Source organism: Modicisalibacter coralii (assembly GCF_004117855.1).
Lineage (GTDB): Bacteria > Pseudomonadota > Gammaproteobacteria > Pseudomonadales > Halomonadaceae > Modicisalibacter > Modicisalibacter coralii.
Map to the genome: position 1 here is coordinate 1 of NZ_QWBW01000009.1, position 56,346 is coordinate 56,346.

Sequence of the window (56,346 nt, forward strand, 5' to 3'; positions counted from 1 at the left end):
GGCCTCGGCCTCGCCGGCGTCCCGGCAAACTCCATGCGGACAAGGCGTACGATCATCGCCGTTGCCGCCGAGCCTGTCAGCGACGGGGCATTCAGCCCCGTATTGCTCGTCGAGGTGTCGAGGATAGTCAGCGACTCGGCTGCCATCGCTGGGTTGTCGAACGAACCTTTGCGTGGCTGAGCCGGATGAGGCGACTTACCACGCGCTATGAGCGGCGAGTCGATATCCATTATGCCTTTACGCTGTTGGGCTGTTCCTTGGTCTGTCTGAACAAGCTTCAAGGCAGGTTTTGAAAGGCGCTCTTAGTACCACGGGGCGAGTTCACGAATCGGGGCAGACCATGCCGCGTGCATGAGCTTGCTTCCATAACCATGCCTGCATGCCCATGCCCGATAGCGCCACGAGCCCGGCGACGATGGAAAGCGTGTCGACAGGCATCTGCAGCGCCAGGGCGAACCCACCGAGCGAGGCGCCAAGGGCGCTGCCGAGATAGAGTGCGGATTCGTTCAAGGCCACCGCGAGAGTGCCGTCGCCCTGCGCTTCGCGGGCTTTCATCAACTCGTTGTTCTGGGGCACCTGCAGTGCCCAGCCCACTGCACCCCAGAGTGCGATGGGGATCAGTGCCAGACAGGGGCTGATGCCGAGTAGCAGTGGCAGGGCGATCAGCGCGATACCCAGCAGCAGCATGATGGCGAAGGTGAGTCTGGGGCCCGAAAAGTGGTCGACCAGCGTGCCGATCAAGAAGCTGCCGAGCACGCCGCCTACGCCCCACACCCATAGATAGGGCGTTACCGAGCGCTCACCGTGCACATCGATCAGTGGCGCGATGAAGGTATACATGCCCAGACTGGCGATGGCGGCCAGCAGGGAGATGCCGAGCAGACCGATGACCCGGCGGTCGGTCAGGATGGAGAGCTTGCGTCGCATCGGCACCACCTGGGCGGCGGGCATGGGCGGTAGGCGGAAGATCAGCCCAACCAGCGCCACCAGTCCGATCAATGCAATCAACCACAGGGCGGCTTGCCAGCCCCAACGCTCTGCCAGCAGCAGGCCAAGCGGCACGCCGAGTACGGTGCCACTCGCCATACCGCCCATGATGATCGAGATGGTTTTGCCGCGAGCCCCCGCCGGTGCCACGCCAACGGCCGCCGCAATGCCGATGGCGAGATAGGTGCCCGCCGCCATGCCGGCCAGTACACGCCAGGCCATCAGGGCGGCGAGGCTGGTCGTCAGCGCGCTCGCTGCGTTGGCGATCACGAACAACCCCAGCATCAGAAACAGGCCTCCGCGCTGGCGATGCGCGGGCAGCAGGGCGACACACAACGGCGAACCCAGTCCGTAAGCCAGCGTGAAGGCGGTGACCAACTGGGCGGCCACGGATACCGAGACCGTAAAGTCGGCCTGAATTATCGGGATCAGCCCGGCAGTGACGTAAGAGGCCATGCCCAGCGCGAAGGCGCCGATGGCCACCAGATAGGTGGTGCTATGTGTTCCGCGTGTCATCTGTACTTTCCTCGAGATGTCGAATGGCAGTGCAGGGAAGTACGCGGAGTGTGCGGTCGGCTTTAGAGGGTTACAATTTAACTGTTTATGCTATTACTAGAGGCAACAGAATGGCCCAGGAGAGAACGCTAGACCGCACGCGCCAGGAACTCGCCGAATTTCTGCGTACCCGACGTGAGCGGATCTCCCCCGAGTCGGTAGGCCTCCCGGCGGGATCACGTCGGCGCACGCCGGGGTTGCGGCGAGAGGAAGTCGCGGCGCTCTCGGGCGTGGGAGTGACCTGGTACACCTGGCTGGAGCAGGGGCGCGAGATCGGCGTCTCGTCGACCTTTCTCGATAACCTGTCCCGAGCACTGCAACTGGACGCAGCGGAGCGGCACCATCTGTTTCTGCTGACTCACCAGCGCCCGCCGGTCGAGCCGGGCAAGACCTGGTGTCAGGTGCCGGCTCTGGTGAAGCGCCTGATGGACGACCTGACGACACGCCCCTGCTACGTACTGAACCTGCGCTGGGACGTGTTGGCCTGGAACGACGCGGCGGCGCGGGTATTCGGCTTCGACCGCCAACCAGCCGAGTATCGCAACCTGCTGTGGATGCTGTTCACCGACCCCGAGCTGCGCCGGGTGATCGCCGATTGGCCGACCCAGGCGCCACGCATTCTCTCCAGCTTTCGCCGCGACTATGCGCGGGCGGACGATGACCCTGCCATCGGCAACCTGGTGAAGGAGCTTTCAGCGCACTCCTCCGAATTTGGCCAATGGTGGCGTCGCCACGAAGTGGACGCCCCATGCCAGGGCGTGCGCGCGCTCGATCTCGATGGACTGGGCAAGGTCGACTTCGAGCACACCAGTCTCATCGTCGACGAAGGCCGGCATCTGCGCCTGGTGGTTTATGCCGTGCAGGAAGGCGATCCTCAGGCCGAGGCTTTCGGGCAGTGGGGCGGTAGCGGAAAGCTAGATGTGCGGTCCCGCGGAGTAATGATCCTCTAGTTTCTGCACCCTACGCGGCTAATACTGGGTGTTCTCGGCTTGATCGCTGTTACCAAGCTATCTTGCAAAGCGGGCGCCTCAAGGGCGCCCGTTTTCGTGTTGCTTTGCACTCAGAAGCGGTCGACCCGGAACGGGGTCATATCCAGCGCGGGCGCTTCGCCATCCATCATCTGGGCGAGCAGTTCGCCGGTGGCCGGGCCCAGGGTAAAGCCCTGATGGCCGTGGCCGAAGGCGAGCCACAGCCCTGCCTTGTCGGGGGCGGGGCCGATCACCGGTTTCATGTCGGGCAGGCAGGGGCGGGCGCCTTTCCAGGGTTGACTGTCGCGACGCTTGCCCAGCGGGAACAGCTTGCGTGCCACCTTCTCGGCGGCGGCCAGCTGCTTGTACTGGGGCGGCGAGTTCAGGTCGGCCAGCTCGGCGCCGGTGGTCAGGCGAATCCCGGCGCGCATGGGTTCGAGCAGGAATCCCTTCTCGGCGTCCATCACCCAGTGATTGAGCCTGGCCTCGTTTTCGGCGGAGTAGTGCATGTGGTAGCCGCGTTTCACGAACAGCGGCACCTTCATGCCCAGCCTCGACAGCAGTTCGCCGGTCCAGGGGCCCATGGCCACCACGACTTCCTCTGCCTCCAGATCCCCTTCGCTGGTCTTGACCTGCCAGCCGCCCTCGACCTGAAGCACATCCTCGACGCTGGCCTGCTTCACCTGGCCGCCCTGGTCGGCAAAGCTGCGAGCGTAGGCCTGCACCAGGCCGCCGGGGTCCGAGACCATCCAGGGCTGCGTCCAGTGGATCGCCCCGATCAGCCCCTTGCCCAGGTGCGGCTCCTTGGCGTAGAGCGCCTCGGCGTCCAGCACCTCGTACTCGACCCCGAAGCGCTCGTGATTCTCCTGGGCCACTTGCTGGCGTTCCTCGAACTCCTTGCGGGTGCGGTAAAGCTCCAGCCAGCCGCCCTTGCGCACCAGTGCCTCGGCGCCGGCGGCTTCGATCATCGGCGCGTGGGCCTCCTGGCAGCGCATGATCAGCGAGGCCCACTCGCGCACGATGCGCGCGTAGCGCTCACCACTCGAGTTCAGCCAGTAGTCCAGAAGCGGACCCGCCGCGCTCATCATGCCGGTGGGGCGGTAGCGGATATCCACCTGGCGGTTGGGCAGCACCCGCAGCAGGGTGCCGATATCCTTGGGGAAGGCGTAGGGGCGCACGGCCTCGCGCTGGATGATGCCGGCATTGCCGAAGGAGGTCTCGAGCCCCGGCTCGCGGCGGTCCACCAGCGTGACGTCATGGCCGCGACGCACCAGGTGCCAGGCCACGGATACGCCGACCATGCCGGCACCCAGAACGATGATATTGCGGGCCATGAAAGTCTCCCTGCCGTTAATTATGGATAGCTTCGCCGCGTTGCGGGGCCTGTCAAACCAGCGAGTGTATCAACACTTCCCATAAAATCGGCCAGGTGCTGATAATTAAGATTTTAATTCTGTATTGGAAGATTGATGCCGAGTATTTTCCCAATGGCATGGCGATGAAAAGGCGTTGTTTCCGTGGCCGGCGCCTGGGTCTGCACGCGCCATTACCTGTTCCGTGATGCTATCTTCAGAGAGCCTGGTGGGGCCCAAGGGGGAAATCGTACACACCGACCGTAGCAGCCAATACGGCTCGACCCGGTACCCGTCGTGGCTGACACCCGTCACGCTCTCATGTGCAGCAGGCGTGCCAAGGGCAACTACTGCCATAACGCTTGTGTCGAGGGCTTCTTTCATAGCCTCAAGGTAGCCCTGAGGACCTCGAGGCTCGAATGATCGCTCGGAGCGGTGTCCACGATTGCTGGGTAAGATCAGGGGAGCGCGTTGCCCGGATACCCAACGGAACCAGTAATCGGAATGATTCCCGGCATATCGATGTGATGATGTAACCCGAAGCGCTTCAAGAAACCCATGGACCGACAGGATCACGCATGACGTTGAATATCGTACGACGATTGCTCCCCGAATGGGGTACGACCTACGGCCCGCCGGGTGACGGCCCATTTCCCGCGGTGATGATCCTGCACGGCTCGGAAGGCGCCTGGTCGGGCTGGAGCCATCGCAATGCGGTGATCCTGGCGGCGCACGGCTTCCTGGCCTTTCCCTTCGGCTATTCCCAGGGCGGCAATGTCTGGAACGCCGGCAGCATTCATGAGGTGTCGTTGGACCGCAGCGTCGCGGCACTGGAGGCCTTGCGGGGCTTCTGTGTTTCCTCCGGCCGCGTTGGCCTCTATGGCGTCTCGCGCGGGGCGGAACACGCCTTGCTGATGACCTCCTTGATGGTGCGGGATGGCATGCCGGGCATTGCCGATGCCGTGGCCGCGCACAGCCCGCCGGACTGCATCTGCGGCGCGTTTGACGGGCGCACCTTCCGTGACGTGGGCGACCCCGGCTGGCAGGCGTGGGATGGCGCCAACCGCGCCTGGAACTGGCGCGGATCGTCCGAGACGTTGTTGCCGACCCAGCCGATCGAGATCGAGCGTTATGCCGGCCCGCTGTTCCTTAGCCACGGCACGGCGGATAGCGTCTGGTCGGTGGCGATGACCCGTCGGCTCGAGGCCCGCTTGCAGGCCCATGGCCGCACCCCGGAGGTTCACTACTACGAGGGGGAGGACCATGTGCCGCGCAGTGACGCGGAAAACACCCACCACACCCGATTGATCGACTTCTTCGCGCGCCACTTGTCTGGCTGAGCGCCGTTGACCACGCCGTTGTCGGTGTCACGATGAGCCGGCGGAGGCCTGGGGGTGTCGCTAACGTGGTCCCTCGGCAGGCTGGTCACGGACACCCCGGCGCCTCCATCAAGAGGCTTGCCGGGGTGTTCGCTCCCACTGGGTTAGCTCACGAGCATGAGGTCATCTGTTCAGAAGTTGACACCCATGCCGACGGTATAGGCCCAGGCTCCGTCGTCATAGTTGTCCTGGGCGCTGTTGCTGCTGTCGAACAGAAACTGGTACTCGGCTCGACCCTGGATGAAGGTGGTCGGCAGCATATAGTACTTGAGGCCGGTTTCCAGTCCGGCGATGCCGGTATCCTTCACGGCGTCACCATAAATGCCCCCAGCGAAGCCCCCACGAAGGGGCGTAGCGCGGTCTGGCCCTGCGTGAGTCGATGCGGGCGGCCGCGCGCCAGTCACAGCGGTACCGGCAGTCAAGTCGCGTGATGGGTCACGATTTGCGGACTCGCGGTCCACGTGAGGTTTTTGCGTTTTCCACATGCTGCCAGAAGGTGTGCAAGCAAGGAGCACTTTCCACGGGGGCCGCTGCGACCAGCCCGAAACAGCGCTCCACCCTCGGCCGCAAGGGCTGCACGCACAGGCCTTTCCTGTCTTCCGGCAGTACGGATTCAGGCACGATGGCGATTCCCATGTCTTCACGCACCAGGGCGCAAGCGCTGGCCCAGTCCCTCACGGTCACGCGGATATCCCTGAACGTCAGTCCTCTCGCTTCGGCCAGGCTGTGACCGTTGATATGGCAACCGCCACTGGCGTGGATGTAGGGCTGTGTGACCAATTCGGTCAGCTCGACGCCCTGCGCGCTGGCGCGCCGGGCAAGCCGATGTGAAGTCGGGATCAAGGCGACCCAGGCATCCCGGCCGAGTATCAGCGGGTGACGATCCGGTGTGGGGTTCAATACCACGCCAAGGTCGATGGTGCGGTCGGCCAGCCAGGATTCGACTTCCTCGTCGCTGCCTTCCAGCAGGACGATCTCGATCCCCGGGTGGCGCTGGCGGAAGGTCGAAAGCAGAGTGGGCAGCCAGCGCGAGAGGATCGAGGGGAAGCTGCCCAGGCGAAGTCGACCGCTGCCGATACCCTGGCGTTCATCGGCGAGCGCGCGAATGGCGTTCAGACTGGTGAGCATGGCGCGCGCGTGCTCGACGACCGACTCGCCAAAGGCGGTCAGGATCACCTCACGACGCAGGCGGGTGAACAGCGTGGCGCCCAGGGTTTTCTCCAACTGGGCGATCGCCTGACTGGCGGCGGACTGGGTCATGCCGACGCGTTCGGCACCTTGCGACATCGTGCCGGTGTCCGCCACGGCCACGATCAAGCGCCAATGGGTGAGATTCATCATGGTAGTAGTTTAGCTAATAGCTGAGCGATCGAATATCGATTTTACGGATGCAAGAGCGAGACGCACCCTGGTGACCCGACGGCCAATGACGGCATGTCGCTACTCAGGGAGACGTTTCGATGAAGCTCTATTACGCGCCGGTGACTTGCTCGCTTTCGCCGCACATCGTCCTGCGTGAGCTGGGCCTGCCATTCGAGCTGGTGCGCGTCGATAACCGCAAGAAAATGACCCAGGACGGTCGGGATTTCATGACCATCAACCCGAAGGGGTACGTCGCGGCGCTGGAACTCGACGATGGCACGATATTGACGGAAGGCCCGGCAATACTGCTGTACCTGGTCGATCTCGTTCCGCACACGGATCTGGCACCGCCGACAGCGAGCCGGGAACGCTACCGGCTGCAGGAATGGCTGGCATTCGTCAACAGCGAGATCCATGCCGGTCTGGCGCCGCTGTTCGATGCCTCATTGCCCGCGGCGGCCGGCGAGCGCTTCCGCGCCAAGATCCGCAAGCGTTTCGATTACCTCGAGGGCGTGCTGGCAAGGCAGGATTACTTGATGGGGGAGCGCTTCGGCGTCGCGGATGCCTATCTCTATACGGTGATGGACTGGTGCCGGTTGTTTGCCATCGATCTTGCCCACTGGCCGGCCCTGAGCCGTTACAGTGAACGGATCGGCGCAAGGCCTGCCGTTCGGGAGGCGCGTGACGCGGAGGGAACTTAGCCGCGGCATGGGGGCACCCGGCTTGTGCGCCCAATGCTACGCACCCCTCCCGCGAGTTTCAGGGCCGTGGCTGCTCCGTCTTATCGATGCGCCCAGTCCAGTTGCTCGAAGGCGCCCCGGGCGTGATCGTCCCGGAACAGGGCGTGGTCGCGGCGCACGCGGTCGGCGGCCTCGCCGGCGTATTCCACCATGTCCTCGACGAACAGTGCCGGTGGCCCGATGGCGTTGACGATCGCCGGTTCGACGTCGTGATCGATCCGGCCGGACTCGTCGGAGAGCGCATGCACATGGGCGAGCACGCGGCCGCAGATGCCGGCGTAGTCCTTCCATTGGCTCTTTGAAAGGTCGTCGAGGTCGATGTCGTCGCGAAACGGCGCACGCTCGCGCGACATGTAGCTCAGGCCGTCGAATGCGACGTGACCGTAGAAGACGTCGCCGCGCACCAGGTGAACGCTCTGTGCGTGGCTGATGCGCTCGGCACGGCTATCCATCTCGTAGGTCGAGGGCGGCACCAGGCCGGCCAGCGCCGAGCGTCGCGCCTGCTTGTATTCGATGATCAGGTCGTCGGTACCGTCGCCCCGAGGGCCTTCGATGAGCACGTAATAGCGGTTGAGCCCCAGCGAGGCGGTGCCCTGCCCGCGACGTATCGCCACGTCTTTCACGTGCATGGCCTTTTTACCTCGCCCCCGGGCGCGTTTCGGCACCTCGATGGTGTTCTCACTGACCAGGCGGTCGGTGATCGCCTGGAACTCGTCGCGCCGCGACGAGATCGGCACCAGTTCCTCGGTGGAGCGAAAACCGCTTCGCGTCTCGTCGAGGTAGTCGTCGGCCAGCCATTCGGCGCGCCGTTCGTCGGCGTCCTCGAGCAGCTTGCGGATCAGTTTCGGGGCGTTGTCGAAGCGCATCTCCTCGTCGCGTTCGGTCCCCTCGTGCGCTAGACGCTGCATGGCGTCGATGTAGCCCTGGACGAAGCGGCGGACGATCTTGGTGCGGTGCTTGCGCTTGAGCTCGCCTTCGGTTTCCGCGGCGATCATGAAGCCGACCGCGCCGCGCTTGATATCCCAGGTGAAGGGGGCGTAGTAGGCCTCGTCGAAGTCGTTGACCGAGAAGATCGGCACGTTGTCCACATTGGGCATGACGCCGAAATTCTCGGGATGAACGTCGCCCAGCGTGAGTACGGTGGGCATCCAGGCATCGTCGCCGGCCATGTCGCGATAGAACAGCAGTGCCGTGCCGCGAAAGAACGAGAACAGCGAGTCGGCCAGCTTGTCGAACTTGATCGCGGCCTCCTCGGAGGATGCCGCAATGCGTGTCTGGTGATCCTCGCGTAGCGTCTGGCGCACGTGCAGGCGGCGCTCGTGGCCGCTCAGCACGCGGGGTTGCAGCACGAATTCGCCGGCCGACACCGCCTCGGCCAGGCGGCGAAAGGTATCGACGCGCGTGGCCACCACCGGGCCCGCCTGATCGGCGGGCTCGCGTTCCAGCGCCGCCGCCAGTTCCGTCTTGCTCATCGTGGAGCGACCCGGTATCCCGCGTTCCTGGGCCTGTTCGTAGAGGGCCTGGCGTGTGTGTTTCTCGGTCTTCGACATGGGTCCCTTCCTGTCTCGTCTACACGTGAGCCCGGTGGGCAGCGATCCCTTCAGCATGGACGACTTGCGCCCGGGGTGCATGCTCAAAGGGGGTATTGTCGGCGCCATCACGGGCTCGTTCCGGGGGCGGAAGGTACCGCGGCAGGTCGTTGCCATCGCGATGCGCGATCCTGAAAACGCTATGGACCTGTCGGGAGCGGGTAGCCAGCGCCGGTGCGACGCTGAAGCCAGCGGTGTTAAAGAAAGGCTTTGGTCTGCCGATAAGGACGGTGAAAATCCTGCATTATTCTTCGAATAATTCGTGTGAGCGGCGGTGCCGGGAGGGAAGCTTTTCTGAAAAAGCATCGGCCCGGTTTTTCGGTGATTCTTGATTTTGTTCTTAATGAATGGAGCCGTTTTCTATTAAAATAATGTAGGAGTATGGGTCGAAAATTGATGGTAATCCAGGTCGTATGGTCGATTTATCTGGAAATTAGGGAACGGCATCCTGTGCAGGGGATAGAGACTTTTGTCATCAATCAACAAGCAGTTCAGTGTACACTGGCTGACGGGCCAGTTCCGTGACGTCGACCAGGAGGCCGTGTATCGCCGGTCGATCGGTTCGCGAGTGCGGCTCGAAACCGCGCTTGCGTTGGTCGTGGCGGCGCTGATCTATGGCATGTTTGCGATTGCCGACTACCAGATCCTGGGCTTGAGCCGAGAGTATTACCGGTTGATCACCATGCGTGCGGTGGTGGTCGGCCTCTGTCTGATTCTGGCAGTTCTCATTGCATGCAGGCACCGATACTCCCATGAAACCTGGTTGCATGCCATGCCGTTATGGATACTGGCGACGGGTATCATACTGATCGTTCCCCTGCGTCCCGAGAGCCTTTCAACCCAGGTAACGGCGGTGGTCGTGGCCACCATGGCCTTCTATCTTCTGATCCCCAATCGACTGACGGTCGTGACGTTCGCCAGCCTCTATTTGAGCATCGGCTTCTTGATCTCTGCAGCCCTGTTTGTTGATGCTAAATCGATGGGGGTGGTGCGTGTCGCGTTATTGTTGATCATGGCCAACGGTGTTGGCTTCTTTGCCTTGCTGCGTCTGGAGAAATTACAGCGCCGGCAATTTTTCCTGCTCCATGAAGAGCGTGACCAGAATCGTCAATTACTCGGTGAGATAGCGCACCGCGAGTTGCTGGAGGAACAATTGCGTCGGGTCGCCGAGCGGGATGCCCTGACGGGTCTGAATAGCCGCCGTCATTTCATGAAGCTGGCCGAGGCGCTCTTGCAGGTTTCGCGCGTGGAAAAGACACCCTTCAGCCTGTTCATGATCGACGTGGATCATTTCAAGCGTATCAATGATACCTGGGGTCACAGTCAAGGGGACTGGGTCCTGGCCAGGATCTCGGAAGTCTGTGCGCATTCGCTCCGGCCCACGGATGTGATAGGTCGTTTCGGGGGTGAAGAGTTCGTGGTGGCCCTGCCAGATACCGGCGCCGACGGGGCCTTGAGGGTTGCGGAGCGCTTGAGGAAACGGGTCGCCGAACTGCCCGCCGATGAAGAAATGCGTGAGCTGCGTCTGAGCATCACCATCGGCGTCGCGGTGGCTCATGGCGATGAGGTCGATCTGCAGGCCCTGATCACCCGCGCGGATCGGGCGCTTTACGTCGGCAAGCGCGAGGGCAGGGACCGGGTCGTGGCCTGTGGTGAAGGCAGTGATGCGGAGAATGAGGATAGTGGTCTGCAATGAGACCGTCGTGGCCGGCCGACTGCGGCCGGATTCGCGATCTGTCGATTTCCTCGAGCCTGACATCCTGCGTTGCGGAGCCTGGCCTCGTATTCACGTCTCTCGGCGAGTGGCCTGGCCACGGCCCGCCAGGATAACGCCCAACGCCGCGACGGCCATGCCGACCCAGCCCAGCATGGGCATCGGCTCGTCGATCAGCAGCCACGCCAGTAGCGCCGCCGTCGGCGGAATCAGATAGAACAGTGCGGAGACCTGCGCCGCCGCGCCGCGGCGGATCATCGCCAGCAGCAGCGTCAGCGCGATCAGCGAGTTGCCCACCACCAGGTAGCCCAACGAGGCGACCATCTCGACGGACCACACCAGCCGATACTGGCCGAACAGCAGCACCAGCGGCAGCGTGGTGACCAGACCGGTGGCGTACTGAATGGCGTTGGCGGTAACTGGGTGCAGCGGGCTGCCGAAGCGCTTCTCGTAGAGTGTGGCCGCACTGATGCCGAGCAGCGCGCCGACGGCGCAGACCAACCCTGCCAGCGAGTCACCGCCATGGGCCTCGCGTGCCACGATCACCAGCGCTGCCCCCGCCAGGCCCAGCCCCAGTCCCAGCCAGCGCCGGGCGTCGACCCGCTCACCCAGCAGGCGTGGTGCCAGCAGCGCGACCAGAATCGGCTGCAGCGAGATGATCAACGCCACCGTGGCTGCCGAGGCGCCTAGAGCGAAGCCGGTATAGCAGAATCCGAAGTAGAACGTCTGGATCAGCGCCCCGACCACGATCTGATGACCCCATTCACGCCCCCGGGGCGGCAGCGGCGGGCGCAGCCAGAGCGCTGCCGGCAAGAGCACCAGGAGGACCAGCACGAAGCGCAGCGCCAGGAACAGCAGCGGATCGACGGCCTCGATACCGATCTTGGAGACCGGGAAGCCCAGCGACCAGAGCAGCAGGAAAAGCAGCGGCGCGCCGCGCGTCCACAGCGCACCGGGTGCCATGTCTTGCGGATCGGCCGCGGCAGCCTGAGCGGTTGGGTGCTGGTACCGGGGGTTGGGCTGGGGGGCGGAAGCGTGGCGCGACATGAGCTCTCTCCTCGGCCAGAAAACGCGAAACGGGCAGTCCCGCGGGACCGTACCGGCGCCGCTCGATCAGGACTTGCCCCAGTCTGGCGGGAAGCGCGAAGATAAGTCTCGTTACAGCAAAAGAATCCAGATATCACCCTGGCTTATGTCATGAACCTGAACCAGATTCGCTTATTGGTCGCCCTGGGCGAGACCGGCAGTCTCTCGCGTGCCGCCGACCGGCTGGGCATGACCCAGTCTGGCGCCAGCCAGGCGCTGACCGCGTTGGAGGCCGATCTCGGCGCGTGCCTGGCCACGCGGCAGCGACGCGGCATCGTGCTGACCCGGCTGGGTCAGCAGGTGCTCGAACAGGCCCACCGGGTGGTCGATGGGTTGACCACCATTCGCCAATTGGTCGACGCGTCTCAGGGTATCGCCCATGGCCGCCTGCGGTTGGGATGTCTGCCGTCGTTCGCGGCCACGCTGCTGCCGGAACTGCTGCGGGTCTTCGCCCAGCGCCACCCGGGGATTCAGGTGGTCGCCATGGAGGGCACCGACGACGAGGTGGCGGCATGGCTGGCGGCGGGGCGCGTGGATATCGGCGTGGTCTGTGACCCCTCGCCGCTGCGTGGCGGGGTGACGCTGTGCCAGGACGAATGGCTCGCGGTGGTGCCCTCGCATCATCGCTGGGTGCGTCAGGGCCTCTCGCGGGTGGCGCTGGCGGCGGTGGCCGAGGAGCCGTTCGTGCTCGCCACCGGTGGCTGCTCCAGCAATGCCCGCACGCTGTTCGAAGCGGCGGGGCTTGCGCTTGACGATCTTCAGCTCGAGGTACGCGACTGGAACAGCGCGCTGACGCTGGTCGGCGAGGGGCTCGGCGTCGCGCTGGTGCCGTCGCTGCATCTGCCCCGGCAGCGCCAGGGCTGGCGCGCGCTGTCGCTGGAGGTCCCCTGTCGGCGTCAACTCGGGCTGGAGCTGGCCAACGGCGACACCCCGGCGCCCGGCGCTCATGCCTTTATCGATACGGCCGTGGAGGTGTTCGCGGAGCAGCGGTGACCCGGGCGCTGGCTGACAGCCCCGTGGGCATCCAGACGTCAGCGTCGTCTACTGTGCCGAGCGCTCCCGCCGAGCCTTACCGTCTACGTGTGGCCCCGCTCTGCCAGGGTCTGATCCATCGTTGCGCGAGCCACTGTAAGGTGCCAGATTGGCTCGGCACATTCGAGGTTTGCCCTCTATTTCTGGTGGCTGAAGCTCATCAGGTAGATAGCGCCTGCCAGGGCCAGGACCGATACCGCCAGATAAATGGCATCCAATGGCGTCTGAAAGCGTATATCCACCACGGCGCGAAAAAACTCGATGATCACCGCCAGAATGACGACGCGAGCGATCTTGTCTTTCAACTGATCGAATGACTCGACATTGAAGGGATGCTTGGGCGCATAGTCTTCGGCCTGCTCGATCGGAGAGACAAAAAGCCGGTAGACGCCCAAGCCAAATACCAGCAGCACGATGGCTACCAGATAGATATCGACGGCAATGACGATGTTCGGCACGACGGTTTCATGAATATCGACCCCCTGACCCAGGAAGTAGTATGCCGCCGCATCGATGACTATCTCGCAAATATCCAGCGTGCCGATGATGAAGAGCAGAAAGGCTCCCAGCAGGCTGGGAATCACGGCCGCCATGACCAGGAAGCGGGAGCCCCACAGGAATCGCTCGAAACGTTCCTCGAACCGGCGGTTTTGTCTTGTGGACGGTTCTCGCTTGTCCGGCGCTTGCATGATGCCTCCTGTCTGGTCGTTTGGCCTTCATCGTAGGTAATGCGAAGCACTTTACCCAGGTGTGTGGTTCCGCTCGGGCGCTTTTGAAAACATGTTTTCGATTTTCATCCGCTTGTCGCCCATCGCGTGCTTCTCCAGCTGGCTTCACATGACGCTGGCAGCTGGCGTTGTTTAAGCGCCAGTTTGGATGATGCTGGCGTAAAAAACCGATGTCTGGCGTGCCGGTCCACGGGCGTGTACTCTTCCGGGCTGGATTTTAAACGCGAGATCTCGTTCGGCGTGGCTCATCCGCTATGAGGGGCTTATCGCTTAATACGCGTGATAGACGGCTATAAAAAGGATTTTATTAAAGGAGCCATGATGTTTCGTGTCATTTCAATGTCTCTGGTCGGTGCGCTTGCCGCCGTTCTCTCTCCCGTTGCCCAGTCCGCGATCGTGCCCTGGCCCACTCATTGTAACTGGCAGAGCGATCGTCTGAGCTGTTTCGGGGTCTTCCACGAGGGCTTGGCGCGCGCGCCACTGCTGGGAGACCTCGATGCGCGACGGCCGACCATAGGCTATGTCGACAAGTCCGGTGCGGTTGTGATCGAGCCACGGTTCGACGACGCGATGGATTTCGCCAACGGGCTGGCCGCCGTCTCCCTCGACGGTAAGTGGGGATACATCGACGCCCGGGGCGAATGGGTCATTGCGCCGCAGTTCGAAGAGGCCAATCCGTTCGGCACGGGCGGCGCGGCGATGGTCAAGCAAGCGGGTCGCTATACGCTCATCGACCGTAATGGCGCGACCCTCAGGCGCCTGCCTTACGGGACATTCTATCGCTCCACGTTCCACCAGCCGGAAATAGCGCTGTTCCCGGTCAGAGTGCCGACGCCGCCCAAGGTCTGGCGGGTCGAGGATGGTGAGGGAGTGACGCTGCCCGAGAACACGGCCTTCTTGTCCGTCAGCGCCGAGGCGTCGGACGTCTTCGCCGTCCGGGTCAGGCAGTCGCCGGAGCGCGCGCGCTGGGGGATTCTCGACGCCAATGGGGAGTGGCGCCTGCCCCCGGCGGTGCTCGATGCCACGGACGAGCCGGTGACCGATGGCGAGCTGACGGCGGTCGAGGACGACGACACGTGGCGGCTGTACGACAACCAGGGCCGACTGCTGGGTACGCGCGACTACCGTTCGTTCAAGCCGTTGCTTACCGGTACCTGGGTCGCTGAAGGCGACGATCATGAACGGTGGCTGGTGGATGCGGCCGGCAATGAGATCGAGACGCTCGAGCGCCGTGCCTCACCCTATGTTGAACGCGACGAGTTCGTCCTGTACGAGCTGGAGGATGCCGTCGTCATCGCCCGCCGCAATGGCGAGACGCTTCGCATGGCCGCGCCCGGGCTCGAGACGCTCTATTACCGCGACGGTGTGCTCTGGCTGTATGACGAGGCCAGGAACGTCATGGATATCCGGGATCTCGCGGGTGACTCGTTGATCGACGACGCAACCCGCCAGCGTCTGAAGGAGTATCAAGTCGATCTGTTCACGCTGCCGGCGGATCTGAAGGCAGGCGATGGCGAGCGGTCGCTTCCTCTCGCCGCGCTGAAACCGCGCAAGGCTGGCCGGCCACTGGCGGTTCTGACCGCCGATGGAGAGATCGTCAGCAACGGGGACTGGGACGCATTCCCGGATACCGACGATGTGCTCGCGCCGGCCCTGGTGAAAACCCTCGAGGGGCGGATCGGCGCCATCGATGCCAACGGGGACTGGGTCATCCCTGCCGACTACGACGACATGGTGGCGTTCTCCGGTGACTATACGCTGGCCCAGCCCAACTTCGGTGGGCGGGTGGTCATCGTCGATCGAGACGGCGAGCGTTACCCGCTCAGCCCGCAAATCTTCGAGCACCAGCGCGGGTTCAACGCCGGTTTGCTCGAGTTCAGCGAACGCTCGTCGCAAGGGGATTCCCGATGGGGACTCTGGAGTGTCGCCGAAGGTGCGGTAGTGGTGGAGCCCCGGTTCACGTCCATCTCCGAGTTCGTCGATGGCTATGCGCCGGCCGCGGTGCGAACCGATGCCGGCGACGAACGCTGGGGGATCATCGACCGGCAGGGTGAGTGGGTCGTCGAGCCGTTGCACGAGGACCGGTCGTCGCCGGAGCGTATCGCCCCGGGTATCTACGAGATCAAGCGCCGTGCCGGTGAGGACGAACGCCGTAGCGACTGGCGTTACCAATTGGTCTCGACCGAGACCGGGGGACCGATCACCGATCTGCTGTACGAGTCCGCGGAAGTGGCCGGGCCGGAGCGCCTGCTGGTCCAGCCAGTCGATGGCGGTGTCCGGCTCATCGATCACACGGGTAACACGCTGGCCAGCGGCGAGGGCCTGGTCGACCGTTTCGAGACCAACGGCACGCTGGCCCTCACGCTCTTCGAGGATCTCGATGGCGCCCTGGACAGTCACGGGGAGTGGCAGGTGGAGCCGGCCTATACGCAATCACTGGACTTCGTGCCGCCCCTGATGCAGGTGCGGGTCCATGATGGTCACGAGACCGTCGTGGTGGACGACGCGGGTAACGTTCAGCCGGTGGACAACCTGACGCCCATTCCCGGGATGATGCGCTACTCCCTGAACCTGGAGGACGACGATGCGACGGCGCTCGTCAACACCGACGGTGAGGAACTGACGCGCATCCCGGGGCAGCGTGCCATCGATCAGGCTTCGGGGGCGAACGGCCTGGTCGCCTGGCGGGACGAGGGTGCGCGTCTCTACGGCGTCATGAACGCGCAGGGCGAGAAGGTGACGGGGGCCCATTTCAGCAATTTGGGTCCCATGCGCGAGGATCGGGCGGCGTTCGAGCGTCGCAAGGTATCGGGCGACCTTGTCGGCTTCATCGACCGGGCGGGTGAGATCGTCATCCCGGCCGCTTACGCTCGCGTCTCGACCTTCAGCGAGTCCCGGGCACTGGTTTTCGGCAACGGACAGGGGATGTTCTTCATCGATCCTCAGGGTCGGAAAACGTTTGGATTCGGCGTCCTCTGCAATCGGTTCGTGGTCACCAACCCCCAGGATGAGGTGACCTGGCCGGCGGAACTCGATGAGACCACCTTCTCCTGTCTGGGAGAGGATTCCGGGGAAGAGAACGGTGCGCAAGACAAGGATGGTGCTCAATGATTGGACAAGGTGCGTTCCACTCCCTGGCGACACTGGCGATTGCCGCCAGCCTGTCGATCCTGATGCCGACAGACGCGGCGGCGCGGGATGCGGATCGTTGTTTTACGTCGAACCACGTCCGGAGTTTCGAGGCCTACCGACTGGACGGTCATGGGGGCCGGCGTGGCAGTTCTTGCCTGAGCGAATTGCACGATGGGCTGGCGGCGCTGCGGTTACCCGCCGAGGGGGAAGACATCGATGATGTCGCCACGGCCGGGGGGAGCAGCGCGTATCGTTGGGGCTTCATCAACGAGGCGGGAGAGCTGGCGATACCCCCGCGCTTCGAGCGGGTGGGGCATTTCCAGGCCGGGCTGGCTGCCGCTTACGACGGTGCCCATTGGGGGTACATCGATCGCCGGGGGGACTGGGCCATCGAACCCCGGTTCGACGAGGTGCAGTCGTTCGGGGACGGGGGCATCGCCGCTGTTGTCCTGGAGGGCGATTGGCGGCTCATCGACCGTGCCGGCAAGCCGGTCGATGCCCCGCTGCAGGACCCTGTGGCGCGGTTTCGCGTCGGCGACGGTTCTCCTGTGCGCGTCGAGGTCGAGTACGAAGATACCTACGAGAATGCCGACGGGGAGACGCTCGCCGTCCCCGAGGGAGTCACCCTGGTCGAGCCGCTCGGTTCATCGGGGCTGTTCATCGCGCGCCGCGATTACCGCTATGGCTTGATCGACGCAGACCTTGAGTGGCAGGTCGAACCGGATTACCAGGATATCAGAGTCCCGTCGCAACCGGGGGCGGTCGCCGTGGCTTGGGACAGCCCGGCGGGTGATGCACTGATTCGCCAGGATGGCAGCATGGTCGTCAAGGGCGCTTCAGTCGCTCGGTTTAATGAGGCGCTATGGTATGCCAGGCGGCCCGATGGGACTTATGCGGCATTCGACTTGCAGGGCGAGCGGCTCGCCGAATTCGATGCTCAGGCCGGCCGTCGCGCCAGGGAAATGGGCGCCTTCCTGGTCGCTCCCGGTGATGAAAGCACGGAGGTCCTCGGGCCGGCATTCGCTGAGCCGGTCTCGCTCGCCCCCGAAGTCACTCTGAAAGAGGCGCCCGCCGCCGACTTCCTGGTGGTGTTCGACGGCGACACCCTGTCGGGCGTGATTCTCGAGTCCGGCACCTATCTCTCGGCCAAGGATAGCGGTGACTGGTTCCAGACGATCGACTATGTCGAACGCCAAGGGGATTGGACATGGCTCCGCAACCAGCAAAAGACACTGCTCCAGATCGCCGGTCCCGATGGGCGCCCCCTGCTCGACAAGCCCACGCTCGAGCGCCTCGGCGAGTACAACGTCGAACCCCGGGAAGTGGAAGAGGGCGCCGCCGGGGACCAGCCGGTCGCCATTGCTCTGGTCAGTGAGTGCCCATACCACCACTGTAAGCCCGGCGCCGGCCTGTTGATGGCCGATGGCCAGCTTGTATTGCATGAAGACTGGCACAAGGTCGAGCCAGTCTATGCGGACGAATTCGTGGACGAGCGGCGCTTCGTGTTCCACACGGATGAGGGGGTGGGCATCCTCGATGGAGCGGGTTCGGTCCTGCTCGCCGCGAAGCAGCAGCATATCGACGACTTCCACAACGGCCATGCGCTGGTTTACGGCAATGGCGTGACGCGAGTCGTCGATCGTTCGGGGCAGCTCTTCGACGTGCCCAACGGGTTCGCCATGTCGGTGGTCGCCCCCGGGGTCGTACGCTACCGCAAGAGCGCGTCGGAGGAGGCATTGTTCAGCCTCTACGACCTTGTCGCGCAGCAGCCGATCACCGAGCCTCGGTTCCAGGACGTGGGAGACTTTCAGGACGGCCAGGCCGTGGCGGTTTCATCGGACGGCAAGGCCGGCGTGATCGACAGGGCCGGTGAGTGGGTCCTGGCGCCGGCGTATGCCGCGGTCGAGCCGGTAAATGGCCGGCTGTGGATCGTCCAGCGGCGCCTTGGGAGCGACGCCTTCGAGGACGTGCCCCGGGCGTTGGTCGACGCCGAGGGCGAAATCGTCGTCCCCTATACCGAAGGCCGGCTTTCGGCGGAGCTGCTCGACAATGGCAACGTCGAGGCCGGGGCGCTCGGTAACGACGGCGTCCACAGGCTGCTGAGCCCCGCCGGGGAGATCCTTATCGACGGCCACGAGGTCGCGTTCAGCGTGATGGGCGACTGGATCAAGCGGCGGCATCGCACCGCTACCGGCTACCTCGACGACAACGGCGAATGGGCCGTTGCCCTCGAACCGGGCATGGGCAGTGACTTCCATGCCGAGTCGCAAAGGGCGTTGCGTTACACCGATGAGGGGACGGAAATCATCGATGCCGAGGGCGCCGTCGTCGCGACTCTGCCGGAGGGCGAATGGTATTGGCCGGCGGACGCCTCTCGCATCATCGGGCGTGTTCGCGAGGGCAGTTCGACGACGACGAAATACGCCGACCCGAGCGGCGAGATCACCCTCAGCGTCGACGGCGAGGCGGGCGTGTTCCACAACGATACGGCGCTGGTAAGCCGCTCCAATGGTCAGGACGGGTTTTGGATAAATGCGTCGGGGGAACGTCTGGCGATGCCGGAACGCTATTCGGACCTCGGGCTGCCCGCGGATAACGGTCTGGCCTATGCAGCCCGCGAGGATCGTTACGGCTTCATCGACAAGGACGGACGCTACGTCATATCACCGGTCTACGATCAGGTAACGGATTTCGAGAACGGACGCGCCATCGTCACGACGGCGCAAAGCGCGATGCTGATCGACCAGCAGGGCAGTACCATCGCCCGCGTGACGAACGAGTGTGGCGTCAGGGTGCTCTATGGCCCCGACAAGGAGCGCCTGTGGCCGACGCGTTTGCCGCAGCGCTGCCGTTGATGCCGTTGATGCCGTTGCCCGGCGGTCCGAATAGCGACGAGGCATGGATGGCTTCGATGCTGGTATTCCAGTGCGTAATCCCACGAAGGACGTCATCGCAGAGAGGATTGGGAATAAGCCGCACCGTCTAACTCATGTTCTGGACGAGCGCCTGGCCGGCACGCTGTACTTGGCCGCGCTGCGGGCGGGAGTGCCCGCAGGCGAGGCCATTCGCCGGACCGGGATCGCGCCGGCGATAGGTGGTATACACGGAAGACCCCCTGAATCGGTAAGGACACATGAAGACGATAGGTTCATGGCGGCTGTGGCTGGTGGCCGCAGTGGCGCTGGTATTTTCCAGCCTGTGCGCGGCGCAGGAGGACGAGAGCCAGTCGGCGCTCTGGTTCTCCGTCGATTCGCTGAACACGGGGCTGGACGAGGCCCCCGAAGCGGTCAAGCAGACCACGCCCCGCGAGACGATCCGCAGCTTTCTGGAGCTGACCAAGCAGGAGAAATACGACGCGGCGGCGCATATCCTGAATCTTTCCAACCTGGCCCCGGCGGAGCAGCGCCAGCGTGGCGGGGAGCTTGCCCGGCAACTGGCCCAGGTGCTCAAGCGCGGCGAGTGGCTGCAGGTCTCCAGCCTGCCCGGACGGCAGGACGGGGCCACCGAGCACCCGGCGGACAAGCGCCCCCACGCGGGGCAGCCGCGGCGCAACATCAAGCTGGCCTCGCTCACCGCCAAGGGGGAAGCCTACGACATTCGCCTGGGGCGCTATAAGGTGGGCGACGAGCAGCCGGTATGGCTGATCACGCCGGACAGCCTGACGTCGCTGCCGTTGCTGTACGAGGCGTACGGCCCCTCCCTGCTGGAGGAGTACATCCCTCCGTCGTTCAAGACCTCGCTGGGGATCCTCAAGGTCTGGGAGTGGATCGCCATCCCGCTGGTACTGCTGGCGGTGGGCCTGGTGGGATGGTGGGTCTACAAGCTGGTGGGCGTGATGACCCGCTGGCTGCCGGCCGGCGTGCCGAGCATCTTCGTCGGCCAGATCAAGCTGCCCGTGGCGCTCATCGTCATGTCGTTGGTGACCCAGACGCTGCTCGACTATGTGGTCTCGTTCTCGGCGGTGGCGACCACCTCCTTCCGGGTGCTGTTGATCGGCATTCTCGCCTGGGGCGCCGGGATGATCGCGATTCGCCTCGTCGACACCCTCATGCTGCGGTTGACGCGGCGGCTGATGGGCCAGATCGACGACTCCAAGCCCCGCGACCAGCGCAAGCTGCTGACCACGCTCTACGCCCTGCGGCGGATGATCATCCTGGTCACGGTCACCGCGGTCACGGTCTACGTGCTGAGCCAGGTCCAGCTCTTCGAGACGCTGGGCATGTCGCTGCTGGCCTCGGCGAGTGTGCTGACGGTCCTGGTGGGTATCGCCGGTCAGGCGGTGCTGGGCAACATCCTGTCGTCGTTCCAGCTGTCACTGGCGAAGTCGATCCGCATCGGCGACCTGGTGATGTTCGAGGACCAGTGGTGCTATGTCGAGGGCATCTTCTATACCTTCATCCGCCTGCGCTGCTGGAACGAGCGTCGCGTGATCGTGCCGGTCACGTACTTCGTCTCCAAGCCCTTCGAGAACCTGTCGGTGAAGAGCACCAAGGAGTATCGGAGTCTGGCGTTGACGCTGCACCTGAGTGCGGACATCCAGTGCCTGCGGGAGAAGTTCCTGGAATATGCCCAGGAGGAGGACAACATCGTCGAGCATCACAAGCTGTGCTGTTACGTGACGGGGCAGACCGAGACGGCTCAGACGGTCGTCTGTTACCTGATGACCTCGGATCCGTTCGGCGGCTGGGTCGCGGAAATGAACGTCCGTGAGCGCCTGATGGCCTTCATCCGCGAACATCACCCGGAATGGTGGCCGCGCAGCGTGATGGTGGTCACCCACGAGGATGTGGCGCGCGTCAATGACGCCGGGGGTGGCCAGACCCCGTGACCGCCGGCATGCCGCGACTCGCGCTCCAGCGTTGGACGGCTGTCTGGCAGCACGGCCTCACCGCGCTAGCAAGGAAGGGGGGATAGCGACTACCCTATAGCCCGTCGACTCTGTATGGGTCCGGTACTTGCCGGGCCAGCCATCGCACGATCGCCACTCGTCACCGCGTCGCCAGCAGGCGATGAGCGTTCGCGCGTCCCAGGGCAGGGAGGCCCGGGAAGTGAACGTGAACCGAGAGCCGGATCATCACGCGCCCGCCGTTCAGACGGCGGGAGCAACCGCCAGCAAGAAGCCGGCGGAAGGAGAAAGGGAATTTTCATGCGTGCTCGTCATCACCCGTTCGCGGCGTGGTTCAAGCGCAGTCTGCCGACTCGCCCCCTGCCGCCCGAGCGTCAGCGGTACTTTCAGACCCTGTCACGTCTTTATCTGATCGCCATCTTCACCTATGTCCTCGATCTGGTGCCGATGTTCTGGCTGCTGGGCGATAAAGCGCTGCTGGGCATCACCCTGGCCGGGCTGGCGGGGACACTGATCGCTCGCGAGGTACACCGGCGTGGTTACATGGGCAGCGCCGTGCTGCTGCTGCTGACGATGATGACGGCGCACATGTTCACGGCGATCGGCGTCTACGGCAGCGGCCTGGGCTTCGAGCTCTACTTCGCGCTGATCATGCTGATCATCTACATCAGCGATCTGTCGCAAGGGGTCAAGTTGCTGGTCAGTGCCGGCCTGCTGGCACTGACCGCCTGGCAACTGATGACGGTGGGCGATGCCCCGGCCGCGAATGCGCTGTCGCCCTTGGCCGCCGACCTGTTGCTGGTCGCCAATCTGACCACGGTCAGCCTGCTGTTCGGAGTGATCCTGCGTCAGCTCGAGGGCATCACGGAACGTCTGGAGCTCAACTATCGCCGTCAGGCCAACCACGACGCCCTGACCGGCGTCTACAATCGCCGGGCGATGCTGGCCGAGGTCGAAAGGGCTCAGGCCAGCGGTGCCCCATTCGCGCTGCTGATGCTGGATATCGATCACTTCAAGCGCATCAACGACCGTTACGGCCACAAGCGCGGCGATCGCGCCCTGTGCCACGTGGTTGAATGCCTGCGCCTCAATATGCGCGAGGAGGACATGCTGGGGCGTTATGGCGGCGAGGAATTCATCGCCGTACTGCGCGGCATGAGTCATGACGAGGCGATGGGCATCGCCAGGCGCCTGATCGCCGGCGTGCGCGAGACACCCTATTGGCTGGATGTGCAGCGGGAGTTGACCCTGACGCTGAGCGCGGGAGTGGCGGTGAATGGCGAGGTCCAGGACATCGATGCCCTGGTGGCGATGGCCGACCGACGCCTCTACGCGGCCAAGCGGAGCGGTCGCGACCGGGTCTGCGGTCGCGACGACGAGATGGCCGAAGATGGCGAGGGGGCGGCCGCCGAGGCGAGCCGAGCCATGATGGGGCGCGCCGCCGAGGAGATGCGCCTGGCCTTGGGGAGCCCGGGCCGCTCCTGACGGCGCCCCAGCGCGAACCGTCGTGTCAGAGAGTGTTTACAAAATGCCTGCGCTCGACAATACGGCGTTAAAATCGGCCTCGTGCGCGAGCCCGGTCAAAATGCTCATTTAACCCGCGTAATCTTGAGTTTACTGGGCTCTGTGGGACTGAGACCGTAAATCTCTCCCCGGTACCGCAAATCCCTCCCTCTCAAACCGCAAAAACCTCCTTTTTTCTCTACAAACACCTTATAATCAATGAGTTATTAAAGATAAAAGGGGCAGAAAAGGAAAAAGAGACGGCTGAACAACTCGCTGGTGATTGCGGCGCGGGCGTCCTTGAGTTATATTTTTGTATAACTCATGCTCTAGTGCGCTGCTGGTTAAGGAGGCCAATATGAGTACCACCAATCTCCGCCGCGTCGGCGGCTCTGTCATGATGGCGGTGCCGCGGGCACTGCTCGATCAGTTGCACCTGCACGCCGGCTCTCAGGTTGATATCGAGGTCGATCACGGGCGTCTGATCGTGGAGCCGGCTAAGCCGCGGTATTCCCTTGAGGAGCTGCTGGCTCAGTGCGACACCACGGCAGATATGTCCGCTGGCGAGCGCGAGTGGCTGGATGCCGAGCCCGTCGGCCGTGAGCTGCTGTAATGCAGCGCGGTGACATCTATTTCGTTTCGCACAACCCCACGCGGGGCCATGAACAGCAGGGCATGCGTCCGGTGCTAATCGTGTCACCGGACGCGTTCAATCTCGCCATGGGCACACCCCTGGTTGCGCCGATCACCAACGGTGGCGACTTCGCGCGTTCCCGAGGCTTCACGGTATCGCTGGCCGAAGCGGGCACGACCACTACCGGCGTCGTGCTGTGCAGTCAGATCCGCACCCTGGACATCGAGGCCCGTCAGGGACGATGGGTGGAGAACGTGCCGCCAGAGATCATGGATGATGTGCTTGCCAAGCTGGCGACCTTGGTGAGCTGAGCCATACTGTCTTGCTTCCGTTAGGAGGCTATTAAGCATGGAAACTCTAGGAACTGCGCTGGTGAAAAGTTATGGATGACTTCAATTACCGAGGCAAGCGGGTACAGTTTTGGAAGCTTCAAGGGGAAGTTCTAGATTCAGATCGCTACAGCGAAACCCGCGTCACAGCCCGTAGTGGCGTGGGGAATGCCCGCGTACGGATGAGACAAAAAACATACCATGACTTCTGGATTCGCGGGGGTGATGGGCGTGAACAATCCATCCAGCTCGAGGATGTCAAAGTGCCACTGCGTGCTGGTCAGCAAGTCACCGTGGTTTGTGCTGGCCTCCCTCGCAGTGAGCGTGGCTGGTTATGCTCACTCGTGAATCACTCGACCGGTCGGTCGCACGACATTATCCCTGCGAAAACGTTGCAGAGGCGGCTTCGTCTAGAACGCATCACCGGTGTTTCACTCATTTTTGCGCTGGCTGTAGCTGCCTTGGTGGTGTATCTCACACTGCCGCCGAGTGGCTATTTCGCTCATCCTTGGAGAATGGCCAGGTGGGACTATGCGGCAATCGCTGGCGTTGTGGTGCTGGTCTTGGGAGCCTGGCGAAAATCACGCCGTGGAGGTCGTGCTGCCCGCGCCCTCAAAGCACACATCGGAGAGGCTGTCTCGCAAGCCCAGCAAGGCCATGCTTAGCCGCACTGGCATCCGTGAAGGATTATCTTCTTCTGCTCAGGAGTGTCGATGGGTATCTCCTAACCAGCGGTATGTTGGCGCTTCTTGGACTCCAAGAGGAGAGAGCGCAGTTTGGCCATTGCCTCATCATGGGGAATGTTGGGCCGCGGGCCGTTCAAGCTGCGCTGGACGCGCTCGCGAAACCAACGATCGTAGCTGTCGACCTGTTCCTGCGTCTCGAACTCGCTGATGCGTGGATTCAGTGGGGTGCTCATGCGATGGCTTCCTCTCGATGGCAATCCGCCAATATCGGGACTTTATCCCCTTAAAGTCATCGCCGCTCAAACTCTGGCCAGCGGCGGTAATACGGTGTCGCGGTGCCACGCCACGCGAGCCCTTGATACGTGCAAACCGCCTCGCCCTGGGCGAGCTGCTGGAGTTGGTGGGGCCAGATGATCGGCTCACGCTCCAGGGACTGACTGTGCGTGTACGTGTACTCGGAGCTGAGGAAACCGGGGTCTTCACTGGCACTGACCGCTTCGATCAAGCGGTCCACGCTGCCGATCTTGTCGCTCACCCACTGGGCCGTGCCATTGTCATTGAGGCGGAACACCAGGTGGAGGTCGCAGGCCCCCATGATGATATTCGGCCCCTCGTCGTTTTTCGTCCCATACGGCTGCATCTGCTCCCGGCTCTGCCAATACAACCATGTCGGCAGCTCGCGGGACCGGATGGTGTTCAGCTTCTGCACGAGTCCCGCCACCTGGGGCACGTTGCCGATCTCATCGAGCAACAACAGCACCGGCGCCCGGTTGGTGTGCTCGATCAGATAGCGCAGGACGTGGCCCATCATCACCGAGAACAGTCGGGCCGTGGTCTGCTGCTGGGACTCCTCGAATTGCAGGAACAGCCCCACGCGGCCCCGGCAGAGGTCGGCCAGTGTGAAATCCGACGCCGCCAGGGCCTCGCGGATCGCCGGGAAGCGCAGGAAACGGAGATTCGACTGGAAGGTCGCAAAGATCGAGCCCATCAGGCGCTCATTGTTGGCCATGATGCGCAGTCCGTTGGCCAGGTCGCGGGCGTCCGGCGACGGACTAGCGGCCAGCTCGCGCAGCAGCTCCCGGTGATCGCTGAATTGCGCAACATAGTCCCGCAGACTCGGCAGCGAAGCCCCGCCCGCAGCGTCGCGCAGGTGGCAGATGAGCGCGTCCAGGAGGTCGCGAGCCGACTCGATGAACACCGACTGTTCAGCATCATCTGTCGGCGGCACCAGGGCCGACGCCAGCTCGCCCACGGCTTCGGGGCTCTCCAGGTCATCGAGGGGGTTGTAACCCTCTCCACTCTGAGCCGTAGGGTTGAACGCCAGCAGGCGATAGCCCTTGGCCTCCAGGCGCTCGCGGACGATCTCGAGGATTTCGGGCTTGATGTCGTTGACGACGAACGAGCGGCCCGACTCGGCCCAGTCCAGCAGCTGAGCGACCAGGAAGGCCGTTTTGCCGGTGCCAGGCGGACCGATGACGCAGGCGCGGTCCTGGGTGCCGATATGCAGCGGCTGTCCTCCCACTTCGCCGGCGAGCACACCACCCGGCTGTGAGCGCCCCTGCACTGTTCGATGGATGGCGGGGTCAGCCAGCAGGTCCGGGCGATGCTTCTCCACCGAAGGTGTCGTGTCCCGAAGCCGCAGGAAAGCAGCGATCCCAGCCCCTACCAGGCCCACGACGATCACCAGCTGCACCAGCACGATGATGCCCCCACCAACACTGCGCACCAGGTCATACCAGGGCACGACAATAGCCGCCCACCACATGGCGACGATGGCGACGGGAGCCAAGAGCACCCAGCGCCGCGGGTCCGAGTCCGAATGGCGACGCTGCCACCAGGTCTGAGCACCCAGCAGCACCGCCACGGGCAGCAATACCGACCACAGCACTTGACCCGGATCGGCCGCCAGCGTTGTCATCGCATCGCCCCCGGTCAACAGGATCACCCCCAGCACCAAGGCGAACGCCTGAGCTGAGTAAATCAGCCCCCGCACCCCCTGGCTCCGAGGCGAAGGCAGCCAGCCTGGCGCCGGCACGTACCGTCCCCCTCCGACCAAGGTGCGGCCGAGCGTCCTCAGCGGGGCCAATAGCGACGCCACGATTTTGCGGGCGCGGCGCCAGTGCTCGCCGGCCTTTTGGCCTTCTTGGTGCCAAGAGTTCTCGCGCTCATCCATGCGGCAGTTCTCCCTGTCGTCATCCTCCCCCGAACAGGGCAGACACGCCCCGCTGAGGGTTCAGCAATGTGCCGATTATTCAGTCAAGATAAAGGCGCGTAAACTCCGCTTTTTCGGCCGATTTTGCCTTGTCTTGCCTTCGCTCGCCTAATTTGTAAACACCCTCTCAGAGCGCGGCGATCTTGTCGCGCTGCTCGGCGAGCACCTGACGACTGGCCTGGGCCTCGGCCAGCTTGGCGCGCTCCTTCTCCACCACCTCGGCCGGGGCCTTGGCGACGAAGCTTTCGTTGCCGAGCTTCTTCTCGATGCCGCCGATGAACTTGTCCTGCTTGTCGAGCTCCTTGGTCAGGCGCTCGATTTCGGCGTCCTTGTCGATCAGGTCGGCCATGGGCACCAGCACTTCCATGTCGCCGACCAGTTGCGTGGCGGCGAGCGGCGCCTGGGCAGGATCGTCGAGCCATTCGACGCTGGCCAGCTTGGCCAGCTTGGCGAGGAACACGCGGTTGGCGGCCAGCCGCTCACGGTCGGCGTCGCCGCCCTTGGTGAGCAGCACGTCGAGCGGCTTGCCGGGCGCCAGGTTCATCTCGGCGCGCACGTTGCGCACCGCGACGATCACGCCCTTGAGCCATTCGATGTCGCGTTCGGCGCTCTCGTCGAGGCGCGTGTCGTCAGCCTGCGGCCAGGGCTGGTTCATGATCGAGGCGTCCTCGGCCGCGGTGCCGGCGAGCGGCGCCACGCGCTGCCAGATCTCCTCGGAAATGAACGGCATCATGGGGTGTGCCAGGCGCAGGATCGCCTCGAGCACGCGAACCAGGGTGCGCCGGGTGCCGCGCTTGGCTTGCGGCGTCGCGGCGTCGTCCCACAGCACCGGTTTGGAGAGTTCCAGGTACCAGTCGCAGTACTCGTTCCAGACGAACTCGTAGAGCGCCTGGGAGGCCAGGTCGAAGCGATATTCCTCCAGCGCGCGGGTCACCTGGCGCTCGGTATGCTGCAGCCGCGAGACGATCCAGCGGTCGGCCAGCGACAGCGTCACCTCGCCGTCGAGGCCGCAATCCTCGCCCTCGGTGTTCATCAGCACGTAGCGCGAGGCGTTCCACAGCTTGTTGCAGAAGTTGCGGAAGCCGTCGAGACGGCCCATGTCGAACTTGACGTCACGCCCGGTGGTGGCCAGCGACAGGAAGGTGAAGCGCAGCGCGTCGGTGCCGTGGGGCTCGATGCCGTCTGGGAACTCGGCCCGGGTGGCCTTCTCGATGGCGCGGGCCTTCTGCGGCTGCATCATGTTGCCGGTGCGCTTGGCCACCAGCGTCTCGAGGTCGATACCGTCGATCAGATCGATGGGGTCGAGCACGTTGCCCTTGGACTTGGACATCTTCTGGCCCTGGGCGTCGCGCACCAGGCCATGGACGTAGACCTGCTTGAAGGGCACCTCGCCGGTGAATTTCAGGGTCATCATGATCATCCGCGCGACCCAGAAGAAGATGATGTCGAAGCCGGTGACCAGCACGCTGGTGGGGTGGAAGGTCGCCAGTTCCGGGGTCTTCTCGGGCCAGCCCAGGGTGGCGAAGGTCCACAGCCCGGCACTGAACCAAGTGTCCAGCACGTCCTCGTCCTGAGTGAGCGCGATGTCGGCATCGAGGCCGTGCTTGTCGCGCACTTCCGCCTCGGTGCGGCCGACGTAGACCTTGCCCTCGGCGTCATACCAGGCCGGGATGCGGTGGCCCCACCATAGCTGACGCGAGATGCACCAGTCCTGCAGGTCGCGCATCCAGGCGAAGTACATGTTCTCGTAGTTCTTGGGCACGAACTGGATGTCGCCGTTCTCGACCGCCTCGATGGCCGGCTTGGCCAGCGTTTCCACGGCGACGAACCACTGGTCGGTGAGCAGCGGCTCGATGACATCGCCTGAGCGGTCGCCATAGGGCAGGGTATTGGTGACGGTCTCGGTGGTCTCGAGCAGGCCGGCGGCGTCCATGTCGGCGACGATCCGCTCGCGGGCCGCGTAGCGGTCGAGCCCGGCGTAGGCCGCCGGCAGGGCGGGGTCGACGTCGGCGTTGGGCGTGCCGTCGAGGTTGAACACCTCGGCGCGCTCGCGAATGGTGGCATCCGGCGTGAAGACGTTGATCAGCACGTGGCCCTGACGCTTGCCCACCGCGTAGTCGTTGAAGTCGTGGGCCGGGGTGATCTTCACGCAGCCCGAGCCCTTGTCCATGTCGGCGTGCGCGTCGGCGACGATGGGGATGCGCCGGCCCACCAGCGGCAGTTCGATGAACTTGCCGATCAGCGAGGCGTAGCGCGGGTCCTCGGGGTTGACCGCCACGCCGGTATCGCCGAGCAGGGTCTCGGGGCGGGTGGTGGCGACCACCAGGTGGTCGAGCCCGGCATCCGTGGTCACGCCGTCGGCGAGCGGATAGCGGAAGTGCCAGAACTGGCCCTGTTGCTCCTTGTTCTCGACCTCCAGGTCGCTGATCGCGGTGTGCAGGGTCGGGTCCCAGTTGACCAGACGCTTGCCGCGGTAGATCAGGCCCTCGTCGAACAGCCGCACGAAGACTTCCTGCACCGCCTTGTAGAAGCCGTCGTCCATGGTGAAGCGCTCGCGGGACCAGTCGACACTGGCGCCCATGCGGCGCAACTGGCGGGTGATGTGGCCGCCGGATTCCTGCTTCCATTCCCAGATCTTGTCGGTGAATGCCTCGCGGCCCAGGTCGTGGCGGCTCTTGCCCTCCTCGGCGGCGACCTTGCGCTCGACCAGCATCTGGGTGGCGATCCCGGCGTGGTCGGTGCCCACCTGCCACAGAGTGTTGCGGCCCTGCATCCGCTTGTAGCGGGTCAGGGTGTCCATGATGGTGTCCTGGAAGGCGTGGCCCATGTGCAGGCTGCCGGTGACGTTGGGCGGCGGGATCATGATCGTGTAGGGCTGACCCTCGCCCGAGGGCGCGAAGCGATTGTCGGCTTCCCAGCGCTGGTACCAGCGGGTTTCGATCTGTTCGGGTTGGTAGGTCTTGTCCATGAGCGCTCTGCCTGACGGTGCCGGGTCGATCGCGGGCGTCGCGCATGTCGCGGCGCGCTGGCGATCGAAGGCGTGAGGAAAAATGGGCCCGATTATAGCGTTAGGAAAACACTGCATAAATGGCTGTGCGGGCAAATCACTTCGTTGTGCGGTGCTGGCGCGCCAGCCCGGTCGGAATCCTCACCTATACCCCATAGGCTCCGGTTCCTGTGCTCCGTACGCCTCGTGCTGTACGCCGCTCGCCGATTTATTCAGCGCTTCCTGAGCGACCGCGAACGTCATGGGCGGACGGGGCTGGCCTGGGGGCGATAGGGATAATGACCCCGGCGGTTTACGCGAAAAGTTGCCGACGTCCCTTGTCATGCCAGATGTCAGTCCTGGCTCAGAGCTTGTGGGCCTTGACCGGGTAGCCGCGCTGCTTGTAGGTCTGCCAGCAGTCGCGCTTGGCCTCGAGTACCGCCTGGTGCTGGTTGATGATCTCGGCGACCCGCTCGAAGCGCGAGAACCACTCGGGGATGCCGTCGTGCAGGTTGAGCAGGGCTTCGATGGGCGGGCTGTCGGTCCCCGGGTCCGGGGGCGCTTCCCAGCCCAGGGTCACCGGCGGTGTGGGTGAGACGCCGTCGGCGAGCAGGCCGTGGGGCAGATAGCTCTCGGGCTTGAAGGTCCACAGGCGCTCGTCCATGTCGCGGGCCATGGCTTCGTCGCGGGTATGGACGTGCAGCCGGTAGCCCTTGCGATGGATGGTCTCGGCCAGCCGGCAGGCGAAGTCGAGGCGCGCCTCGAGCGTGGTGTCGGGGAGGATGTAGAAATCGACGTGGGTCACGGTCAGGACCTGATAACGGGCTACGGGCTACGGGCTACGGGCTACGGGCTACGGGCTACGGGCTACGCGGAGCCCGTGGTCAGTGTCCACGCCCCCCAAGACCGAGGAGCCGTGGGAGCGAATTCATTCGCGACAGAAATGGCTAAATTTCATCGGGAACGAGTTCCCTCCCACAAAAGCCTTCGATCTTGATGACTTAGGCCAGCCGGGTAAGCCAGCCACGCTTGTCCTCGGCGCGGCCGTACTGCAGGTCGAGCAGCCGGGTGCGCAGGCGCTTGGCGTATTCGCCGCCGTTGTCGCCGGTCAGCCGCAGGCGTTCGTCGTCGCTGACCAGTTCGCCGACCGGGGTGACCACCGCGGCGGTGCCGCAGGCGAAGACCTCGGCCAGCTCGCCGGACGCGGCGCCTTGGCGCCACTCGTCGATGCTGATGTGGCGCTCCTCCGGGGTCAGGCCCTCCTCGCGGGCGAGCTCGATGATCGAATCGCGGGTCACGCCCTCGAGGATGGTGCCGGTCAGTTCGGGGGTGACGATGCGCCCGTCCTTGAAGACGAAGAACAGGTTCATGCCGCCGAGCTCCTCGATCCAGCGGTTCTCGACCGCGTCGAGGAAGGCCACCTGGTCGCAGCCGTGGGCCTCGGCTTCCTTCTGGGCGGCCAGCGAGGCGGCGTAGTTGCCACCGCACTTGGCGTAGCCGGTGCCCCCCGGCGCGGCGCGCTTGTAGTTCGATGACAGCCAGATCGAGACCGGCTTGACGCCGCCCTTGAAGTAGGCCGCCGCGGGGGAGGCGATCACGTAGTAGTCGACCTCCTTGGACGGGCGCACGCCGAGGAAGGTCTCGCTGGCGATCATGAACGGGCGCAGGTAGAGGCTGGTCTCCTCGCCATCCCGCGGGGTCGGGACCCAGGCGCTGTCCTGGGCGAGCAGTGCCTTCAGCGAGCCGATGAAGTCCTCGTCGGAGAGTTCGGGCAGTGCCAGACGGCGTGCCGAGGCGCGAAAGCGCGCGGCGTTCTTCTCGGGGCGGAAGGTCCACACCGACCCGTCGGCGTGACGGTAGGCCTTGATGCCTTCGAAGATCTCCTGGCCGTAGTGCAGTACCGCGGCGGCCGGGTCGAGGGTCAGCGGCCCGTACGGGCGGACTTCGCGACCGTGCCAGCCGGCATCCGGCGTCCAGCGGATGTGGGCCATGTGATCCGTGAAATGGCGGCCGAAACCGGCGTTGCCGAGAATCTGTTCGCGGATGGCGGGATCCGTGGGATGGGCGGTCGGCCGGACATCGAAGCCTGAAGTGGTCACCGGGAGTCTCCGTAGCTGATAGGCGGTCGGCGCACAGTGGGTCCGACTCGTCGTTAGACGTCGTTCGTTTCGCGCGGACACCGCTCGAGACTGGCCGGGGAGGGCCGGACGGGCGGTGCCGGGGGTTGTGTCGAGAATGACACAAACGCCACGGGCCGGGAAAGCCCGGCCCGTGAATCGTCGACTTTTCGCACAACCCCTAAGACGTTAGCATGCAAATGGCTGCTTGCGAAGCCTCAGGCGTCGTCGGTCGCCACCACCTCGGCCTCGCGATCCAGCAGGTACTGGGTCAGCAGGCCCACCGGACGGCCGCTGGCCCCCTTCTCCTTGCCGCTGGTCCAGGCGGTACCGGCGATGTCCAGGTGCGCCCAGGGGAAGGTATCGGCGAAGCGCGACAGGTAGCAGGCCGCGGTGATCGACCCCGCCGGGCGGCCGCCGATGTTGGCCAGATCGGCGAAGTTGGAGTCGAGCTGGCTCTGGTAGTCGTCCCACAACGGCATGTGCCAGGCGCGGTCCCAGGCGGTCTCGCCGGCGTCGAGCAGGTCGAGGGCGAGGTCGTCGTCGTTGGCGAACAGCGCGCTGGCGTGATGGCCGAGGGCGATGATGCAGGCCCCGGTGAGCGTGGCGATGTCGACCACACTGGCCGGCTGGTAGCGCTCGGCGTAGGTCAGGGCGTCGCACAGTGCCAGGCGACCCTCGGCGTCGGTGTTGAGTATCTCGACGGTGAGCCCCTTGAGGGTCTTGATGATGTCGCCGGGCTTGGTGGCGTGGCCGTCGGGCATGTTCTCGGCGCTGGCGACGATCGCCACCATGTTGATGCGGGGCTTGAGGCCGAGCACCGACTTGACGGTACCGAACACGCTGGCGGCGCCGCACATGTCGAACTTCATCTCGTCCATCTCGGCGCCGGGCTTGAGCGAGATGCCGCCGGTGTCGAAGGTGATGCCCTTGCCCACCAGCACGTGCGGGGCCTCGTCAGGGTCCTCGGCGCCCTGATAGCGCATCACGATCAGCCGCGAGGGCTCGGCGCTGCCGCGACCCACCGAGAGCAGGGTGTTGGCGCCCAGGGCCTCGAGCGCTTCCTCGTCGAGGATCTCCACGCTCAGCGCACCGCCGGAATCGCGACCGAGCTCCTCGGCCTGGGCGGCCAGATAGCTGGGCGTGCAGACATTGCCCGGCAGGTTGCCCAGGGTGCGCGCGTAGTTGACGCCATCGCCGACCGCCTGGCCGACCCGTGCGCCGCGCTCGCTGGCCTCGGCGTCGCCGGCTTCGCTGACCAGCTGGCTGACCTTGGCCAGGCGCGGCGCCGGGGCGGGCTCGGACTTGAACTCGGTGAAGCGATAGACCGCACGCAGCGCCGCCTCGGCGGTCATACGGGCCTTCCAGTCGGCGCCACGGTCGGGAACCGGCACGTCGTTGAAGGCGGTCACCGCCTCGTCGATGGGCAGCTTGGCCAGGGCGTTGAAGGTGGCGTCGAGGGCCTTGCGGAAATTGCCTTCGTTGCACTTGGCGCGCTCGCCCAGCCCGACCAGCAGCAGGCGCTCGCCAGCCAGCCCCGGGGCGAACGGGACCAGTTGCACGTTGCCGAGCCCGGCATCGAAGTCGCCGCGCTCGATCAGCTGGCCGATCAGGCGTTCGCTGGCATCGTCGAGCTTGGCGGCCACCGGGAGCAGGTCACCATCCTTGAACACCGGGATCACGAAGCAGGCCGTTTCGACCTTGGCCGGATTGACGGTGAGAACGGGAAATTCCATGGCGTCTCCACAGGACATGAGAGTGGTCCTCGCGACCGTGCGTCGCTTGGCGAGACAGCGGTCCGGGGAATCTGGATAATGCCGGCATCGAGCGTGGCCGGCTGGCTTTCCAGTGTACGCAAAGCATGGCGGCATTGCATGGCACGCAGGCGTCGTCGACGGCCCCAGGCTGCGGCCACTCCGGCGCGGCGTGCTATCGTGAACGCGCCAGGCCCGCCCGCTGCGCCACGGAAGGGGGCGCTGACCGGCCCCAGGGAGACCGCTTTTGATTATCTTTCGTTACCTGACCCGCGAGATCCTGATCACCATGGCCGCCGTCGCCGGCGTACTGCTGCTGGTGATCATGGGCAGTCGTTTCATCCGCTATTTCTCGGACGCCGCCGCCGGCGAGATCCCGGTCAGCATGCTGGGTACCCTGATGCTGCTGCACATGCCGGGCTTTCTCGAACTGATCCTGCCGCTGGCGTTCTTCCTGGGCATTCTGCTCGCCTACGGCCAGCTATATCTCAACAGCGAGATCACCGTGCTCGTCGCCTGCGGGGTCGGCCCCAATCGGCTGCTCAAGGTGACCATGCTGCCGGCGCTGGTGGTCACCGTGCTGGTCGCGACTTGCAGCCTGTGGCTGACCCCGTCCGGCAAGCGTCAGAACGACACCCTGATCGCCGAGCAGGAGAGCCGGCTGGATTTCTCGGCCCTGCAGCCCGGGCGCTTTCAGGATTTCGGCGACGGGCGCACCGCCTACACCGAATCGCTCAACGACGACAAGACGCGCATGCAGGAGGTGTTCATCAGCGAGCGCCAGCGGCGCGATGACGGCGGGCCGGAGACCGTGGTGACCCGCGCCGAGGGCGGCTACCAGACCGTCGATCCCGAGACGGGCAGCCGCTTTCTGGTGCTCAACGACGGGCAACGCTACGGCGTCGACCCGGGGCGCAACGTCGCCGAGCGGCTCGTGTTCGGGACCTATGCGGTGCGCCTGTCGCGCGCCGCCGACATGGCCCAGCTCGACGATGCCGAATACCGGCCCACCGCCGAGCTGTTCGGACGCGACACCCCCGAGGCGATGGCGCAACTGCAGTGGCGCTTCAGCATGCCGCTGATGATCCCCATCCTGACCCTGCTGGCGTTTCCGCTGTCGCGGGTCAACCCGCGCCAGGGGCGCTTCGCCAAGCTGTTGCCGGCGATCTTCCTGCACATCAGCTACTTGAGCCTGCTGCTCGCCGCGCTCGACGCCATCGGTCGCGGTGCCCTGGCGCCGGCGATCGGCATGTGGCCGATTCACCTCGGCTACCTGCTGCTGGGGCTGTGGCTGACCCGACGTTCGCAACTGGTGGGGGGCCGCTGATGTTCGGCGATCGTTTCGACCGTTACCTGGCCCGCAACGTGCTGGCCGCCATCCTGGTGGTCCAGCTGGTGCTGCTGGGCCTGGACATGGTGATCAGCTTCATCAACGATCTGAGCGACGTCGAGGGGGGCTACACGGCCTTCGACGTGCTGCTCTACCAGGGGCTGCACATGCCCTGGCGCTTCTATCAGTACGCTCCGGTGGCGGTGCTGATCGGCTCGCTGATCGGCCTGGGCAGCATGGCCTCGAGCAATGAATTGACGGTCATGCGCGCCGCGGGGCGTTCGCTCACGCGGATCATCTGGGGGGTACTCAAGCCGGTCGCGCTGGTGGTCGTTGCGGTGTTGTTGATCGCCGAATTCGTCAGCCCGCGGACCGAGCAGTTCGCCCTGGCCTGGCGGCTCGAGCAGATGGAGGGGGCCGGCGCCGTGCTCAGCGAGCGTGGCGGCTGGCAGCGCGAGGGCGACAGTTACTACCGGTTCGGCGCGATCCGCGCCGACGACACCGTGGTCGACGTGACGCGTTACCGTTTCGAGGGCCACCGGCTGGTCAGTGCCACCCATGCCCGCCGCGCGGTATGGCAGGACGACCACTGGGTGCTCGAGGACGTCGACGTGACCCGCTTCGACGACGAGGCCACCCACGCCGAGCACAGGGCCAGCGCCACCTGGGACACCCAGCTCTCTCCGACTCAGCTCAACCGCCTGCTGCGCGACATCGACAGTCAGGCGCCCAGCGAACTCTGGGCCTACGCCCGGTATCTGCACTCCCAGGGCCTCTCGGCGACCCAGCCGCTGCTCTACTTCTGGCAGAAGATGCTGATGCCGCTGACCATGGCCTCGCTGGTGCTGGTCGCTGCCTCCTTCGTGTTCGGCCCGCTGCGCACCGTGGCCGCCGGCACCCGGGTGTTCTACGGGGTGATCGTCGGGCTGTCGTTCAAGTACCTCCAGGACCTGCTGGCGCCGGCGTCGACGCTGTTCGGCTTCTCGCCGGTGTGGGCGGTGCTGGTGCCCACGCTGGCCTGCGTGTTGCTGGGGTTGTATCTGCTGCGACGCAGTGGCTGAAGACGCCGCCATGCCGCGTCGTCGCTGCGTGCCGTCCGATGGGCGCCAACCGGCCGGACTGGCGCGACGCCTGGCGGCGATGGGCTACGACACCCTGGTGTTGATCGCGCTGTGGATGCTGGTGGCGTTCATCGGCGTCGCCGCCAACGGCGGCGAGGCGGTCACGGGACCGTCGTTCCGTCTGATACTGCTGCTGGTTACCTTGCTGTTCTTCATCGTCTGCTGGCGGCGCGGTGGCATGACGCTGGGCATGCAGGCCTGGCGGTTGCGGCTCGAGACCCGTGACGGGCGCAGGCCGTCCATCGGCCAGTGCCTGATTCGCCTGGGGGTCGCCGGGGTGTCGCTGCTGGCTCTGGGGCTCGGCCATGGGTGGGTGCTCATCGACCGCGAGCGGCGCAGCTGGGCGGACATCGCCTCGCACACCCGTGTGGTGGTGCAGCCACGGCGCCGGCAAGACTGAGCCCGGCGTGTCGGGAAACCTGTCGTGAGGGAGGCTGTCACATTGGGGCGGCTGTAACACTATTGATACGATAGTTTTTGGTGTATCGGGTTGCGGCAACATATGCGAATCATTTACATTCGAACTCGCGTTACCAAGCGAGGTGCTCCAATGTACGTATGTCTCTGCAAGGGTGTTTCGGATCATGCCATCCGTCGGGCCGTCGAGGAGGGCGCGCGTAGCTGGCGCGATGTCCGCGAGCAGACCGGCTGCGCCACCCAGTGCGGCAAGTGCGCCTGCGTGGGCAAGACCATCGCCCGCGATGCCATCGCCCGTCAGACCACCCCCGATTACGACCTCGCCTACGCGGTCTGAAACGCCTCCGAGCTGCACCTCGTTGCTATCCGTCACTCGCTGGCGGATGCGATATGTTCAACGTAACTCATTGCTCTGATTGGACTTTTTTGAAATCTTGGGCAATACTCTCCGAATCGGCAGCGCCGACGTCGGGCCACGTCGTGCGCAATCACGCAGAACAAGGCTGACGAGGAGATTTTCATGAAGGGTGATCCGAAGGTCATCGAGTACCTCAACCGCGGGTTGGGCAACGAGCTGGTGGCGATCAACCAGTACTTCCTGCATGCCAGGATGTACAAGGATTGGGGCTTGAAGGTTCTGGCCGACTGGGAGTACGAGGAGTCGATCGAGGAGATGCGTCACGCCGATTCCTACATCGAGCGCATCCTGTTTCTCGAGGGCGTGCCCAACCTTCAGGATCTGGGCAAGCTGCACATCGGCGAGAATACCCGCGAAATGCTCGAGAGCGATCTCAAGATCGAGCACCAGGGGCGTGACGATCTGCTCGAGGCGATCGCCTACTGTGAGCAGGTTCGCGACTACGTCAGCCGTGACCTGTTCCGTCGCATCCTCGACGACGAGGAAGAGCACATCGATACCATCGAGACCGAGCTGGGTCTGATCGACAAGGTGGGTATCGAGAACTACCTGCAGAAGAAGATGCACGCGGAAGCCGGCGACTGAGTCCGACTCCCGTTGCCGAGGCATATCGACGCCGAGGGCGCCCCAGGGGCGCCCTCGGCGTTTTTGCGTGTCTGCTGCGAAGGGAAGGGCGTCGTCAGCCCAGATCGTTGACCAGCAGTTCCTCGACCGCGGCGATACGCTCGCGAAGCTGGGTCTCGTTGGGCGCCAGCACGGTGATGTGGCCGATCTTGCGGCCCGGCCGGGGGGCCTTGCCGTAGTCGTGCCAGCGAGTGCCGGGGATGGCGAGTACCGCATCGCGCTCGGGCAGGGCACCGATCACGTTGAGCATCGCACAGGGAACCAGGCGCTCGGTGTCGCCCAGCGGCAGACCGGCGATCGCCCGCAGGTGGTTCTCGAACTGGCTGGTCACCGCGCCCTCGATGCTCCAGTGGCCGGAGTTGTGGACCCGGGGCGCGATCTCGTTGGCCAGCAGGGCGTCGTCGGCGACGAAGAACTCGAAGGCCATCACGCCGACGTAGTCGAGCCGATCGAGAACCCGGCGGGCGTAGTCGCCGGCCAGCGCCTGCAACGGGTGATCGGCCAGCGGCACCGAGCAGTGCAGCATGCCCTGGCGGTGTTCGTTCTGCACCAGTGGCCAGACGCGGGTCTCGCCGACCCGATCGCGCACGGCGATCACCGAGACCTCGTGATCGAAGTCGACGAAGCCTTCCAGCACCATCGGCACCTCGCCCAGCTCGGCGAAGGCGCCCGCGACATCGCCGGCCTCGCGGAGCACCTTCTGGCCCTTGCCGTCGTAGCCCAGGGTGCGGGTCTTGAGCACTGCGGGCAGGCCGATCTCGGCCACCGCGGCGTCGAGGTCGGCCTGACCGTCGATCGCCGCCACCGGCGGCAGCGGGATGTCGAGATCGCGGAACAGGGTCTTCTCGGCCCAGCGGTCGCGGGCCGTGGCCAGCGCCTGGGCGGGGGGAAAGGCCGGGCGCTGGTCGGCGAGACGGGCGACCACGTCGGCGTCGATGTTCTCGAACTCGAAGGTCACCACGTCGCTTTCGGCGATCAGCCGCTCGCGGGCCGCAGCGTCGTCCCAGGCGGCGCGGATGTGCGCGCCGTGCAGCGCGGCGCAGGGCGCCTCACCCGGGTCGAGAAAGGTGAAGCGGGCGTCGAAGCCGGCGCCGGCCTCGGCGAGCATGCGACCGAGCTGGCCGCCTCCGACGATACCGATACGCATGGTCACTGGCCTCCCTGGTCCTGCGCTCGCGGGTCCGGGGCGTCGAGCACGGCCCGGGTCTGCTCGGCGCGGAACGCCTCGAGGCGCTCGCGGATCTCGGGGTACTTGTTGCCGAGCATCGCCGCCGCCAGCAGGGCGGCGTTCACGGCACCCGCGCGACCGATCGCCAGGGTGCCGGTGGGGATGCCGGCGGGCATCTGGACGATCGACAGCAGCGAGTCGACGCCGCTGAGCATGCTCGACTGCACCGGCACGCCGAGTACCGGCAACACGGTCTTGGCGGCGGCCATGCCGGGCAGGTGGGCGGCGCCCCCGGCACCGGCGATGATCACCTCGAGGCCGCGCTCGGCGGCGCTGCCGGCGTAGTCGAACAGCAGATCCGGGGTGCGGTGGGCGGAAACCACCTGCACTTCATGCTCGATGCCCAGCTTGTCGAGGGTCTCGGTGGTGTGGCACAGGGTCGACCAGTCGGACTTCGACCCCATGATGACGCCTACCAGTGCGCTCATGCGTTTTCCCCTTGCGTCGCCGGACCGTGGCCCGAGACGGCCCGCTCGGGGTCTGGCGGCCAGGACGCGCTTGCTCGTCGATGGATTGCCGGGCGGGCCGCGATGCCCCCGGCGAGAAAGCGCCGGAGTATACCATCGACGCCCCTCGCCGGCAGCCGCCCGCCGGCGGTTACTTGAAGGCCGCCTCGAGCTCGAAGCGTGGCACCGGCTCGCCGGCGACCTCGACGGTCTCGCTGAACATCGTCAGCGGCCGGACCCACAGCCCGTAGTCGCCGTACAGGGCGCGATAGACCACCAGCGGCTCCTCGGTCTCGCTGTGATGGGCCAGGCCCAGGACCTCGTAGCTCTGCCCCTTGTAGTGGCGATAGATGCCCGGTACCGGCCGGGAGGCTTCATGATGCATCGGAGGACTCCTCGCTGAGAGAGATGCGCGCCGGACGCGCCGCCAGCCTGGCCAGCGTGCGCGAGGCGGCGACGAAGCCGAAGCTGCCGGTGACGAAGGTGGCCGCGCCGAAGCCGCTGGCGCAGTCGAGCCGGGTGGCCTCGCCGCTGCCCGGCTTCTGCAGGCAGACCTCGCCGTCGCTGCCCGGATAGACCAGTTGCTCGTCAGAATAGACGCATTCGACGCCGAACCGGCGCTTGGGGTTGCGCGAGAAGCCGAAATCGCGCCGCAGCCGGGCGCGGACCTTGGCCAGCAGCGGGTCGTGCTCGGTGCGCGTCAGGTCGGCGACGCGGATCCGCGTGGGATCGGTCTGGCCGCCCGCGGCACCGGTCACGGTCAGCCCCAGCTTGCGCCGCTTGCACCAGTGGATCAGCGCGGCCTTGGCGACGACGCTGTCGATGGCGTCGATCACGTGATCGGCGTCGTCCGGGATGCGCTCGGCGAGGTTGGTCGGGGTGACGAAGGCGCTGTCGGCGATGACCTCGATGCCCGGATGGATGGCCCGACAGCGCTCGGCCAGCACCTCGACCTTGGGCCGACCGATGGTGCCGTCCAGGGCGTGCAACTGGCGGTTGACGTTGGACACGCAGACGTCGTCGAGATCGATCAGCGTCAGCCGGCCGATCCCGGCCCGGGCCAGCGCCTCCACGGCCCAGCTGCCCACGCCGCCGACGCCGACCACCACCACGTGGGCGCGACGGAACCGTTCGGCGGCCCGGGCGCCGTAGAGGCGGCGGATGCCGCCGAAGCGAAAGGCGTAGTCGTCGGTCATGGCGATTCCTCGCAGGCGTCCTGGGTCGTGTGGGGGGCTGTCGCATCGGCGAGCCAGCGGTAGCCGTCGCGGGGGGCGTGACCGGCCCAGCCGAAGCGCATGAAGAGTGTCTGCATGTCCGGCTCCAGCGCACCGCTCAGCTCGAGCATCGCCTGGCGACGGGGATGCCACAGGCGCAGCCCGATGGCGGCGAGCAGCAGTCGATCGCAATCCAGCCGCTCGCGAAAGAATCGATTGTGCACGCCCTTGCCATGCTTGGCGTCGCCGATGATCGGGTAACCGCGCCGCGACAGGTGGCGGCGGATCTGGTGACGGCGGCCGGTCTGCGGGCGGGCTTCCATCAACGAGTAGCGCGCCGTGGGGTAACGGTCGACCGTCACCGGCAGCTCGACGCTGTCGAGCCGGCGTACCACGGTGCGCGCCGGTTGGGCGGGCATCTCGGCCTTGGGGCGGCGGGCGTCCTCCTCGCGCAGGGCGGCATCGAGCACGTCGTGCTCGGGGCCGAGACCGCGCACCACCGCCAGATAGCGCTTCGCCACGCGCTGGGCGGTGAAGGCCTCGCCGAGTTCCCGGGCCGTGTCGGCGTCGAGGGCGAACAGCAGAAGGCCCGAGGTCGGCCGGTCGAGACGGTGCACGGGATGGACGTGTCGGCCCAGCTGGTCGCGCAGCGTCTGCAGCGCGAAGCGGGTCTCGCCGCGCGCCAGTGCCGTGCGGTGGACGAGCAGGCCCGAAGGCTTGCGCACCGCGACGAGGCTCTCATCCTGGTAGACGATCGGCAGTGGCTCGCTCACGGTCGATGGGGTCCTGTCTCGAAAGGGGCGGGCATTGTCGCCGTTCCGGGGGTGGGCTGTCATCCCGGCGGCTTGCCGTGTGCCGCCGGAGCGGTGCTATAGTCGATGCCCTTCTCTTGCGACGGAGCCAGCGACATGAGCGAGACCCGCCCACGGCGCCTGGTGGTGCTGACCGGGGCCGGCATCAGTGCCGAGAGTGGCCTGAAGACCTTTCGCGACGGTAACGGCCTGTGGGAGGACCACGCCGTCGAGGACGTCGCCACCCCCGAAGCCTGGGCGCGCGACCCCGGGCTGGTGCTGCGCTTCTACGACGCGCGCCGCGACCAGGTACGCCGGGCCCGACCCAACCCGGCGCATCAGGCGCTGGCGCGGCTCGAGCAGGCCGGCTTCGCGGTGCATATCGTTACTCAGAACATCGACGACCTCCACGAGCGTGCCGGCTCCTCGGACGTGCTCCATCTGCACGGCGAGGTACTCAAAGCGCGCTCCAGCGTCGATCCGCGGCTGGTCTACCCGCTGGCCCGCGGCGGCATCCGGCTGGGCGATCTGTGCGACAAGGGCAGCCAGTTGCGCCCCCACGTGGTGTGGTTCGGCGAGGCAGTGCCCGCCTATCCGCAAGCCTGCGACATCGTCGCCGAGGCCGATCTGCTGCTGGTGGTCGGCACCTCGCTGGCGGTGATGCCGGCGGCGATGCTGATCGATGCCGCCCCCGTCGAATGTCCCTGTCTGCTGGTCGACCCCAAGGCCAGCGAGGTCTCGCCGCGTTGGGTCACCGCCGTCGACGAGCCGGCGAGCACCGGGGTGCCGCGGCTGGTCGATCACTGGTTGCAGGCCGGCGCCCTGAGCGCACCGTAGGCAAGGCAGGCGTCAGTTCGGCGACTTCACCTCGGCGCGCAGCCTGGCGCCGGCCTGGCAGCTCAGCCGGTCGCTGACGATGGTCCCCTCGACCACGGCGCACGACAGCAATTCCACCTGTCGGATCGCCTGCAGACGGCCGGATACCCGACCGTCGACCACCACGTGCCGGGCCGCGATGCCCTCCTGGACCTCGCCACCGGCGGCGACCGTGACACGCTGCCCGGTCGCCTCGATGTCGCCCGCGACGTGGCCGCAGACGGTCACCGGCTCATCGGCGAGGATGCGGCCGCGGACCCGCAGCGACGCGCCCACCAGGGTTCCCGGCGGCTCGGGGAGCATCACGCTGGTCTCCGGCGACGACGCGGCGGAGATCGCGGGCAGCGTGGCCGGTCGGGCACCGCCGTGTGATCCGCCGGTCGACGCGCTCGGCCGCGTCGCGTCGTGATGGGCCTGCCGACGCCGCCCATCCAGCAGGATGAGCAGCACGCCGATCAGCCCGAGCAGGATCAACCAGCCACTGACTTCCATTGGCATGTCTGCATTCCAAGACGTTTCAGGGCGTACTGTGCCGCAAAGCCGGCGCGCTGAACACCGGCCAGCGTTTGCCCAACGTTTGCCAGTGCCATGTGATGACGACGGCGGAAGGCGTTTCAATGGCGGGTGCTGCCATGGCGCAGCTCGTCCCCCTGCACGGAGTCCCGAAACATGTTCAACAAGTCCCACCGTGGCGGTGCGGCGGAGACGCCGGACGTCGCCCCGCCGGAACGCCCGGCGCCGCCCAGCGGCAAGACGCGACGCATCGCCACGATCGGCGCGGCAACGCGGGTCGAGGGTGACATCGTCGGTGACGAGGACCTGCACATCGAAGGCCGGGTGACGGGCCGCGTCGAGTGCAAGCAGAGCACGGTCACGATCGGTGGCGAGGGTGAGGTAAACGGCGATGTCTTCGCCCATGCGATGAGCGTGGCCGGCCGCGTGGAGGGCCGGTTGATCGTCGCCCACAAGGTGACGCTGCGGGACAGCGCGCGGGTCACCGGCACGATCATCTGTCCGTGCCTGGTGCTCGAGGATGGCGGCGTCTTCCACGGCAGTGTCGACATGGACCCCGACAACGCCATTCTCGCCGAGGCTTTCGACGATGACCACGCCGCGTCGGCTTCCACGCCGGCGATGAGCGTGCCGGTGGCTGCCGACGATGGCGGTGATGACGAGGTCGACGAGCGTTCCTGAGTATACGGTGCCGCGGATTGGGTCGCCCCGGCGCGGGGCGCGAAGGTCGGCTTTCGCGGTCGAGGGCGTTGCGGCATGATAGCCGGCTAAGCAAGGCCCGTGGGCCATTACGCCAAGAGCCGTGCTCAGCGGCCGTCTTCGACCCTCCAACGCCAGGACACATAACGCATGTCGATCTTCGAACGCATCAACCGTCTGTTTCCCCTGTGGGCCGTGCTGCTCGCGGTCATCGCCGCCTTCGTGCCCGACCTGTTCACCGGGCTGGCCGGTTACATCAAGACCCTGCTGGTGGTGATCATGTTCGCCATGGGGCTGACCCTCACCAAGGGCGATTTCGCGCGGGTGGTGAAAGCGCCCAAGCCGATCGCCGTGGGTGTGGTGCTGCAGTTTCTGATCATGCCGCTGGCGGCGCTGCTGGTGTCCAAGCTCCTGGGGCTCTCGCCCGAGCTGACCATCGGCATGGTGCTGGTCGGCGCCACCGCCGGCGGTACCTCGTCCAACGTCATGACCTGGCTGGCCGGTGGCCATGTGGCGCTGTCGGTATCGATGACCATGGTCTCGACGCTGATCTCGGTGTTCGCCACGCCGCTGCTCACCCTGCTGCTGGTCGGCCAGAGCGTCGATGTGCCGGTGGCCGGCATGCTGATGAGCATCGCGCAACTGGTAGTGGCGCCGATCGCCCTGGGCGTGGTGATCCACCATCTGCTCGGCGAGCGCATCCAGGCCGTCGAACCGGCGCTGGCGACGCTGGCCATGGCGGCCATCGTGCTGATCATCGCCATCGTCGTGGCGCTCAACGCCGGACGCCTGGCGACGCTGGGGCCGATCGTCGCGCTGGCGGTGATCGCCCACAACGGCATCGGTCTGGCCGCCGGCTACGGCCTGGCGCGGGCGCTGCGCTTCGACACCCGCACCGCGCGGACCATCGCCTTCGAGGTGGGCCTGCAGAACTCCGGCCTGGCGGTGACGCTGGCCAACCAGTTCTTCACCGCCACGTCGGCGCTGCCCGGGGCGCTGTTCTCGGTCTGGCACAACGTCTCCGGCTCGCTGCTGGCGGGCTACTGGAAGCGTCGCCCGGTGGACGACGGGGCCCGTAAGCCGGCTCTCGGCACGGACTGACCTCTCCGCTGAGGACGACGGGCCGGGCATGCTAGAATGCCCGGCCCGTTTCGTTGGTGACCCGATTCCCGATGAGAGATGCCCTGCACGACACCACCGCTTCCAGCGGTGAGGCCGACCCGCCGCGCAAGCCCTTCAAGGCGCGCGGGAGCTTCGTCGAGCGCTGTGATACCTGCCGTCTGCCAGCGCTCAACTGCCTGTGCCCCTACCGGGTCTCTGCCGGGAGCCGGACCCGGGTCTGGCTGCTGACCCACCCGCTGGAGCACTACAAGCCCACCAACACCGGGCGGCTGATCGGTCACGTACTGCCCACCACCGAGGTGTTCACCTGGTATCGCACCGAGCCGGACGAACGCCTGCTGGCGCTGCTCGACGATCCGCGCTTCGCGCCCTTCGTGGTGTTCCCCGACGACCAGCCGGACTATGCCGAGCGGGTGGTGGGGCCCGAAGCGGTCGTCGCCGTCGGCGAGCAGGGACGCATTCCGGTGCTGATCCTGCTCGATGGCACCTGGCGCCAGGCCCGGCGGATCTTCCGCAAGAGTCCTTATCTCGCCGCGTTGCCGGTATTGCCGCTGCACACGCAGCGACACACCCGCTATCACCTGCGCAAGCCGGCCTCGGCGTCGCATCTGTGCACCGCCGAGGTCGCCGCCGAACTGCTGCGTCAGGTCGGCGACACGGCGGCGGCGGACGTGCTCGACGACTATTTCGACGCCTTCAACGACAGCTATGCCGCCAGCCGGCGGCACAGCAAGCTGGAGGGGCCGACGCCGGCAATGCGGCGTCTGCGCTCGCGGCGTCGCGACTGACGGACCGCACGCGGCTCGACCCGGAGGCTCACACGTCGCGGGCTTCCTGGAACCGTCCCTTGCCGTCCTGCTTGGCCCGGTAGAGCGCCTGATCCGCCCGGGCGATCAACTGCTCGATACGCTCGCGGTTCGCGCCCCGCCAATCCTCGCAGTGGACGAGTCCGATGCTCAGCCCGAATTCCGTATGGACCCGACCGAGATCGGCGGTGATCTCTATCAGGCGTTGCGCGACCGTCCGGCTCGCGTCGGCGTCGGCGCCCGGCAGCAGGATCACGAATTCATCGCCGCCCCAGCGTGCCAGGATGTCATCGGCGCGCAGGGCGTCGCTCATGAGGGTGGCGATCTGATGCAGCAACTGGTCACCCTTCAGGTGCCCATGGGTGTCATTGATGCGCTTGAAGCCGTCGAGATCGATGAACAGCAGGCCGGCCGGCATCGGCGCCCGACCCGGGCCGCGCACCGCCAGTGCCTCGCGAAACCAGCCTTCCCGGTTCAAGAGTTCGGTCAACGGATCCCGGTGCGCCTTTTGCCGGCTCTGATACTCGTCGAGCAGCAACTGGGCCGACATTTTGTGAAGCGTGCGGGTCATCATGTGCAGCGCCACCCAGAAGAAGGGGCCCTGCAGCAGGAGCACCCAGAACCAGGGTTCGGGCTGAAAGGGGACCGCAAGTTTGAGCGGCAGATCCAGCAGCAGGACCTGCAGCATGGCGTAACGGGGTGTGCCATGCGAGAACCCCGCTGCGATCGAGGCCAGGGCGACCATGCTGGAGATGGTCAATACCTGCAGGACGGTGTCGCCACTGAGCAGGCAGAGCGCGGTGCCGAGACCGGTGACGGCGCTCCATAGCAGGTTGGCCAGGTAGGCCTGGTCGGCCGGCGTCGCGATATGCTGCCTGTCCCAGCGTCGCTTGATCAGGTACTGCAGCCAGATGCGGTAAGCCGAGACTGACAGCGTGGCCAGACACCACACCCAGAACGCCGGTGTCGGATTGCGGTATACCGCGATCAGTGTCAGCAGGAGAATCGTGATCGTCCCCGACCACATGAAAGACGTCTGGATGGTGGGGCCGATCAGCAGGCTTTGCTGGATCGGCTTGGGCAGACGAGGGTCGCAGAGCAGCCAGTACATGCAGCGCCAGCGCGGCAGCGAGTAGGCACGAGGACGCGCGAAGAAGTTTGTCAGCATGGGCGGCTGGCCTTTTTGCGTGCAGGACGACGTCGTATGGCGATAGCCCCGTCTACCGTATCCTCGGATAGTCGTGACCGCCGTGTCAGGGGTGTTTGGTTTTTTTAAGGCCCTAGCCGTCTTATCGGCCGGCATAGGTTTGCCCTGAAGCGTTGCCGGCGCCGGTGGCACGGATTGCGAGCAGTGGCGGGGGAGGAGAGCACATCGGCCCGCCCCATGGCGGGGAGGGCCCAGTGGCGTCGCTGAGAGTGGTGACCGCCGTGTCAGATGGCAGGCGGCGCGATGACGCCAGTGCGGCAGGGCCGGGTCAGTGGCCCAGCAGTTGCTCGGCGATGCGCAGCCCGGCGATCCAGGTACCCGCCGCCGAGCCGATGGTGGCGAGCAGGAAGACCAGCAGGGTGCGCGAGACGCGGTTTCGCCACCAGCCCTTCACCGAGCTGACGTCGTGGCGCAGCCGCGAGAAGTCGCGGACCTTGGGCTTGCGCAGCGCCAGCTCGACGCCGGCGGCGACGAACCCGGCGCCGATGGTCGGGTTGAGCGAGGTCAGCGGCGCGGCGACGAAGGTCGCCGCCACGGTCAGCGGGTGGGCCAGGGCGATCGCCGAGCCCAGCGCCGAGAGCACGCCGTTGATCAGGAACCACTCGCCGATCAACTGCCAGCCGAGCTGGGTGTCCCGCGAGAAGCCCAGCGCGAAGCCCGCCAGCACCAGCGCCGTGATCAGCCACGGAATGACCTTCCACCAGCGCGCCCGGGGCCGGGTGGCTTCCAGCGTGGCGCGCTCCTCGCCCGGCGCCTCGGGCAGCGGCTGCGAGAGATGCTCGGCGAGCCCCTTGAGGTGGCCGGCGCCGATCACCACCAGCACGTTGCGGTAGCGGGGCGGCGTGTTCTCCTCGGCCAGGCGTAATGCCATGTAGCGGTCGCGCTCGCGAATCAGCGGGGTGTAGAGCGCCTCGGACTGCTCGGCGAACTCGGCGAAGGTGGATTCCAGCACATCGCCCTGCTTGAGCCGTTCGATCTCCTCGCTGGACACCTTCTGGCGCGACAGCAGGCTGCCCAACAGCCCGCCGATCAGCCCGGCGCGCTGCCACCAGGGCACCCTGGCGTAGACGCGCTTGAGGGTCACGCCGATGTCGCGATCGATCAGCTGCAGCGGCAGGTCGGCGCGGCGGCAGGCCTTGACGGCCTCGCGCATCTCGGCGCCGGGCTCGATGCCGGACTGCTCGGCGACGCGCTGCTGGAAGGCCCCCAGCGCCAGGCTCGCCATGACCATGCCCGCCTTGCCCTGGCGGAATACCTGGAACAGGTCCTGATCGCCCATGGCGTTGGGTTGGGTGAGGCTCTGGTGGCGCGAGGGGCAGAGCTCGATCGCCACGGCGTCGAAGTCACCGGAGGCGATCAACTCGCGAACCTCGTCGGCGCTGGCGCGCGAGACGTGGGCGGTGCCCAGCAGGGTGTAGCGGGTATCGCCGACCTCGACCACCTGGCGGGGGCCTTGGGTGGTGTCCGGCGCGGCGGTGTCCTGAGTGTCGGTCATGAAGGCTCGCTATCTCGGGCAGAAGCTCGATTATCCACGTCATGGCCGGGCGGGCAAACGCCAGTGGCGATTGCTGCCATCTTGCTGTCCCGGGCAACCAGGGCTGGCGCGAAACCTCGGCGAGCGCAGACCATCTTCGTAGAAAGCCTAGCGTCGCCAGAAGGCCGGCATGAAAAGCACCAGCACCGTGAAGATCTCCAGGCGTCCCAGCACCATCGCCACCACCAGGATCCACTTGGCCAGCCCCGGAATGTCGCCGTAGTCGTTGGCCACCTCGCCGAGCCCGGGGCCCAGGTTGTTGAGCGCCGCGCCCACCGCCGACCAGGCGGTGACCTGATCGAGCCCGGTGGCCAGCATGCCGATCAGCATCAGGAAGAACAGCATCACGTAGACGGCGAAGAAGCCCCACACCGCCTGGGAGACGCCGTCGGTGACGCGGACCTTGCCGACCTTGATGGCGATCACCGCGTTGGGGTGGATCAGGCGCATCACCTCGCGCATGCCCTGCTTGATGATCAGCAGGATGCGGATCACCTTCATGCCGCCGCCGGCGGAGCCCGAGCAGGCGCCGACGAAGGCGGCGACGAACAGCATGAACGGCAGGGCGCCCGGCCACAGCGAGAAGTCGGCGACGCCGAAGCCGGTGGTGGTGGCTACCGACACCGTTTCGAACAACCCGTGGCGCAGCGCCTTCCACTGGGTGTAGTTGGGATCAAGGAGGAGCGTGACCATGCTGATCAGGCAGAGCAGGGCGAGGAAGGTGATGAAGAAGCGGAATTCCGAGTCCTGCACGTAGTGAAGCAGGCGCTTCTCGCGCCACACGGCGAAGTGCAGGCCGAAGCTGGCCGACGAGATCACCATGAACACCACGCAGATCATCTCGATGGCGGGGCTGTCGAAATAGCCGATGCTGGCGTCGTAGGTCGAGAAGCCGCCGATCGCCACCGTCGAGAAGCTGTGGCCCAGGGCGTCGAACCAGTTCATGCCGGCCAGCCAGTAGGCGCCGAAGCAGGCCAGCGTCAGCGCCGCGTAGATGTACCACAGCGCCTTGGCGGTCTCGGTGATGCGCGGGGTGAGCTTGGAATCCTTGAGCGGGCCGGGAATCTCGGTGCGGTAGAGCTGCATGCCGCCGATGCCCAGCGTTGGCAGGATCGCCACCGCCAGCACCACGATCCCCATGCCGCCCAGCCACTGCAGCTGCTGACGGTAGTAGCGAATGCCCTCGGGCAGCAGGTCGATGCCGGTGAGCACGGTGGCGCCGGTGGTGGTCAGCCCCGAGAAGGACTCGAATACCGCGTCGGTCCACGACAGCGCCGGATCGCTGGCGAGCATCAGCGGCAGCGAGCCGAACAGCCCCAGTACGCTCCAGAACAGGACCGTGATCAGGAAGCCGTCGCGGGTACGCAATTCCTTGTGGGCACGGCGGTTGGGCCAGTAGAGCAGCGCACCGGTGCCCGCGGTGATCGCCATGGCGATGGCGAAGGCCTCCCACACGCCGTCGGCGAACAGCCAGGAGATCAGGATCGGTGGCACCAGGGTCAGGCTGAACAGCATCAGCAGCAGGCCGAGGATGCGCAGTGTGACGCGCGGGCTCACGGCGCGGGGTTCCTTGCGTGGTACGGCATTGTCGTTGTCTGTCGGTGGTTGGTGTGCGCCGGTGGTCTCAGAAGAACGTCAGGCCGACCTGGAACAGGCGCTCGACGTCGCGGATGCGGCGCTTGTCGATGACGAACAGGATGACGTGGTCGCCGGATTCGACCACCACGTCGTCGTGGGCGATCAGCACTTCCTTGCCGCGCACCACGGCGCCGATGGTGGTGCCCGCCGGCAGGTCGATCTCGTCGATCGCCCGCCCCACCACTTTGGAGGAGCGCGAGTCGCCGTGGGCGATCGCCTCGATCGCCTCGGCCGCGCCGCGACGCAGCGAGTGGACGTTGACGATGTCGCCGCGACGCACGTGGGTGAGCAGCCCGCCGATGGTCGCCTGCTGGGGCGAGATGGCGATATCGATCTCGCCGCCCTGGACCAGATCGACGTAGGCGGCGTTGTTGATCAGCGTCAGCACCTTCTTGGCCCCCAGCCGCTTGGCCAGCATCGACGACATGATGTTGACCTCGTCGTCGTTGGTCAGTGCGCAGAAGATGTCGCAGTCCTCGATGTTCTCCTCGATCAGCAGGCGCTTGCTGGTCGCGCTGCCGTGCAGCACCACGGTGCGGTCGAGCCGCTCCGAGAGCACCGTGCAGCGGTTCAGGTCGTGCTCGATGATCTTGACCTGATGGCTGTGCTCGAGCTGCTCGGCGAGGCGCTGGCCGATGTTGCCACCGCCGGCGATCAGCACCCGGCGGAAGTCGCGCTCGACCTTGCGCAGTTCGCTCATCACCGCACGGATGTCCTTGCGGGCGGCGATGAAGAACACCTCGTCGTCGGCCTCGATCACCGTGTCGCCGCGCGGAATGATCGCCCGGTTGCGGCGGTAGATGGCCGCCACACGGGTATCGACGTTGGGCATGTGGCGCCGCAGGAAACCCAGTTCCTGCCCCACCAGCGGGCCGCCGTAGTAGGCCTTGACCGCCACCAGCTGGACCTGACCGCCGGCGAATTCGAGCACCTGCAGCGCACCGGGGTAGACGATCAGCCGGCGGATGTGGTCGGTGACCACCTGTTCGGGACTGATCAGCACGTCCACCGGCACCGCATCGTGGGAAAACAGCCCCTTGCGGGTCAGGTAGGCGGCGGCGCGCACCCGGGCGATCTTGGTCGGCGTGCGGAACAGGGTGTGCGCGACCTGGCAGGCGACCATGTTGACTTCGTCGGAGTTGGTCACCGCGATCAGCATGTCGGCATCCTCGCCGCCGGCCTGGCGCAACACCATCGGGTAGGAAGCGGGACCGGTCACGGTGCGGATGTCGAGCCGGTTGTGCAGCTCGCGAAGCCGTTCGGTGTCGGTGTCGACCACCGTGATGTCGTTCTCTTCATGGGCCAGATGTTCGGCCAGGGTGCCGCCGACCTGGCCGGCGCCGAGAATGATGATCTTCATCGATGTCGCGTCCGCAGGGTTCGCTGGGTGGGGCGGATTCGCCGCAAATGCGCGCTAGCATAAACCAGTCGGGCGGTAGGGGGACAGGTGCGGGATGGATGGGGGCGTCGTCCGGCGTGCTCGCCGGGCYGCGCSATGGCATGGCGCAGCCCGGCGGGCCGGGATCAGCTCAGCGTGAAGCCGACCTTGATGGTCACCTGCCAGTGCTCGATGCGGCCGTGCTCGATGTGGCCGCGGGTGTCGATCACCTCGAACCAGCGCATGTCGTGCAGGGTCTCGTTGGCCTTGGCCAGCGCCTGCTCGACGGCGTCCTCGATGCCCTTGGGCGAGGAGCCGGTCAGTTCGATGTGCTTGTAGACGTGTTGGGACATGGGCCACTCCTTTTGCCGGGAAAGAAACGCGAACCCCGCTGGCGATTGTCGTGCAGCGGGGTGGCGTGCCGACAGTATAGGCATCGGGCACCGGGCATTGTCGAATCAAGGCGTTGTACGAGAGTCGCCTGCGCTCGGCAACACGCCGTTAAACATCCGCTGGAACGCCAGCCCGGGCGTTTTTGCCGATTCATGCAGCCAGGTCGCTGCGCCGTGTCATGACCGTGTCGATCAGCCCCCACTCGCGGGCCTGCTCGGCGTCCATGAAGTTGTCACGGTCGAGCGCTTTTTCGACGGTTGTCTCGTCCTGACCGCAATGCTGGGCATACAGCGCAATCAGCCGGCGCTTGGTTTTCTGAATGTTGGCCGCGTGGATGGCGATATCCGACGCCTGGCCGCGAAAGCCACCCAGCGGCTGGTGGATCACCACCGAGGCGTTGGCCAGCGCCATTCGCCGGCCTGGCTCGCCACCCATCAGCAGGAACGAGGCCGCCGAACAGGCCGTCCCCATGCACAGTGTCGCAACGGGGGCAGTGATGAACTGCATGGTGTCGTAGATGGCGAAGGCACTGGAGACGACCCCGCCAGGGGAGTTGATATAGAAGGAGATCTCCTTTTCAGGGTTCTCCGATTCCAGGAACAGTAGCTGCGCGCAGATCAGTGCCGCGGAGTCATCGTTGACCTCGCCATTGAGGAACACGATGCGCTCCCGCAGCAATCGGGAATAGATATCGAACGCGCGTTCGCCGCGAGAGGACTGCTCTACCACCGTGGGGACGAGCTGCAGGCGGGTATTCATGTCGGCTTCTCCGGTCGAAGGCAGTCAGGCGGCGAGGGCTTGCGGTGAGTGGCAACCGTCGTTGGCGGCTCGCCGCATGGCGATGCCCGGACGGTGAGTGAGACGTAAGCGTGTTCTACCTGCCGGCAGCGGGGTCAGCTCGATCAGCACCGTCGAGTCGGGTTGATCGGTCGCGGGGTCGCGCCAGGCCAGCCAGACGCGTTGCGGCGCCTGTGTCTCGACGATGCGGTAGTCGATCCCGTCGCGCCTGGCCTCGGGGTCGCCCGGTTTGAAACCGATCCACCGGGTCAGCAGCGCCGGTGTCGTCACGGCCTTCCAGACCTGCTCGAGCGGATGGTCGAGATCGCATTCGTGCACGATCTCGGCGTGTCGAGACTCTTCACTCATGGGTCCATCTCCTCGAGAAGCGTTTGCAGATTGTCGAGACGCTGTGGCCAGAAGTCCTGGTAACGCTGGAGCCAGTCGAGCAGCGGTTGCAGGCCGTCGGGGGCGATACGGTAGCGCACCTGTCGACCCTGGCGGCTGGCCACGATCAGCCCGGCTTGCCTGAGCACGGCGACATGCTGTGAAACCGCAGGCTGGGAAATGCCCAGACCTTGGCGCAGTTCGGTCGCGTTGAGCTCGGCGAGCCTCAGGCGGTCGAGCAGGGCCCGGCGGTTGGGGTCGGCGAGCGCATGAAATAGCGTGGCTTCGTTCATTCTCTTGATATAAGTGAAGACTTATCTTTTTGCCCACACCTCTCCAGCTCGCAGAGAAGACTGAGCTTGGCTTTCCGGGTGCCGGTTTACCGGCTAGCTAACCAAGAGCCCGGGACCAAGCACTGCTTAAAGATAAGTGCGGACTTATCTTTCTGTCAAACACCAGCGGGCGCCTGTGCCGACATGATGTCGTGCAGGGCTCGAGGCGGCGTGCAGCGTTGAGCTGTACGGCCGGGGTAAGCTGGCGCGACCGGTAAAGGACAGCGGGAGGCAGGTGTGATCCCGGCCTCCACTGAACCCTAATTGCCCGCCTTCTCCAGCCGCGCGTAGAAGAAGCCGTCGTGGCCGTCGTCCTGCGGCAACAGCTGGCGTCCGGCGCCGGCGACACGCCCCCAGGCGGCCTCCGGCGTGGTCGCCTGGGCATCCGGGGTGCGTGCCAGGAAGGCGTCGATCTGGTCGGCGTTTTCCTCGGGCAGCACCGAGCAGGTGGCGTAGAGCAGGGTGCCGCCGGGGGCGAGTGTCTGCCACAGGGTATCCAGCAGACGCGCCTGCAGGGTGGCGAGTTCGCGCAAGTCGGCCGGACGGCGCAGGTGCTTGATGTCGGGGTGGCGGCGGATCACGCCGGTGCCGGAGCAGGGGGCGTCGAGCAGGATGGCGTCGTAAGGCGTGCCGTCCCACCAGGCGAGGGCACTGGCGTCGGCGCGCTCGAGACGCGCCGAGAGGCCCAGTCGCTCCAGGGTCGCGCGGACCCGGGCGAGACGCTCGGCGTCGACGTCCAGCGCCGTCAGCTCGGCATCGAAGGCTTCCAGCAGGTGCGCCGTCTTGCCGCCGGGGGCGGCGCAGGCATCGAGCACGCGCCGGCCGTTGCCGCCTTCCAGCGCCGGCGCGAGCAGGCCTTCGGCGAGTTGGGCCGCCTCGTCCTGGACGCTGACCTCGCCCTCGGCGAAGCCGGGCAGGGCAGCGACGTCGCAGGGCTCGGCCAGGGTGATCCCCGAGCCGGCATGGGGACAGGGCGACGCCGGGAGGCCTGCCTCCACGAGACGCGCCAGGTAGGCGTCGCGGGTGGTGCGCCGGGCGTTGACGCGCAGGGTCAGCGGCCCGGGGCGGTTGTTGGCCTCGGCGATCGCTCGCCAGTCATCGGGCCAGGCGTGACGCAGCCGCTTGAGTAACCACGGCGGATGCATCAGGGCCACGCCGGGGTCGCGGTCGACCCGGGCCTGGAGTGTCGTCGCCTCGCGCTGGAAGCGGCGCAGGCAGCCGTTGAGTACCCGGGTGGCCCACTCCTTGCGCAGCGCGCGGGCGGCGCCGGCGGTTTCACCCACCGCGGCGTGGGGTGGCACGCGCATGTGGAGCAACTGGTAGAGCCCCAGCAGCAGCAGGGCCTGAACGTCGGCATCCCGGGGCTTGAAGGGCTGGCGGAGCAGCTCGCCGGCGAGCGCTTCGAGACGCGGCAGGGTCCGGCACACGCCGAAGCACAGCGCCTTGGCGAAGCCGCGATCGCACTCGACCACACCGGCCTCGGCCAGCGCCGCGTCGAGCCCGGCAAGCGAGCCCTGACCGGCCAGCACCGGAGCGAGCACTCTCGCCGCGACGGCACGAACATCGACGCGACTCATGCGCTTGCCTCCTTGCCCAGGACCTGCCCCGGGGCGAAGCGCTCGCCGCGGGCATTGAGCAGCTCGCGTACCGCCAGCGGCTTGCCGCCGGGCAACTGGGCACGGGTCACCCGCAGCACCTCGCGACCCTCGGGACCGCAGGCGATGCGCAGGGCATCCGGCGCGCTTTCCAGCAGCGTGCCGGGCGCCGACGCGGCGGCTACTGTGTCATCGGCCTCGGCCAGCCACAGGCGCAGCGTGTCGTCGCCCAGGCGCGTCCAGGCCACCGGCCAGGGGTTGAAGGCGCGTACCCGGGCAGCGAGTTCCGCGGCCGGTCGGGTGAAGTCCAGTGCCGCCTCGGCCTTGGAGAGCTTGGCGGCATAGGTCACGCCCTCGGCGGGCTGCGGGACGGCTTCGATCCCGGGCCCGGCGAGGCCCTCCAGAGTGGCGACGAGCGCCTCGCCGCCCAGCGCGGCCAGTCGGTCGTGAAGCTCGCCGCCGGTGGTGGTCGCCGTGATCGGCGTGCGGCGTTCCAGCAACACGTCGCCGGTATCCAGCCCGGCGTCCATCTGCATGATGGCCACGCCGCTTTCGGTGTCGCCGGCCTCGATGGCGCGCTGGATCGGCGCCGCACCGCGCCAGCGCGGCAGCAGCGAGGCATGCACGTTGAGACAGCCGAGGCGCGGGATGTCGAGCACCGCCTGGGGCAGCAGCAGGCCGTAGGCGACCACCACCATGACGTCGGGCCGGTAGGCGGCGAGTTCGCGCTGCGCGTCATCGGCCTTGAGGGTGGCGGGCTGATGCACGGGCAGGTCGTGTTCGAGGGCCAGCGCCTTGACCGGGCTGGGGGTGAGCTTGCGGCCGCGCCCGGCGGGCCGGTCCGGCTGGGTGTATACGGCGATCACGTCGTGGCGGCTGGCGAGCAGGGCGCGGAGACTCTCCGCGGCGAAATCCGGAGTGCCGGCGAAAACGACGCGCAGGGATCGGGTCATCGACAGGGCCTTGCTGAGGGGGAGTTGGGCGATAGGGTAGCGGATGGGGCGCCGGACGAAAAACGCCGGAGTCGCAGGGGCGGCTCCGGCGGGGTCGTACGGGGGCGCGGTGCCGTCAGGCGGACTGCGTCTGACGGTGGCGCTTGTTCATCTTCTTGAGCACACGATCGCGCTTGAGCGGCGACAGGTAGTCGACGAACAGCCGACCCTCGAGATGGTCGCATTCGTGCTGAATACAGTGGGCGAGCAGGCCGTCGGCCTCGAGTTCGTAAGGCTGGCCGTCCCGCCCCTGCGCCTTGAGATGCACGCGCAGGGCACGCGGTACCTCGGCGTAGTATTCGGGGATCGACAGGCAGCCTTCCTGCATCGGTTCGCGCTCGTCGCCGAGCGGTTCGTACTCGGGGTTGATCAGTACCAGCGGCCGGGAACGATCGTCACTGACGTCCATGACGATCACGCGGCGATGCACGTCGACCTGCGTCGCCGCCAGGCCGATGCCGTGCGCGTCGTACATGGTCTCGAGCATGTCGTCGACCAGCGCGCGTACCTCGTCGTCGACGGTCTCGACCGGCGCTGCCCGGTTACGCAGCCGCTCGTCGGGGAATTCGAGGATCTCTAACTTGGCCATGGCGTTGAATATACCGTGTTCGGTTTGTGCAACAATCTGCCGACCATTGTAGTTGGCGGGCTCGCAATACGGAACCGCCGGCGGATATCGCGACAATAGGATACCCCTATCGGGGCGATAGCCGGGTCAGACGGCTCCGGCTGCCAGCGACGGGGGCCGGGTGCGATACAGCAATTTTTGAGACATCATGAGAGCGGCGAGGTTCCAGGTCCGCCGCACCGCACGGCG

The 56,346-nt window shown here is 65.9% G+C and carries 52 protein-coding genes and 1 pseudogene; 23 read left to right on the plus strand and 30 right to left on the minus strand.

Features of this window, described 5'->3' with window-relative positions:
- Positions 1-293: transposase (locus D0901_RS04995; RefSeq protein WP_162500822.1), on the plus strand; the 293-nt coding region annotated here is incomplete at its 5' end.
- Positions 294-321: 28 nt separating this feature from the next.
- Here D0901_RS04995 and D0901_RS05000 read toward each other — a convergent pair.
- Complete coding sequence (locus D0901_RS05000) at positions 322-1,503, minus strand: MFS transporter (protein WP_129139200.1); 1,182 nt, start codon at positions 1,501-1,503, stop codon at positions 322-324.
- Positions 1,504-1,613: 110 nt separating this feature from the next.
- Here D0901_RS05000 and D0901_RS05005 point away from each other — a divergent pair, with 110 nt between their 5' ends.
- Positions 1,614-2,492, plus strand: coding sequence for a helix-turn-helix transcriptional regulator (locus D0901_RS05005; RefSeq protein ID WP_129139201.1), 879 nt, complete (start codon positions 1,614-1,616; stop codon positions 2,490-2,492).
- A gap of 110 nt (positions 2,493-2,602) precedes the next feature.
- On the opposite strand, the gene D0901_RS05010 is transcribed toward D0901_RS05005, so the two are convergent.
- Positions 2,603-3,844 (minus strand): NAD(P)/FAD-dependent oxidoreductase, encoded by a 1,242-nt coding sequence (locus tag D0901_RS05010; RefSeq protein ID WP_129139202.1) that lies wholly within the window; start codon positions 3,842-3,844, stop codon positions 2,603-2,605.
- 253 nt (positions 3,845-4,097) lie between these two features.
- Between D0901_RS05010 and D0901_RS21230 the strand changes: the two are divergent.
- Together D0901_RS21230 and D0901_RS05015 are read left to right on the plus strand one after the other, a co-directional pair.
- A pseudogene (locus D0901_RS21230) lies at positions 4,098-4,258 on the plus strand (IS3 family transposase); the annotation flags it as partial.
- 182 nt (positions 4,259-4,440) lie between these two features.
- Positions 4,441-5,202, plus strand: coding sequence for an alpha/beta hydrolase family protein (locus tag D0901_RS05015; RefSeq protein ID WP_129139203.1), 762 nt, complete (start codon positions 4,441-4,443; stop codon positions 5,200-5,202).
- Between the two features lie 170 nt (positions 5,203-5,372).
- Here the strand turns inward: D0901_RS05015 and D0901_RS05020 are convergent, their stop codons facing one another.
- Together D0901_RS05020 and D0901_RS05025 are read right to left on the minus strand one after the other, a co-directional pair.
- Complete coding sequence (locus D0901_RS05020) at positions 5,373-5,549, minus strand: hypothetical protein (RefSeq protein WP_203234797.1); 177 nt, start codon at positions 5,547-5,549, stop codon at positions 5,373-5,375.
- Between the two features lie 127 nt (positions 5,550-5,676).
- The gene (locus D0901_RS05025) at positions 5,677-6,582 is read right to left on the minus strand and encodes a LysR family transcriptional regulator (RefSeq protein WP_129139204.1); all 906 of its coding nucleotides are present in this window, start codon (positions 6,580-6,582) and stop codon (positions 5,677-5,679) included.
- 119 nt (positions 6,583-6,701) lie between these two features.
- Between D0901_RS05025 and gstA the strand changes: the two genes are divergently transcribed.
- Entirely contained in the window at positions 6,702-7,304 is a 603-nt protein-coding gene (gene gstA / locus D0901_RS05030; RefSeq protein WP_129139205.1) for a glutathione transferase GstA, read from the plus strand.
- Between the two features lie 80 nt (positions 7,305-7,384).
- Here gstA and D0901_RS05035 read toward each other — a convergent pair whose 3' ends face one another.
- Positions 7,385-8,893, minus strand: coding sequence for a DUF2252 family protein (locus tag D0901_RS05035; protein ID WP_129139206.1), 1,509 nt, complete (start codon positions 8,891-8,893; stop codon positions 7,385-7,387).
- Between the two features lie 55 nt (positions 8,894-8,948).
- On the opposite strand from D0901_RS05035, the gene D0901_RS05040 reads away from it, so the two are divergent.
- A complete protein-coding gene (locus tag D0901_RS05040; protein WP_129139207.1) occupies positions 8,949-9,191 on the plus strand; it encodes a hypothetical protein in 243 nt (80 codons plus the stop codon).
- A gap of 210 nt (positions 9,192-9,401) precedes the next feature.
- Positions 9,402-10,628, plus strand: coding sequence for a GGDEF domain-containing protein (locus D0901_RS05045; protein ID WP_129139208.1), 1,227 nt, complete (start codon positions 9,402-9,404; stop codon positions 10,626-10,628).
- A gap of 90 nt (positions 10,629-10,718) precedes the next feature.
- On the opposite strand, the gene D0901_RS05050 is transcribed toward D0901_RS05045, so the two are convergent.
- Positions 10,719-11,693 carry a DMT family transporter gene (locus tag D0901_RS05050; RefSeq protein WP_233440361.1) on the minus strand — a complete coding sequence of 325 codons (975 nt, stop codon included), beginning with the start codon at positions 11,691-11,693 and terminating at the stop codon, positions 10,719-10,721.
- Positions 11,694-11,843: 150 nt separating this feature from the next.
- Here D0901_RS05050 and D0901_RS05055 point away from each other — a divergent pair, with 150 nt between their 5' ends.
- Entirely contained in the window at positions 11,844-12,725 is an 882-nt protein-coding gene (locus D0901_RS05055; RefSeq protein WP_129139209.1) for a LysR family transcriptional regulator, read from the plus strand.
- Between the two features lie 176 nt (positions 12,726-12,901).
- Here the strand turns inward: D0901_RS05055 and D0901_RS05060 are convergent, their stop codons facing one another.
- A complete protein-coding gene (locus D0901_RS05060; protein WP_129139210.1) occupies positions 12,902-13,453 on the minus strand; it encodes a YqhA family protein in 552 nt (183 codons plus the stop codon).
- A gap of 360 nt (positions 13,454-13,813) precedes the next feature.
- Between D0901_RS05060 and D0901_RS05065 the strand changes: the two genes are divergently transcribed.
- The 6 genes from D0901_RS05065 (at position 13,814) to D0901_RS05090 (ending at position 23,918) form a co-directional block, all read left to right on the plus strand.
- Entirely contained in the window at positions 13,814-16,603 is a 2,790-nt protein-coding gene (locus tag D0901_RS05065; protein ID WP_162500823.1) for a WG repeat-containing protein, read from the plus strand.
- Positions 16,600-19,479, plus strand: coding sequence for a WG repeat-containing protein (locus tag D0901_RS05070; RefSeq protein WP_129139212.1), 2,880 nt, complete (start codon positions 16,600-16,602; stop codon positions 19,477-19,479). The genes D0901_RS05065 and D0901_RS05070 overlap by 4 nt, the downstream gene beginning before the upstream one ends.
- Before the next feature lie 278 nt (positions 19,480-19,757).
- The gene (locus D0901_RS05075) at positions 19,758-21,452 is read left to right on the plus strand and encodes a mechanosensitive ion channel family protein (protein ID WP_129139213.1); all 1,695 of its coding nucleotides are present in this window, start codon (positions 19,758-19,760) and stop codon (positions 21,450-21,452) included.
- Positions 21,453-21,770: 318 nt separating this feature from the next.
- Positions 21,771-22,955: a GGDEF domain-containing protein gene (locus D0901_RS05080; RefSeq protein WP_162500824.1), complete on the plus strand. Its 1,185-nt coding sequence runs from the start codon at positions 21,771-21,773 to the stop codon at positions 22,953-22,955.
- A 376-nt stretch (positions 22,956-23,331) separates the two neighbouring features.
- A complete protein-coding gene (locus D0901_RS05085; RefSeq protein WP_129139215.1) occupies positions 23,332-23,586 on the plus strand; it encodes an AbrB/MazE/SpoVT family DNA-binding domain-containing protein in 255 nt (84 codons plus the stop codon).
- Positions 23,586-23,918 (plus strand): type II toxin-antitoxin system PemK/MazF family toxin, encoded by a 333-nt coding sequence (locus D0901_RS05090; protein ID WP_129139216.1) that lies wholly within the window; start codon positions 23,586-23,588, stop codon positions 23,916-23,918. Before D0901_RS05085 ends, D0901_RS05090 begins: the two co-directional genes overlap by 1 nt.
- 742 nt (positions 23,919-24,660) lie before the next feature.
- Here the strand turns inward: D0901_RS05090 and relB are convergent.
- The 6 genes from relB to D0901_RS05120 all read right to left on the minus strand — a co-directional run bounded on the left by relB (position 24,661) and on the right by D0901_RS05120 (position 33,673).
- Positions 24,661-24,855 carry a type II toxin-antitoxin system RelB family antitoxin gene (relB, locus tag D0901_RS05095; protein WP_129139217.1) on the minus strand — a complete coding sequence of 65 codons (195 nt, stop codon included), beginning with the start codon at positions 24,853-24,855 and terminating at the stop codon, positions 24,661-24,663.
- Between the two features lie 56 nt (positions 24,856-24,911).
- The gene (locus tag D0901_RS05100) at positions 24,912-26,795 is read right to left on the minus strand and encodes a type IV secretory system conjugative DNA transfer family protein (RefSeq protein WP_129139218.1); all 1,884 of its coding nucleotides are present in this window, start codon (positions 26,793-26,795) and stop codon (positions 24,912-24,914) included.
- 166 nt (positions 26,796-26,961) lie between these two features.
- Positions 26,962-29,802 carry a valine--tRNA ligase gene (locus tag D0901_RS05105; RefSeq protein ID WP_129139219.1) on the minus strand — a complete coding sequence of 947 codons (2,841 nt, stop codon included), beginning with the start codon at positions 29,800-29,802 and terminating at the stop codon, positions 26,962-26,964.
- Between the two features lie 382 nt (positions 29,803-30,184).
- Positions 30,185-30,625: a DNA polymerase III subunit chi gene (locus D0901_RS05110; RefSeq protein WP_129139220.1), complete on the minus strand. Its 441-nt coding sequence runs from the start codon at positions 30,623-30,625 to the stop codon at positions 30,185-30,187.
- A 196-nt stretch (positions 30,626-30,821) separates the two neighbouring features.
- A complete protein-coding gene (locus tag D0901_RS05115) occupies positions 30,822-31,919 on the minus strand; it encodes a branched-chain amino acid aminotransferase (protein ID WP_129139221.1) in 1,098 nt (365 codons plus the stop codon).
- Between the two features lie 236 nt (positions 31,920-32,155).
- Positions 32,156-33,673 (minus strand): leucyl aminopeptidase, encoded by a 1,518-nt coding sequence (locus D0901_RS05120; RefSeq protein WP_129139222.1) that lies wholly within the window; start codon positions 33,671-33,673, stop codon positions 32,156-32,158.
- A 265-nt stretch (positions 33,674-33,938) separates the two neighbouring features.
- Between D0901_RS05120 and lptF the strand changes: the two genes are divergently transcribed.
- The 5 genes from lptF to bfr all read left to right on the plus strand — a co-directional run bounded on the left by lptF (position 33,939) and on the right by bfr (position 37,562).
- Positions 33,939-35,018: an LPS export ABC transporter permease LptF gene (lptF, locus tag D0901_RS05125; protein WP_129139223.1), complete on the plus strand. Its 1,080-nt coding sequence runs from the start codon at positions 33,939-33,941 to the stop codon at positions 35,016-35,018.
- On the plus strand, positions 35,018-36,082 hold the full coding sequence (gene lptG, locus D0901_RS05130; RefSeq protein WP_129139224.1) for an LPS export ABC transporter permease LptG: 1,065 nt from the start codon (positions 35,018-35,020) through the stop codon (positions 36,080-36,082). The genes lptF and lptG overlap by 1 nt, the downstream gene beginning before the upstream one ends.
- A gap of 10 nt (positions 36,083-36,092) precedes the next feature.
- Entirely contained in the window at positions 36,093-36,542 is a 450-nt protein-coding gene (locus tag D0901_RS05135; protein WP_129139225.1) for an RDD family protein, read from the plus strand.
- A 150-nt stretch (positions 36,543-36,692) separates the two neighbouring features.
- Positions 36,693-36,896 carry a bacterioferritin-associated ferredoxin gene (locus D0901_RS05140; RefSeq protein ID WP_129139226.1) on the plus strand — a complete coding sequence of 68 codons (204 nt, stop codon included), beginning with the start codon at positions 36,693-36,695 and terminating at the stop codon, positions 36,894-36,896.
- Between the two features lie 183 nt (positions 36,897-37,079).
- Positions 37,080-37,562: a bacterioferritin gene (gene bfr / locus D0901_RS05145; protein WP_129139227.1), complete on the plus strand. Its 483-nt coding sequence runs from the start codon at positions 37,080-37,082 to the stop codon at positions 37,560-37,562.
- Between the two features lie 94 nt (positions 37,563-37,656).
- On the opposite strand, the gene D0901_RS05150 is transcribed toward bfr, so the two are convergent.
- The 5 genes from D0901_RS05150 to D0901_RS05170 form a co-directional block, all read right to left on the minus strand.
- A complete protein-coding gene (locus tag D0901_RS05150) occupies positions 37,657-38,748 on the minus strand; it encodes a 5-(carboxyamino)imidazole ribonucleotide synthase (RefSeq protein ID WP_129139228.1) in 1,092 nt (363 codons plus the stop codon).
- A 2-nt stretch (positions 38,749-38,750) separates the two neighbouring features.
- A complete protein-coding gene (gene purE, locus D0901_RS05155) occupies positions 38,751-39,257 on the minus strand; it encodes a 5-(carboxyamino)imidazole ribonucleotide mutase (protein ID WP_129139229.1) in 507 nt (168 codons plus the stop codon).
- A gap of 169 nt (positions 39,258-39,426) precedes the next feature.
- Positions 39,427-39,660: a DUF1653 domain-containing protein gene (locus tag D0901_RS05160; RefSeq protein ID WP_129139230.1), complete on the minus strand. Its 234-nt coding sequence runs from the start codon at positions 39,658-39,660 to the stop codon at positions 39,427-39,429.
- Positions 39,650-40,471: a tRNA cyclic N6-threonylcarbamoyladenosine(37) synthase TcdA gene (gene tcdA / locus D0901_RS05165; RefSeq protein WP_129139231.1), complete on the minus strand. Its 822-nt coding sequence runs from the start codon at positions 40,469-40,471 to the stop codon at positions 39,650-39,652. Before tcdA ends, D0901_RS05160 begins: the two co-directional genes overlap by 11 nt.
- Positions 40,468-41,262, minus strand: a complete 795-nt coding sequence (locus tag D0901_RS05170; RefSeq protein WP_233440362.1) for a pseudouridine synthase — start codon at positions 41,260-41,262, stop codon at positions 40,468-40,470. The genes tcdA and D0901_RS05170 overlap by 4 nt, the downstream gene beginning before the upstream one ends.
- A 135-nt stretch (positions 41,263-41,397) precedes the next feature.
- Between D0901_RS05170 and D0901_RS05175 the strand changes: the two genes are divergently transcribed.
- Positions 41,398-42,117, plus strand: coding sequence for an SIR2 family NAD-dependent protein deacylase (locus tag D0901_RS05175; protein WP_129139233.1), 720 nt, complete (start codon positions 41,398-41,400; stop codon positions 42,115-42,117).
- Positions 42,118-42,129: 12 nt separating this feature from the next.
- On the opposite strand, the gene D0901_RS05180 is transcribed toward D0901_RS05175, so the two are convergent.
- Positions 42,130-42,654, minus strand: a complete 525-nt coding sequence (locus tag D0901_RS05180; protein ID WP_129139234.1) for a bactofilin family protein — start codon at positions 42,652-42,654, stop codon at positions 42,130-42,132.
- Positions 42,655-42,825: 171 nt separating this feature from the next.
- On the opposite strand from D0901_RS05180, the gene D0901_RS05185 reads away from it, so the two are divergent.
- From D0901_RS05185 to D0901_RS05195, 3 genes are all read left to right on the plus strand, one after another.
- Positions 42,826-43,350 (plus strand): bactofilin family protein, encoded by a 525-nt coding sequence (locus tag D0901_RS05185; protein ID WP_129139235.1) that lies wholly within the window; start codon positions 42,826-42,828, stop codon positions 43,348-43,350.
- A 168-nt stretch (positions 43,351-43,518) separates the two neighbouring features.
- The gene (locus D0901_RS05190; protein ID WP_129139236.1) at positions 43,519-44,469 is read left to right on the plus strand and encodes a bile acid:sodium symporter family protein; all 951 of its coding nucleotides are present in this window, start codon (positions 43,519-43,521) and stop codon (positions 44,467-44,469) included.
- A gap of 71 nt (positions 44,470-44,540) precedes the next feature.
- Positions 44,541-45,278: a tRNA-uridine aminocarboxypropyltransferase gene (locus D0901_RS05195; RefSeq protein ID WP_129139237.1), complete on the plus strand. Its 738-nt coding sequence runs from the start codon at positions 44,541-44,543 to the stop codon at positions 45,276-45,278.
- Between the two features lie 28 nt (positions 45,279-45,306).
- Here D0901_RS05195 and D0901_RS05200 read toward each other — a convergent pair whose 3' ends face one another.
- The 11 genes from D0901_RS05200 to def all read right to left on the minus strand — a co-directional run bounded on the left by D0901_RS05200 (position 45,307) and on the right by def (position 56,118).
- A complete protein-coding gene (locus D0901_RS05200) occupies positions 45,307-46,464 on the minus strand; it encodes a GGDEF domain-containing protein (RefSeq protein WP_162500825.1) in 1,158 nt (385 codons plus the stop codon).
- 307 nt (positions 46,465-46,771) lie between these two features.
- Positions 46,772-47,998: a TraB/GumN family protein gene (locus tag D0901_RS05205; protein WP_129139239.1), complete on the minus strand. Its 1,227-nt coding sequence runs from the start codon at positions 47,996-47,998 to the stop codon at positions 46,772-46,774.
- 147 nt (positions 47,999-48,145) lie between these two features.
- Positions 48,146-49,594: a TrkH family potassium uptake protein gene (locus D0901_RS05210; RefSeq protein ID WP_129139240.1), complete on the minus strand. Its 1,449-nt coding sequence runs from the start codon at positions 49,592-49,594 to the stop codon at positions 48,146-48,148.
- A 67-nt stretch (positions 49,595-49,661) separates the two neighbouring features.
- A complete protein-coding gene (gene trkA, locus D0901_RS05215; RefSeq protein WP_129139241.1) occupies positions 49,662-51,035 on the minus strand; it encodes a Trk system potassium transporter TrkA in 1,374 nt (457 codons plus the stop codon).
- A 164-nt stretch (positions 51,036-51,199) separates the two neighbouring features.
- Positions 51,200-51,406 carry a dodecin gene (locus D0901_RS05220; protein WP_129139242.1) on the minus strand — a complete coding sequence of 69 codons (207 nt, stop codon included), beginning with the start codon at positions 51,404-51,406 and terminating at the stop codon, positions 51,200-51,202.
- Between the two features lie 190 nt (positions 51,407-51,596).
- On the minus strand, positions 51,597-52,205 hold the full coding sequence (locus D0901_RS05225) for an ATP-dependent Clp protease proteolytic subunit (protein ID WP_129139243.1): 609 nt from the start codon (positions 52,203-52,205) through the stop codon (positions 51,597-51,599).
- 24 nt (positions 52,206-52,229) lie between these two features.
- Entirely contained in the window at positions 52,230-52,592 is a 363-nt protein-coding gene (locus D0901_RS05230; RefSeq protein WP_129139244.1) for an SRPBCC family protein, read from the minus strand.
- Positions 52,589-52,903, minus strand: a complete 315-nt coding sequence (locus D0901_RS05235; RefSeq protein WP_129139245.1) for an ArsR/SmtB family transcription factor — start codon at positions 52,901-52,903, stop codon at positions 52,589-52,591. Before D0901_RS05235 ends, D0901_RS05230 begins: the two co-directional genes overlap by 4 nt.
- Before the next feature lie 299 nt (positions 52,904-53,202).
- Entirely contained in the window at positions 53,203-54,519 is a 1,317-nt protein-coding gene (gene rsmB / locus D0901_RS05240) for a 16S rRNA (cytosine(967)-C(5))-methyltransferase RsmB (protein ID WP_129139246.1), read from the minus strand.
- Positions 54,516-55,490 (minus strand): methionyl-tRNA formyltransferase, encoded by a 975-nt coding sequence (gene fmt / locus D0901_RS05245; protein ID WP_129139247.1) that lies wholly within the window; start codon positions 55,488-55,490, stop codon positions 54,516-54,518. Before fmt ends, rsmB begins: the two co-directional genes overlap by 4 nt.
- A 115-nt stretch (positions 55,491-55,605) precedes the next feature.
- Complete coding sequence (gene def, locus D0901_RS05250; RefSeq protein ID WP_129139248.1) at positions 55,606-56,118, minus strand: peptide deformylase; 513 nt, start codon at positions 56,116-56,118, stop codon at positions 55,606-55,608.
- Between the last annotated feature and the right edge of the window lie 228 nt (positions 56,119-56,346).

Excerpts from the sequence above, each read along its gene's own strand:
- D0901_RS05000 (WP_129139200.1), bottom strand. The coding sequence starts at position 1,503 with ATGACACGCGGAACACATAGCACCACCTATCTGGTGGCCATCGGCGCC.
- D0901_RS05005 (WP_129139201.1), top strand. The coding sequence starts at position 1,614 with ATGGCCCAGGAGAGAACGCTAGACCGCACGCGCCAGGAACTCGCCGAA.
- D0901_RS05010 (WP_129139202.1), bottom strand. The coding sequence starts at position 3,844 with ATGGCCCGCAATATCATCGTTCTGGGTGCCGGCATGGTCGGCGTATCC.
- D0901_RS05015 (WP_129139203.1), top strand. The coding sequence starts at position 4,441 with ATGACGTTGAATATCGTACGACGATTGCTCCCCGAATGGGGTACGACC.
- D0901_RS05025 (WP_129139204.1), bottom strand. The coding sequence starts at position 6,582 with ATGATGAATCTCACCCATTGGCGCTTGATCGTGGCCGTGGCGGACACC.
- gstA (WP_129139205.1), top strand. The coding sequence starts at position 6,702 with ATGAAGCTCTATTACGCGCCGGTGACTTGCTCGCTTTCGCCGCACATC.
- D0901_RS05035 (WP_129139206.1), bottom strand. The coding sequence starts at position 8,893 with ATGTCGAAGACCGAGAAACACACACGCCAGGCCCTCTACGAACAGGCC.
- D0901_RS05040 (WP_129139207.1), top strand. The coding sequence starts at position 8,949 with ATGGACGACTTGCGCCCGGGGTGCATGCTCAAAGGGGGTATTGTCGGC.
- D0901_RS05050 (WP_233440361.1), bottom strand. The coding sequence starts at position 11,693 with ATGTCGCGCCACGCTTCCGCCCCCCAGCCCAACCCCCGGTACCAGCAC.
- D0901_RS05055 (WP_129139209.1), top strand. The coding sequence starts at position 11,844 with ATGAACCTGAACCAGATTCGCTTATTGGTCGCCCTGGGCGAGACCGGC.
- D0901_RS05060 (WP_129139210.1), bottom strand. The coding sequence starts at position 13,453 with ATGCAAGCGCCGGACAAGCGAGAACCGTCCACAAGACAAAACCGCCGG.
- D0901_RS05065 (WP_162500823.1), top strand. The coding sequence starts at position 13,814 with ATGTTTCGTGTCATTTCAATGTCTCTGGTCGGTGCGCTTGCCGCCGTT.
- D0901_RS05070 (WP_129139212.1), top strand. The coding sequence starts at position 16,600 with ATGATTGGACAAGGTGCGTTCCACTCCCTGGCGACACTGGCGATTGCC.
- D0901_RS05075 (WP_129139213.1), top strand. The coding sequence starts at position 19,758 with ATGAAGACGATAGGTTCATGGCGGCTGTGGCTGGTGGCCGCAGTGGCG.
- D0901_RS05080 (WP_162500824.1), top strand. The coding sequence starts at position 21,771 with ATGCGTGCTCGTCATCACCCGTTCGCGGCGTGGTTCAAGCGCAGTCTG.
- D0901_RS05085 (WP_129139215.1), top strand. The coding sequence starts at position 23,332 with ATGAGTACCACCAATCTCCGCCGCGTCGGCGGCTCTGTCATGATGGCG.
- D0901_RS05090 (WP_129139216.1), top strand. The coding sequence starts at position 23,586 with ATGCAGCGCGGTGACATCTATTTCGTTTCGCACAACCCCACGCGGGGC.
- relB (WP_129139217.1), bottom strand. The coding sequence starts at position 24,855 with ATGAGCACCCCACTGAATCCACGCATCAGCGAGTTCGAGACGCAGGAA.
- D0901_RS05100 (WP_129139218.1), bottom strand. The coding sequence starts at position 26,795 with ATGGATGAGCGCGAGAACTCTTGGCACCAAGAAGGCCAAAAGGCCGGC.
- D0901_RS05105 (WP_129139219.1), bottom strand. The coding sequence starts at position 29,802 with ATGGACAAGACCTACCAACCCGAACAGATCGAAACCCGCTGGTACCAG.
- D0901_RS05120 (WP_129139222.1), bottom strand. The coding sequence starts at position 33,673 with ATGGAATTTCCCGTTCTCACCGTCAATCCGGCCAAGGTCGAAACGGCC.
- lptG (WP_129139224.1), top strand. The coding sequence starts at position 35,018 with ATGTTCGGCGATCGTTTCGACCGTTACCTGGCCCGCAACGTGCTGGCC.
- D0901_RS05135 (WP_129139225.1), top strand. The coding sequence starts at position 36,093 with ATGCCGCGTCGTCGCTGCGTGCCGTCCGATGGGCGCCAACCGGCCGGA.
- D0901_RS05140 (WP_129139226.1), top strand. The coding sequence starts at position 36,693 with ATGTACGTATGTCTCTGCAAGGGTGTTTCGGATCATGCCATCCGTCGG.
- bfr (WP_129139227.1), top strand. The coding sequence starts at position 37,080 with ATGAAGGGTGATCCGAAGGTCATCGAGTACCTCAACCGCGGGTTGGGC.
- D0901_RS05150 (WP_129139228.1), bottom strand. The coding sequence starts at position 38,748 with ATGCGTATCGGTATCGTCGGAGGCGGCCAGCTCGGTCGCATGCTCGCC.
- purE (WP_129139229.1), bottom strand. The coding sequence starts at position 39,257 with ATGAGCGCACTGGTAGGCGTCATCATGGGGTCGAAGTCCGACTGGTCG.
- D0901_RS05160 (WP_129139230.1), bottom strand. The coding sequence starts at position 39,660 with ATGCATCATGAAGCCTCCCGGCCGGTACCGGGCATCTATCGCCACTAC.
- tcdA (WP_129139231.1), bottom strand. The coding sequence starts at position 40,471 with ATGACCGACGACTACGCCTTTCGCTTCGGCGGCATCCGCCGCCTCTAC.
- D0901_RS05175 (WP_129139233.1), top strand. The coding sequence starts at position 41,398 with ATGAGCGAGACCCGCCCACGGCGCCTGGTGGTGCTGACCGGGGCCGGC.
- D0901_RS05180 (WP_129139234.1), bottom strand. The coding sequence starts at position 42,654 with ATGCCAATGGAAGTCAGTGGCTGGTTGATCCTGCTCGGGCTGATCGGC.
- D0901_RS05185 (WP_129139235.1), top strand. The coding sequence starts at position 42,826 with ATGTTCAACAAGTCCCACCGTGGCGGTGCGGCGGAGACGCCGGACGTC.
- D0901_RS05190 (WP_129139236.1), top strand. The coding sequence starts at position 43,519 with ATGTCGATCTTCGAACGCATCAACCGTCTGTTTCCCCTGTGGGCCGTG.
- D0901_RS05195 (WP_129139237.1), top strand. The coding sequence starts at position 44,541 with ATGAGAGATGCCCTGCACGACACCACCGCTTCCAGCGGTGAGGCCGAC.
- D0901_RS05200 (WP_162500825.1), bottom strand. The coding sequence starts at position 46,464 with ATGCTGACAAACTTCTTCGCGCGTCCTCGTGCCTACTCGCTGCCGCGC.
- D0901_RS05205 (WP_129139239.1), bottom strand. The coding sequence starts at position 47,998 with ATGACCGACACTCAGGACACCGCCGCGCCGGACACCACCCAAGGCCCC.
- trkA (WP_129139241.1), bottom strand. The coding sequence starts at position 51,035 with ATGAAGATCATCATTCTCGGCGCCGGCCAGGTCGGCGGCACCCTGGCC.
- D0901_RS05220 (WP_129139242.1), bottom strand. The coding sequence starts at position 51,406 with ATGTCCCAACACGTCTACAAGCACATCGAACTGACCGGCTCCTCGCCC.
- D0901_RS05225 (WP_129139243.1), bottom strand. The coding sequence starts at position 52,205 with ATGAATACCCGCCTGCAGCTCGTCCCCACGGTGGTAGAGCAGTCCTCT.
- D0901_RS05230 (WP_129139244.1), bottom strand. The coding sequence starts at position 52,592 with ATGAGTGAAGAGTCTCGACACGCCGAGATCGTGCACGAATGCGATCTC.
- D0901_RS05235 (WP_129139245.1), bottom strand. The coding sequence starts at position 52,903 with ATGAACGAAGCCACGCTATTTCATGCGCTCGCCGACCCCAACCGCCGG.
- rsmB (WP_129139246.1), bottom strand. The coding sequence starts at position 54,519 with ATGAGTCGCGTCGATGTTCGTGCCGTCGCGGCGAGAGTGCTCGCTCCG.
- fmt (WP_129139247.1), bottom strand. The coding sequence starts at position 55,490 with ATGACCCGATCCCTGCGCGTCGTTTTCGCCGGCACTCCGGATTTCGCC.
- def (WP_129139248.1), bottom strand. The coding sequence starts at position 56,118 with ATGGCCAAGTTAGAGATCCTCGAATTCCCCGACGAGCGGCTGCGTAAC.